The organism is Fibrisoma montanum, from assembly GCF_003583365.1.
Taxonomy (GTDB): domain Bacteria; phylum Bacteroidota; class Bacteroidia; order Cytophagales; family Spirosomataceae; genus Fibrisoma; species Fibrisoma montanum.
Map to the genome: position 1 here is coordinate 57,672 of NZ_QXED01000002.1, position 57,671 is coordinate 115,342.

Sequence of the window (57,671 nt, forward strand, 5' to 3'; positions counted from 1 at the left end):
TGGCCAGGCATGGTCGTGTCGAACTGAGTCTGGTCAACGTGGATGAGAACGGCCACATTGACCTGGCGCATCTGGAAGAGTTGCTGCGGAGCCACCCGCGTTCGCTGGTGTCGTTGATGCACGGCAATAATGAGATTGGCAACCTGCTGGATCTGAATCGGGTAGGTGAGCTGTGCCGGCAGTACGAGGCTATTTTTCATTCAGATACGGTGCAGACGATGGGGCACTTCCGCCATAACCTGCAGGAGCTGCCGGTTGATTTCATCGTGGGGGCGGCTCATAAGTTTCACGGACCGAAAGGGGTTGGCTTCCTGTATGTCAACGCCGGCCGGACGAAGATTATGCCGTTCATCCACGGGGGGGCGCAGGAGCGTAACATGCGGGGCGGTACCGAAAATATTTACGGTATAGTTGGCCTGGCCAAAGCCCTTGAAATCGCTTACCGCGACATGGAGCAGCACCGCCGGCACATTACCGGGCTCAAACGCCGGATGATTGAGCAGTTGCGGGAGAAATTACCGGAAGTGCAGTTTAACGGGGATTCAGCTAACATTGACGGTAGCCTGTATACGGTTCTGAACGTGAGCCTGCCCCCGTCCGACATCAGCGATATGCTGTTGTTCAACCTTGATATTGCGAAAATTTCGGCGTCGGGTGGGTCGGCCTGCTCAAGCGGCTCCAACGTTGGCTCACACGTGCTGGCGGCCCTGCCCGGAATCGACCCGGATCGGGGTTACGTCCGGTTCTCGTTCGGTAAATACAACACCACCGAGGAAATTGACTACGCCGTCGATACGCTCGTGGGCCTGTACCAGAAAGAATTAATGAATTAAGGGAAAAGGAGGAGGGAGGAAAGGAAGAAAGGAGAAAAGGGCAGTCGACAACGTATTTCCCCTTCCTCCTTTCTTCCCTTTCTCCATTCCTCCTCTCTAAACTTTTTCCACCAGCGATGGCTGCAACCAGCGGTGGGCTACATTCAGGGTGTACTCCAGAAAAGCCTTCGACGTACGACCGTACACCTCGTGGCCATTGAAGTGGCCGTTTTCATCCAGATTCTTGTCGGTTTCGTGCGATTCGTACAGTTTGGGCGATACGATCGAGTAGCTGTTCGTGAAGCTGATCACCTTGTTGACTACCGTTGTCATGTCGAGTGCCGGCTGGCGGCCACCCCGGCCGTTGGAAATGCCGACCATCGCAAACACTTTGCCTTCGAACAGGTGCTTAAAATGCGGTCCTCCCAACTGATGAATCGCGTTGGTGGCCTGTGGCGGAGCGGTCCAGTTATATTCGGGCATGGCAAAGATGACAATGTCAGCGTTTTGCCAGGCCGTGATCAGCTTCTGCTGAAACGGGGTCAGTGTATCGGGTTTTACCGAACCCTGCCCAACGTACGGAATATCATAGTCTACAAAGTCAACGACACTTACTTCATGCTGGCCCGACTCCGTCAGTACGTGCTTGACGTAGTTGCTGAAGCGGAGGGAGTTGCTGTTTTTGCGTGATGACGTAGCGATTACGGCGATGTTCATACCTTCAGGTCCATTCAATATGGTTTAGTAACTACGAGGTTAAGCGTTTAGTTTCAGACCAAAACAGACGTATCGTAGCCATGCAACAGCCCCGTATCTGTGCCATCACCGGCTCTAATTCCGGTTTGGGAAAAGTAACCGCTCTGGAACTGGCCAAACAGGGATTTGACATCATCATGATCTGTCGCGATGCCGACCGCAGCCGCCGGCAGCAGGCCGAAATCCGAGACGCCAGCCTGACGGGCCGGGTTGATCTGATTGAGTGCGACCTGGGGAACATGGACGACATCCACCGCGCATCGGAGGAGATGCACAGCCGTTACGACCGGCTCGATATCCTGATCAATAACGCCGGTCGGGTGGTCGATACGCTGCAATACTCGCCGGAAGGCATCGAACTGACGTTTCAGACCAATTACCTGAGCCATTTTCTGCTGACGCACCTGGTGCTGGACCTGCTGCGGAAAAGCGACGAGGCCCGTATCATCAACGTAGCGTCGGAACTCCACCGGCTGGCCCAGTTCGATATGAGCCATATCGTTCGGCGCGACAAAGCACCGTACCGGGCCATACCGGCCTACGATGACTCCAAGCTGGCCAAACTGCTCTGGACATTCGAACTGGCCGATCAGCTCATGGACGATGGCATTACGGTCAACGCGCTGCATCCGTGGCTGGTCGATACGGCGTTTGGAAACAGCGAAGACGCCAGCGGGCTGCTCAACTTCGCGTTCTGGTTTTTCAAGCTTTTCGCGCCCAAACCCGAAACGGCCGCCAGGACACACATCTATCTGGCTTCGTCGCCGGAGGTCAGGCACGTAACGGGTCTTTACTTTGCCAACTGCAAACCGTATCCACCCAGCGACAAAGCGCTGGACCGCTCCCTGGGGAAGCAGGTGTGGGCCCTCAGTGAGCGACTTACCGGCATCTACGATTACCTGCGTCGGCCCTTGCTGAGGGAGTCAGGATTGCCTTTGGTTAGTGGCGGATAACAGGAAGAGCTGTTATATCAGAATAGCTTTTGCGTTTCTGTAACCTCACCGGATCATCAGCTGGTGGTGGCCAGGGTAGTTATCCGGTAGGGCAGGGAAACGATACGAAGGGTGATTCGCTACTCTGTTTAGCTTGTTGAATGGCGAGGTTTTCTTATCCGATAACTCACGATCCCGAGCGTGATGATCAACACCAAACCCGTCAGAACCGCAAGAATCAACCTTGTCATTTCGTGGAGCGGCAAAGACACGCCCTGTGATTCGAACACCCGGTACTTGAGCAGGTCTTTTTGCAGGTCGTTCATATACGCTACGTCAAATGTCTGGTTGTACTGGATTTTCCGACCGTCTACGTTACCATTTATCCGGATGGAAAGCGTCTGGCTGTTGTCAATTAGTTGCGTTTGCAGGACCGACCGTTGACTCAGGGCGGTTAAGCTAACGCTCATAAGCAGGGTAATGAGTATGAGTCTCATAAATGTGTTTGGTTTTGGGCTAAGGGCGTGGGGCATGGGGTACAGCTGCCGGCAACCCCACGCCCCATGCCCCATGCTCTCTACTCTGACCGTAAGGACTTAACCGGGTTCATCAGGGCGGCTTTAATGCTGTGGAAGCTGACCGTGGCCAGCGCTGCCAGCAGGGAAGCCAGGCCGACACCGGCAAAAATCCAGATGCTGATGGTAATGCGCTCGGCGTAATTGTCGAGCCATTTCTGCATGCCAAACCAGGCCAGGGGAATGGCAATCGCCAGGGCGATGGCTACCAGCTTCACGAAGTCACGGGACAGCACAACGATGATGTTAACGACACTGGCCCCCATCACCTTCCGGATGCCAATCTCTTTGGTTCGCTGTTCGATGACCAGCAGCGCTATGGCAAACAGGCCCAGGCACGATAGCAGCATGGCGATACTGGCGGCCAGGCTGAATATCTGCGACATAGCTTGTTCATTCTGATACCAGCCATCGACGTTTTCGTCCAGAAACGAGCCTAGAAATTCAGATTGGGGGGCTACTTCCTGCCAGATCTTTTTTATCTTATCCATCGACTGCGCGAGGCTCTGCGGAGCGACCCGAACGAATACGTAATGGATATCCTCCCGGTTTGAAATGTGCATCGCAATGGGCCGGGCTTCGTCGGCTACGGAGTACAACTGAAAATCGGGTACGACACCGATAATCTCTGACTTTGCGCCCGTCGTGTCCGAATCATCCCGGATAAACGCGCCAACCGGCTGTTTCGCGTCGATCAGTTTAGCCATGCTCTCCGTCACGACTACGCGGTTTACGGAATCGGCCGCATACGCCGGGTCAAAATCACGGCCGGCCAGCAGCTTCATGTCGAGCGTTTTCAGGTAATCGTAATCTACCAGCAGCCAGTCCGTCGTGATCTGTTTTCCCTTGTATGTAAAACCGAACGTACTGCGCGACGTAACGCGGTCTTTGCCCTTGCCCAGGTTGGTACTCGTACCCGTCACGGCCAGCACCGTGGGGTCGTTGGTTAGCCGGTTCCGCAAACGACCGAGTACCTGTCGGCCATTCACCTGGTTGCCGACCGGGATGCTGATTACCTGTTCCTTGTCAAAGCCGACCGGTTGCTGGCGCAGGTGGTCTACTTGCTGAATGGCGATAAGGGTGCAGCAGGCCAGCAGACTCGACATGGTAAATTGCGTAACGATCAGCGAGTTGCGCAGGAGTCCCGGCCGTTTCAACGATACTTTCCCTTTCAGCACCTCCACCGCGTTGAACCGGGCCATTTGCCAGGCCGGGTAGCCGCCCGCTATGAACGTAACGACAACGAATACGCCCACCATCCAGGCAATGAACCCCGGCTGAAACGCGTAGGTTAACGTAAATTTGGTCTGGAACGTACTATTGAATGTTCCGAGCAGCAGGCACGTGAGGGTGATTCCGGTAACGAAACCAATGAAACAGATGAAAGTTGATTCGCTCCAGATCTGGCCGAAAAGCTGATGTTTCTGCGCACCCAGCGATTTACGGACGCCAACTTCCTTGGCCCGCGTGAATGACCGGGCAATGCTCATGTTGATGAAGTTGATGCAGGCAATGGACAGGATGAAAACGCCGATTCCGATCAGTACGTAGATCAGCGCAATGGGCGCTCCTTTGCCGTTCGATATGTCGCGGTCGAAGTGAACATCGGCCAGTTTCTGTAAGCGTATCGCAAACACATCGCTACGTTCATCGGGCTTTGCGCCTTTTTTGCGGAGGTCTTGTATCGTGTTGGCAAAATACTTCTGCGCAAACGGTTTCAGCCGGGCTTCAAAAGCCGTTTGGTCAACATCCGGCGCTACCCTGATGAACACCCGGTGCGAGTTGGCATACCAGTTATCCTTGTCCGTTTGGTAGTTCGGGGCTGTTTCGATCCGGACCAGCGCATCGTAGTGGACGGATGAGTTATCCGGTGAATCGGCAATGATGCCGGTGACGATGTATTGCTTTTTGTTGCCCTCACTGCCGATCAGCAGGTGCTTTCCGATCGGGTCCTCGTTGCCAAATACGGCCTTCGCCATCGCTTCGCTGACGACAATGCTGCTCAGGTCACGCAGCGCCACATCTGAACTACCCTTGATGAGTGGGAACGAAAACAGCGTCAAAAAATCCGGATCAGTCTGGATAACCATCTTGTCGACATACTTACCCCGGTACTCGACCAGGCTCGTTCGTCCGGACATGATCCGGGCCGCAGCCTCCACTTCCGGAAAGTCAGCTTTCAGGGCCGGCATCAGCGGTAAGGGCATGCCACCCGTTCGGCTGACGCGCTCTGGGTCATTGGCGAAAAGATAGGTCTGGAAAATCCGGTCGCCGTCTTTATGGAACGAGTCGAACGTAAACTGGCGGTACGCCGTGAGGAACAGAAACAGGCAGATGCAGAAAGCGACGGAGAGGCCAACTACGTTGACGGCCGTATAGCCTTTGCTACGCCAGAGGTTGCGCAGGGCGATTTTGATGTAGGAACGGATCATGTCAGGATGAAACAAAGAAGGTTGAGGATACGAATGAGGCTGTTGTCGTCGACGCACAAAGGGCGGCAGCACCGACAGCACGTTGAGCAGGTAGCGCAGCGTAGCCTGGGTTTTACCCGCCCGCTGGTGCCAGTAGGCGTAGAGTTCGTCGAGGTCGCCTTCGACTTCCTCCAGTGTGTTGGCCGGATGCAGCCAGGCCAGGAGACGCTGCGCCCAGCGGGGCGGGGTTGATTTCATGGGATTAAGGGTTAAGGTGTGGGGTCGGGGCTTTGGGTTACAGTCACCCTACGCCCTGGACCCCCAGCCCCATACTATTCGGCACGTAACGACTTAACCGGGTTTGTCAGCGCAGCCTTTATGCTTTGAAAGCTGACCGTTAGCAACGCAATTCCTATGGCTAACAGACCCGCCAAGGCAAATACCCACCACTCTATGTCAATCTTGTAGGCAAAGTCTTGGAGCCATTGATTCATGAGATACCAGGCAATGGGTGTGGCTAGGACAATAGCGATGATTACTAACCGTAGGAAGTCTTTCGAGAGTAGTGAAACAATACTAGTAACCGATGCTCCTAAGACTTTGCGTACACCGATTTCTTTGGTCCTGCGTTCGGCAGAGAAGGTCGCTAAACCAAACAGCCCTAAGCAGGAAAGTAGAATGGTAATACTGGCGAAAACGTTGAATAGCTGTCCAGCTTTTTGTTCGGCCTGATAGAGCCTGTTAAAGCTCTCGTCTAGGAAGGTGTATTTAAAAGGCTTGCCAGGAAATTGTGTTTGCCAAATACGTTCTGCTTTGGCCAGAACTTTAGGAGTGGTTCCCGGAGCCGTTTTGGCGAAAATGTGTGATTGCCAACTAGGAGCGTAGAAAAGCACCATCGGTTCAATTTTCTGATGGAAGCTTTGGAAGTTAAAATCTTTGGTAATACCAATGATGCGCCCGCGTCGGCTTTGAAACTCGAACCATTGCCCCACTACAGGCGCTTTGAGCCCCAGTGATTTCACCGCCGTTTCGTTTAAAATTACGTTGGCTGTGTCGAGTTTCATATCACGGCTAAACCAGCGCCCCTGCGTTAGTTTCAGATTGAACACCGAACGTGTTTCTGGCTCGACGGAAAACTGAGAGACTGTTGGCTTGAAATCGTCGCGTTTGCCCGCCCATTTCAAGCTACCACTGTGCATGCTCTTCATGTCAACAATGGGCTGATTGGCTGAGGTAACACCGGCCACTCCGCTCAGGTCTCGTAGTTGTTGCTTTATCAGACTACGAATGCTAACGGTGTTTCGACCGTCCTCAAAGGGTACCTGAAACATGAAGATGTGTTCGCGCTGATAGCCAGGGTCCTGCGTTTGGACATAGTGAAGCTGCCGAGAAATAATTAGTGTTGTAACGATGAGGGCAATAGAAATGGTGAACTGTACCACAACCAATCCCTGGCGAAACCCGGTATTGCGAGAATTAAGGACGTTGCTACCCTTCAAGACCTTTACAGGTTCGAGCGAAGAAAGCAGTAGCGACGGATATACGCCTGACAATAAAACCGTCAACCCAACGCTGCCTAGAAGGAATAACCAAAGCATGGTGTTGCCTAGGTCAAGCCTAAACTGGTTGTCGGTGAAATGATTAAATAGCCGTAAGCTTAAACCAATCAAGCCAAGAGCTAGGCCTAAGGCGAGTAAGGTTAGCAGCACCGATTCACTCAGAAACTGTGCAAACAAGCGTCCTCGGCCCGCGCCAATAATCTTCTTAACGCCTACCTCCTTTGCCCGCTGACTAGTCAATGCGGTAGCCAGGTTTACGTAGTTAATGCTAGCGATAATAAGAATTAGCAAACCAACGAGGCCAAGTGTCATCACTGTTTTACGCTGACCTTTAGGCAATACATCATTTTGGAAGGATGTATTGAAGTGAATGTCTCTAAGCGGAATCAGGCTGGCTGTTATGCTTGAATCTAGCTTATGAACACGATAGAGTTGAGTCAATTGCTGGCTAATTTTCTCGGGCTTGGCACCAGCGTTGAGCTGCAGGAACAACTGGTAATTGAAATTGTTCCAATCTTGCTCATTTGCCCGGGCATTCGCATTTTGTAATGAGACGCCGATCGGCATTAGCACGTCATAGCGAAAACTGGAATTTGGGCGATTATCACGCACGACGGCTCGGACAACTAAATTCGTTGAATCCATTCTGACAATTTTACCAACGGCCGCTTCGGGATTACCAAACCAGGTACGGGCTTTCGTTTCGGTGAGAACAACGCTGTTTGGATCGTCAAGCGCCTTTTCCTGATTACCTACTAAGAAATTATAGTCGAAGACTTTAAACCAGGTAGAATCAATAAAGACAGCTTTATCTTCACTATACAGGTCGTTACCCACCTGAAAGTTTGGAGCTTGCCACGGCGTTTTGAAACGAGTGATGCGCTCAATGCCGGGCACTTCGCGCTGGGCTGTTTCTCCTAATTTCAGGGGAGAGTTTGACCAAACCCAGGGATCGCCTGAAATTTTTAGTGTGTTTGTTACTCGGTACGTTCGGTCGGCTGCCGGGTGATAGCTATCAAAGCTCAATTCATTTTGCACCCAGAGCAGAATGAGCGCCGAAGCCGCCAGACCTACTGCTAATCCAGTTAAGTTCAACGAGCTGTACAACTTGTTTCGCCATAAATTGCGCAGAGCGATTGTGAAGTAGTTGCGTAACATATCAGGATGAAACAAAGAAGGTTGAGGATATTGATTAATTTGTTGGCGTCGGCGCACGAAGGGCGGCAACACCGACAGTACGTTGAGCAGGTAGCGCAGCGTAGCATGTGGCTCACCCGCCCGCTGGTGCCAGTAGGCGTAGAGTTCGTCGAGGTCGCCTTCGACTTCCTCCAGTGTGTTGGACGGATGCAGCCACCGCAGCAGGCGCTGCGCCCAGCGGGGCGGATGGTCCGGTCCGCCGGTGCGGTTGCGGGGAGGTTGGTTCACCGGCTTCATAGGCCACTTAGCTTCAATGATTGCGGTGGCATAAGCTGCCAGAGTTCGTTACGTAGCTGCTGAATGTCCTGCAACGCGCGGCTGCCCAGGGCCGTCACTCGGAACAGGCGTTTGCGCCGACCACCTCGTTCGGCGGTGGCTCCACCCAGTTCCGATTTCACAAAGCCTTTTTCTTCCAGCCTGATGAGCGTATTGTGTACGGTGCCGAACGTAACGATCCGGCCCGTGTGCTGTTCGATTTCCTGCGACACCGTTACGCCGTAAGCCTGCCCATCCAGGATGGCGACCATCAGCAGAACGATCTCTTCAAACTCGCCTAAATACGTGCGACGCATGAGCTGAACTATTAGTTTACATTTTATCGTACAAATCTGCGGCCAACCCAGCGAAAACGCCGAAAACAGCCTGAAATGGCAAATTCACCGTAGGTAAAGATCATTACAATGTCCATTTACGGACAGAGCCTGTTCGCTTGTGGACAGCCCGGTAAGATAGTTGGGCGGTCTTTTGACAGCCTGTGGCGCATCAGATCGACGGAGTGAAGAGCAACTCAGCCAGGGCTGCGATGCGGCCGTGGTGACTGGGCTGTTGGCCGTTGCCTCGAATTCTGGAACTATAGCAAGACTTGTATATTATTAGCTAATGCCTGACTATCAGTAGTGCCAGCTTTTCTGAAAGTTAGTATATGGGTCTTTAATTTTAAGCGGCTTATCGTTATTCTAACCCCCAATTTATTAGTTGATTGATGTTGAATTAGTGGTCAGGCTATCCATTAGAAAAGGCTGCAGGGCCACCAACCACCTATTGGATCGATTAGTCATTGACTGAATGCGTTGTCCAAATTGCTACATCGCTTTATGAAACAGGATGAACCGTTAGTTGCCAGGAACTCGTATGCCATAAACCATTACCCAACAAACAAATCACTACGTACTCGCTCAATTCAGTTGTCGCAACGGTTGCGTCGGCGCTGGTTAGTATTGCCTATTGCACTGGTAATACCCTTTGTTGGGGCTGCTCAGACCGAACCGCCGACGTCGCCCAGCCAGTTGAAAAAATTGAGTATCGAGCAACTGATGGACCTGGAGGTAACGCTCGTGTCGAGAACACCCCAAAAGCTGTCGGAGGTTGCTTCGGCCATTCAGGTCATTACCGGGGCCGACATCCGGCGGTCGGGGGCAACCAATATCCCCGAAGCGTTACAACTCCTGCCGAATCTCCAGGTTGCGCAGTTGAACGCCAGTACGTGGATCATCAGCGCCCGCGGCTTCAACACGATCTTTGCCAACAAGCTCCTCGTGATGATCAACGGCCGGACGGTTTACACGCCCTTCTTTGGCGGGGTGCTCTGGGAGTTGCAGAACCTGCTGCTGGAAGATGTAGAACGGATTGAGGTGGTGAGCGGACCAGGCGGTACGTTGTGGGGGGCTAACGCCGTCAACGGTGTCATCAACATCATCACAAAAAGCTCGGCTGAGACCCAGGGCACCTACGTAGCGGCCACGGCGGGGACCTTCCTGAGAGATCGGGTGGCGTTGCGTTACGGTGGCCGGTTTACCGACAAGCTAACGTACCGGATCTATGGCCAGCACTTCAACCGAAACTCGACCATATTGCCGTCCGGCGAAAACAACCAGGACGCCTGGAATCTGACCCAGGGTGGTTTTCGGATGGATTGGGCAGCTTCGGATACCGACCAGTTTTCGCTGGAAGGTGAAGCCTACGGTGGTACCCGCAAAACGGCCGGCGGCAACTCGGGGCTTGACGGGCAACATCTGCTGGCTCGCTGGTCCCGCGCCATCTCCGACCGGTCGGGGCTGATGCTGCAACTATACTACGATCGCTATTACCGGGACGACGTACCGTCAAACCTGTTTGATCAGCTTGAAACGTACGATGTTGACTTTCAGCACCACTTTCCCGTCCGAACGCGGCACAATGTTCTTTGGGGACTTGGCTACCGGCTGGCCCGCGATCTGACCGAATCCGGAAGTGCAGCGGCTATTCTGCCACCCCGGAAAAACCTCCCGCTGTACACCGGGTTCATCCAGGACGAAATTACGCTCAGCGACCGGCTCAAGCTGACGGTCGGGACCAAACTGCTGCACAACGTCTACTCCGGCTTTGAGGTCCAGCCAAGTGCCCGTATGGCCTGGTCCGTCAGACCCAACAACCTGCTGTGGGGGGCCATCTCCCGGGCCGTTCGGACCCCTAGCCGGCTCGACGTCGATTATTTTCTGCCCGCTACTCCGCTGCCGCCTACTCAGCCGAGCGTGGCCGGCGGGCCAAACTTCACGTCCGAAAAGGTTGTGGCCTATGAGCTGGGTTACCGATGGCAGCCTTCTACAAACGTTAGTCTCTCACTCGCCAGCTTTTATAATGTCTACCGCGATGTGTACAGCGTAGAAGCCCTGCCCAATACGTTGACGTACCAGATTCAGAACGGGTCGGAGGGCGAGTCGTGGGGAGTTGAGGTATCGGGGCAGTACCAGATTGCACCAACGTGGCGGCTGCGGGGCGGCTACACGTATTTTGATAAAAACCTCCGCAGCAAACCCGGCCGAAATTTTAATCCTGATTACCTGGGAAACGACGTTAAAAATCGGGTATTGTTGCAGTCAATTCTCGATTTACCCGGTAATTTTCAGCTTGATCTGGCCGGGCGCTATCTCGATTATTTACCCAAAACCCTGGCTACGGCTCAGGTACCGGCCTACGTAACGTTCGATGTTCGGCTGGCCTGGCTTTACAAATGGCTGGAGGTGTCGGTTATCGGGCAGAACCTGGGCCAGCGCCAGCATGTCGAGTTCCAGACCTTGGCTATACCCAGGAGTGTGTACGGAAAGGTGTCCATTCGCTTCTAACCCACTTCATTCACCGGTAATCGGCCAGCGCACGATGAGAGTACTGATAGCATGGTTATTGATTGGATCACTCGGCGGGGTGTCGGCGCAGCCGGCTCCTGAATGGAGTGTCAAAGCCGTGTTTATATACAATTTTACCCGCTTCGTCGAATGGCCGGAAATGGCGTTTGCGGGACCAGATTCTCCGTTTATCATCGGGATCGTTGGGGCTGACCCGTTTGGCCCAGTGCTGCCCGAAGCGGTTGCCGGTGAAAAAGTTGGTACGCATCCGATCCGGGTGCAGCGTTTCCAGCAAATAGCCGACGTAAAGGATTGTCATCTGTTATATATTAGTGCTAAAGAGCCCGAAAAAGCCCGGGAGATGCTGGCGGCCATACCCCGCCGGCCGATGCTTACGGTGGGCGAATCACCTACATTTGCCCGGCAGGGCGGTATGATTCGGTTCCTGACGATGAATAACAAAATCCGGCTTGAAGTCAACCCAACCACCGTTCGGGCGGCTCAACTGGACATCAGCTCGAAGCTGTTGCAGGTAGCTCAAATTGTCGATTGACATGGAAACGAAAAGGCCGAAAGCAACTCCGATTCAGCGTCAGCTCATGCGCGCCATGTTGCTGACCAGCGGGTTGGCATTACTGCTGACCTGCGCGGCTTTTTTCATCTACGAATACGTAACGTTCCGGCAGACGCTGAAGAGCCAGCTTACGGCTTTGGGGGAGATTATTGCCGCCAACAGTACGGCAGCGCTGGCGTTTGACAGCGTTGAGGATGCGGAGGAAACCCTGCGGGCGTTGCAGGCGAACCGCCACATCGTAGCTGCCGGGCTGTATGATAAGCAAGGTCAGCTGTTTGCAACATTTCCGGCTGAAGTTCCTGAAAAACAGTTTCCGCCTTCACCACTGGCGCCGGGGTATCGATTTACAGGAGGCTACCTGGAAGGCTTTCAGCCGGTGGTACAAGGCTCGACCCGGCTGGGAAGCTTGTACCTCAAATCCGATATGCAGGCTATGTACGAGCGCTTCAGGCGCTACGGCCTGATTGTGGCCATGGTGCTGGGGGTGTCGCTGGGGTTAACGTACCTGCTTTCACGTCGGTTGCAGGTGGCAATTTCCCGGCCTATTCTGAACCTGGCGCATGTGGCGACGCAGGTCTCGCGCGATCATAACTACACGGTGCGGGCCACCAAAAGCCAGGAAGACGAAGTAGGTCTGCTGACCGATGCCTTTAATCACATGCTCACGGAGATTGACCGGCAAAATACCGAAATCCTGGTCTGGAACCAGCAGCTCGAAGAGAAGATCAGGGAACGCACGCGGGAACTCGAACAGGCTAATGCTGAACTTACCGTGGTGAACGGCAAGCTGATAAAGTCGAACCGGGATCTGGAGCAGTTTGCCTATGTTGCTTCGCACGATCTGCAGGAACCCCTTCGCAAGATTCAGACCTTTGCGCAACTGGCCGAAACCAATTCCGGCGACCCTTCCCTGACCCGGCAATACCTCAGTAAAATCTACGCGTCGGCCGAACGGATGGGAGCACTCATCAAGTCGGTACTCCACTACAGCCGCTTGTCTAACGTATCTGAACCGTTTGCTCAGGTGGATCTGAATCAGGTGATCGAGCACATTCAGGCCGACTTTGAACTGCTGATGCTGGAAAAGAAAGCGACGCTGATTACGGAGGGGCTGCCGGTTATTCAGGGAATTCCGTTGCAGATTAATCAGTTGTTTGCTAACCTGATTCACAACGCACTCAAGTTCTGCGACAAACCTCCGTGCATTATCATCAGGGCTACCACCCGGGCGGGTAATCAGCTCAGTCTGCCCGAAGGATTACCGGCCAGCATGGATTACGTTGAGCTGATGGTCGCCGACAACGGCATCGGTTTCAATGCCGATTATTCCCGCAAAATATTTACCATCTTCCAGCGCCTGCATACGCAGAAAGAATACCCCGGAACGGGCATCGGCCTGGCTCTCTGCAAAAAAATTGTGGATAATCACTCCGGTACGATCACCGTCCAGAGCGAAGTGGGCAAGGGGACAACCTTCTTTGTGTATCTACCGGCCAGCCCGCAGCCGGTTGTTCATGTCCAGGTCTGACGACCTATACTCGAATACTAACAGGTTCAGGCTGATACATCGTCTTACCCGGCACCTTACGGGGGCTTGGCGTTGCCATGTCAAGATTTGTCCATCAGCAATGCCAAGCCCCTTCACGCGGTTAGGTTTTGGAGGTATACGTTCTTTAAGGAGAACGATAGGTCAGGCTGAGGTCAGCGCCCGCGCCAGATCCATGATCAGATCATCGGGGTGTTCAAGGCCAATCGAGAGTCGCAGCAGGTTGGCGGGCGTCGTAGTTGTAGGACCTTCAACGGACGCCCGGTGCTCAATCAGGCTTTCGACTCCCCCCAGGCTCGTGGCCCGCCGGAACAACCGCAGCCGGCTGAGCACCCGGAGGGCTTCCTCAGCCCCACCGGTTATGTGCACGGACAGCATCGCACCGGGGCCGTTCATCTGCTGTTTGATCAGCTGCCGATCCGGATGATTTGCTAGGCCGGGGTAATTAACCTGCTCTACCATCGGGTGGCCATCCAGAAACTCGGCTATGGCCTGGGCCGTAGCGGTCTGCGCCCGAACCCGTACCCCCAGGGTTTTAAGTCCCCGCATCACCAGCCAGCAATCGAACGGCGACGGTACGGCTCCGGAAATGGACTGAAGCTGCCGGACCCGCTGCGTAAACGCATCGTTGCGCCGGAAGATCAGCGCCCCACCGATAACGTCGCTGTGGCCGCTCAGATACTTCGTAGTCGAATGCATCACGATGTCGCAGTTCAGGTCGAGGGGCCGTTGCAGAACGGGCGTGGCCCAGGTGTTGTCGCAGACACAGAGCGCCCCGCCGTCGTGGGCAATCCGGGTAATAGTCAGCAGATCAACAATCGTGAGCGTTGGATTGGAGGGCGTTTCAACCCAGACGATGCGCGTGTTTTCGTGAATAGACGCCCGTACGGCCTCGATATCCCTCATGTCGACCCGGGTGTAGGTGAGGCCCCACGGATGAAACACCGTTTCCAGCAGGGACGTTGTGCCGTAGAAACCATCGTGAGCCAGCACGACGTGATCGCCGGGCCGCAGCGCCTGAAACAGGGTCATGGTGGCGGCCTGGCCCGAACTGAACGCTATGCCCGTCGTGCCCCCTTCCAGCGTTGCCAGCGATCGTTCGAGGGCTTCGCGCGTGGGGTTGTTCGGCCGGGCGTAGAGGTAATTGCCCGGTAGTTCATGAGCCTCATTCCGTTCAAACGTTGTGGAGAGGTGGATGGGAGGAACAACGGCCCCGGTGGCGGGGTCCTGCTGATGGGTGGCCTGAAGGGCAAGCGTATCAAAGTGCATACGGGTTCGAGTGTTGAAGGATTATCTTGCTTGTCGGAATAGCCTATCAACGATTGATCACGTATTGCAGTTCACCGGATGCGTCGGGTTCGAGTTTCCAGAGGACGTGGCCGCTGCCTTTTTTCTCTTTTTTCTGGGCTATTACTACCCGTATGCCGTCGGTTCGAACGCTGATGGTGCCATACACGGCTACGTTCCGTTCCAGCGTCTCGCGGATGGCCACGATGCGGGCCTGAAGGGCTTTTTTGCGAACAGGGTCGGTTGTCGAGTCCAGTTCGGCAAATAAAGCCCCGACCTCCCGCAGCAGTTCGTCCTTAATTACTTTTTTGTCTTCCGACGACCGGGCCAGCTCGGTGCTGAAAATAAGCGGCCGGCGGCCCCGGCTCGATTTACCGATGGCTCCCAGCGTATCGGGGCGGGGGTGCGTATACGTTTCGTTATCGCCACTCGAAATCACGGTTGCCAGCGGGTGCAAAAACGCCATGAAATCGTCCAGAAAGCGGTCCGATCCGTGGTGGCACGATTTGGCCAGATCGCTCTGAAACACGGCCCGCCCCCGCTGGATCATCTCTGTCCGCTCGGCATCGGTCAGGTCCGACAAAGGGTCTTTTCCGGTGTATTGAACCGTCAGATAGCGCTGGGCTTTATCGTTCAGGTCGCCCCCGAGCAGCATCGAAACGGTACCATAGCGCAACCGAATGACTACCGAGTGCCCGTTCTTGGTTTCGTCCCAGCCCGGATGCGTGCTGAAAGGCGTCGGCTCGTCCAGGTACGGCAAATATTTCTGGCCATCGGTCGCTTCGTCCTGCCGGGGTATCGGGGCCAGAACTTCCATGTGAATCGGCGATTGTTCGTCGTACCCGTCGATAACCGACCCTTTTTCCAGCATCCGGATGTCGGCCAGCCCCAGCGTAGCCGATTGATACGCGTCGTGAAGCAGATTAGGGTAAAGCTTATTGCCGCGGTTGGTGGCTACGTCGAGCAGTTGTTTGACCTTGTCGAACGTATCGCAGAGGTCGGTGATGTATTCTTCCGTTCCGACCGTACGTACCGGCCCGATCAGGTTAAAGCCCGTTCGCTCGACCAGCCCGTTGTGGTAAATATGCCGGATCGTGAAGCGCCCCGAATCAACGATCGGCCGGAAACCGCCGTAATGATCCAGGTCGGAGTGGGTCATAACCACGTAATCGAGCGGAATCACGTAGTTGTTGTGCGAGAGGTTGAAGCGCCACTTCAGGAATCGGTACATGCTGTCGTCCCGGCCCGCGTCGATCAGAATGAACTTGTCGTCGGGAGTTACCAGAAAACAGCCGTCGCCCTGGCCGACATCGATAAAGTTGACCTCAAGCAGCCGTTCTGCCTGTAGCAGTTCGCTGGCCACCCAGCCTTCGGCGTTGCGGCATCGGACTTTGGTGTGGGTGGCTGACGTGGTGGTATCGATGATGTCGGCGTAATCGCCCCACAGCACACGTTTGATAATGTCCTGCGGTTTAACCAGTTCGTCGCTGAGGGGTTGTTTCAGCAATTTTGCGTCGGGATAGCCAATGAAAGCCATAGGATGGTCGGGAAGGTGAACAATAACGTATCGGTAAAAATACGGTTTCGCGGCCACCCATAGTTTACCGATACGTTATGCTTCGCGCACCGCTTCCCAGGCGGTCTGCATACTGGCCATCGCCAGGTTCAGGTCGTCGGGGGTGGTGCGCCAGTTGACAAAGGCCGCCCGCAGGCAGCAGACACCGTTGTAGACGGTTGGTGTCATGAACACCTGCCCCAGCGCTTCGAGCTTTTTCTGGAATTGAGTCAGTTTTTCTTTATCTGTTCGGTACGGTTTCAGCGAAAAACAAACCACATTCAGCCGTACCGGCGCTTCGAGTTGCAGAAAATCAGACTGGTCGATCAGGGTTCCAAACGCCCGGGCCTGCGCTACATTCTGTTCCACAAGCTGGCGGTACCCTTCCCGACCGTACGCCAGCAACGTAAGCCAGACCGGGAGCGCCCGGAGTCGCCGGCTGTTTTCGGGACCGTAGTTCAGGTAGCTGAAGTCGGCCAGCGGATCGCCCAGATACGGGGCACTGGCGTTCTGAAACGTCTGCACCTGCAGAGCCGCGTGGTGGGTTTTGATGAGATACACGGCGCTGTCGTATGGTACGTTCAGCCATTTATGGTTGTCGATGGTAAGGCTATCCGCTTGGTCCCAGCCGGCCAGCCGGTCCTGAAAAGAGGGCGACAAAGCTGCAAGTCCCCCGAAGGCTGCGTCGACGTGCCACCAGAAGGCATACCGGCCCCGGAGTTCGGCAATGGCCTGCATGTCGTCGTAATCGACCGTATTGACCGTGCCTCCGCTCGAAATCAGGATGGTCGGTACGTTGGGCTCCTGAGCCAGTACGTCTTCCAGATGCGCTACGTCCATGGCTTCACGGCCGGTGAGCGTTCGGAGGTACGTGATGTGCCGGCTGCCGAGGCCCAGCATCGCCAGCGACTTAACGGCTGACGAGTGGGGCGTAGCTGCCAGAATCCGAATTCCGGACGTAACGCCGTCGCGGGCAATGTCGTGGCCCTGTTGCCGACCGGCCCACTGCCGCGCTACAGCCAGCGCGGTGAAGTTGGAGAGCGTTGCGCCCGTCACAAAACCACCCATAAAATTGTCGGGCAGGCTGAACAACTGCCGGTAGAGCTGCAAAGTATGCAGTTCGATACTGGCCGATACGTCGCCCGGTCCGGTGATGCTCTGCGGATTCTGGTCGTAAACGGCCGTGAGCCAGTCCCCGGCGATGGCTGCGGGTGTAGTGCCGCCCGTCACGAATCCCCAGTAGCGCGGGCCGGATGAGGCCACAAGCGCCTGCGAAAAATGGGTCTGGAATTGCGACAAAGCCGCTGGCGTACCGATCCCGTGTTCGGGTAGCTCAACCGCGGGTTGAACGGGGGTAGGGCGGCTGATCGGCATGTCGGGTAAGCCTTGCAGATACGACAGAGCCTGCGATTGAGCCAGCGCCAGCAGTTCGTTAAGTTGCCGGCCTTCCTGCTGCATGAGGGTCATACGGGTAGTGGTTTGTTCATTGGTTGTTTGTTGGGCAAAGTTCTGCGAGGTTTGCAAAACGAAACAGATGCACTTTTTACAAAACAAACCATATCAGTTAACAGCATGGCAGACGACTTTCGGTATCGCCAACTTGCCGACCAGCTTCGGCAACAGATTGAGCAGGGTGTGCTGCGGGTAGGCGAGCGGCTGCCTTCGGTGCGGCAACTGAGTCGTGAGCGGGGCATTAGCGTTACAACCGCCTTCCGGGCCTACTACGATCTGGAAGCCCGCGGATTGATCGTTGCCCGGCCACAGTCGGGCTACTACGTCCAGTCGGCAGGGAGTCGGCCCGGGCCAGTACCGCGTACCAGTCAGCCGCGGCCGATGGCAACGCCCATCACGATCAGCGAAGCCATGCGTAGCCTGGCCAGGGGATGGTCACAACCAGACCTGGTTGATCTGGCCGTGGCGGTGCCGAGCCTTGACTTGCTCCCGCAGGCAAAACTCAATAAATCGCTGCTAACGGCAGTACGTCAATTGCCGGACAGCGGTCTGGGCTACGAGGCTACGGCCGGGTCGCCCGAACTACGTCGGCAAATTGCCCGGCTGTCGTTCAACGGCGGAAGTCGCGTATCGGCCGACGAGGTGGTGGTCACGAACGGCTGTCTGGAAGCCATCACGCTGGCATTGCGGGCAACCACCCGGCCCGGCGACGTAGTGGCGGTCGAATCACCAACGTACTACGGTATTCTCCAGGCCATGGAAGGCATGGGCGTTCGGGCGTATGAACTGCCGACCGACCCCCAAACGGGTCCTGAGCTGGCAGCGCTCGAACAGGCCATTCGTAAAGAGGCCATTCGCGCCGTGGTGCTGACTCCTACGTTCAGCAACCCCAGCGGGTACTGTATGTCCGACGACCGGAAAGCCGCGCTGGTGAACTTACTCGCCCGCTACGATCTGCCCCTGATCGAAGACGATATCTACGGCGAAACATATTTTGGCAGTGTCCGGCCGCGTACCTGCCACAGTTTCGATACGGCCGGGCGGGTGCTACTCTGTTCGTCGGTATCAAAAACGCTGGCTCCCGGCTATCGGGTTGGGTGGGTGCTGGCGGGCCGCTACCAGGAAGCCGTAATCCGGGCGCAACTCATGCAGACCATCAGCCCGGCGACGATTACGCAGGCCGCCATCGCCGATTTCCTACGCATTGGCCGGTTCGATCTGCACCTGCGCAAACTGCGGGCTGCGCTGCAAAAGCACATGCTGACGTACCTGGACGCGATCCTGACCAGCTTTCCTGACGGCACAACGGTCAGTCGGCCCAACGGTGGATTTGTGCTGTGGGTTGAACTCCCCGAGGGGTATTCAGCCGCGGCCATGCTGGCCCGGGCCGTCGACGCCGGGATTACATTTTACCCGGGGCACCTGTTCACGACGCAGCCGCAGTACGCAGCCTGTTTACGTATTGCGTATGGTCATCCGCCAACAGTTGCCTACCTGGATGGGTTAAAGCAGTTAGGCCGGTTGTGGCAGCAGACCTGATAAGTTAATAAAGCCTGCGGCCAACAGTATATCAGAATAATACTACCTTTACGCTAACCGTATGCAAGCATACTAGTATGAACCAGACGTATCAATCACTCGCTTTCGACCAGGCAGATGGTGTTCTGACCGTTTCGCTGCTGGGGCCGGGCAAAGGCAATGCCATGGGGCCTGAATTTTGGGAGGAGCTTCCCCGCGCAATGGATGAAATCAACGGTATGCACGACGTACGGTGCGTCGTTTTCCGGGGCAGTGGCGATCATTTCAGCTATGGGCTGGATCTGCAACGGATGATGCCCCGGCTGGGCACGATGACGACCGGTACGATGGTGGCCGATCAGCGCATTGAACTCATGGCCGAGATTCGGTTTATGCAGTCGGGTTTTCAGAAGATGCATGAGTCGCCGAAACCCATCATTGCAGCCATCCACGGCTGGTGCATCGGTGGGGGCGTCAACATGATCTCGGCAGCCGATATCCGCCTGTGTTCTCAGGATGCCAAGTTCAGTCTGCGCGAGGCTAAGCTGGCCATTACCCCCGACATTGGCGGTCTACAGTTTCTGCCGCATATTATCGGTCAGGGCTACACCCGCGAAATGGCCTTCACCGGCGATGACTACGATGCTGCCTTTGCCGAAAAGATTGGCCTGATCAATCACGTATACCCGACGCCCGACGAGCTGTTTGCCGAAGCCGAGACCCTCGCCCGGAAGATTGCCGACAATCCGGCCGGGGCGGTGCAGGGGGCCAAGCAGGTACTCAACTACAGCCTTGATAAATCCATTGAAGACGGCCTGCAGTATGTCGCCCTCTGGAATTCGTCGCAATTGCAATCCGACGATTTCAGCGAAGCCATGCAGGCCACCCTGGACAAGCGAAAAGCCGAATTCAACAAAAAGATCGAGCGGGGGTATTGATTTACAAAGAGCGAATCGGCCCGCCGAAGCGGAGTGAATGAGCAACTCACTCTCACTCTTTCGCTCCGCTTCGGCGGGCCGATTCGCTCATTCACTCTTTCGCTCATTCACTCATTATTACATGACGACAGGTATGCTGCGCGATGACGCGCTCAAGGGAAAAACCATCATCGTAACCGGCGGAGGAACCGGCCTGGGTAAATCCATGACCCGCTATTTTCTGCAGTTGGGTGCCAACGTCACGATTTGTAGCCGCCGACAGACGGTGCTGGATCAGACGGCCGGGGAGTTGACGCAGGAGGTGAGCGAAACTGCCGGAGCGGGGCAGATTCTGGCCGTAGCCTGCGACGTGCGTAAACCCGAAGAAATAGAACATGTAATTGCTCAGACTATTGAGCGGTTTGGACGGATCGACGGCTTGCTGAACAACTCGGCTGGGAATTTCATCAGCCCAACCGAACGGCTGTCGTACAAAGCGTTCGATACCATTGTGGACATCGTTCTGCGTGGCACGTACTACTTCACCCTGGCCGTGGGCAAATACTGGATCGAGAACCAGATTCGCGGTACGGTGCTCAATATCTCGACAACCTACGCTACTACGGGCTCGGGTTACGTAGTACCCTCGGCGGTGGCCAAAGGGGGGGCATTGATCATGACTAAATCGCTGGCCGCTGAGTGGGGGAAATACGGCATCCGGCTCAACGCCATCGCGCCGGGGCCGTTTCCGACCAAGGGGGCCTGGGAGCGGTTGTTTCCGGAGCCACTGATCAAGATGATGGACCCGGTCAGCCGCATTCCGCTTAAGCGGGTAGGGGAGCATCAGGAACTGGCGAATCTGGCGGCCTTTCTGCTGTCCGACTTCTCGGGCTTTATCACCGGCGAGTGCATTACAATCGACGGGGGCGAGGTACTGATGGCCGGGGAGTTCAATCACCTGGAACAGGTCTCCAATGAGCAGTGGGATACGATTGAGCAAGTGATCAAGCAAGCCAACCGCGCCAGTAAGAAAGAATAACTGGCTCCGGACAGGCGACAATCAACACAGGTGGGGGAACGCCAGGAGTCTGCTTCACCGGTTGTAAAAAGAAAGGAACGGTATACCGTCAGTCACCCGGCGGATGCGGGTGTGGCGACCAGCGGCAGTATCACCACGAACTCCCCGCTGCCATCATGTACCGTTGGCAGGCCCTGTCCCAGCATCCGGTATTGAGTCAGGATGTTGCTTAAGCCGATGCCATTGCTGAGAACACGCGAGGCTTTGCGCTGAAGATTATTTTGAACCACCAACTGCCCGTCCGGATTAGTCGCAATGGCAATTGTCAGGGGTTGATCAGGCAGCACGACGTTGTGCTTAACGGCATTTTCGACCAGCAACTGCAGGGTTAGCGGAGGTAACTGCGTGTCGAGGAACCGGTCGTCTACGGCGATGCGCAGGTCGATGCCCTTACCGTGGCGTGTCTGAAGCAGGTGGTAATACGAGCGGATAAAATCCAGTTCATCGCGCAGCGTAATCAGCGGGTTATCATTGGCCCGCAGCAGATAGCGGTATACACTGCTGAGTTCGTCTACAAATTCGCCCGCCTGCCGGGGACTGTCATCAATCAGGGAAGAGAGGGTGTTGAGCGAGTTGAACAGAAAATGCGGATTCACTTGCCCCTGCAGGGCCCGGAGCTGCACGGCCATTTTTTCCTGTTCCAGTCGCCGTACCGCCAGTTCTGCTTCGAGACTTTCCCGCTGGCGCTGCTCGCGTTCGCTCACCAGTTCCTGTTCGGTTATCGCCTGCTGACGGGCCTGCGCCACTTCCTGACTTCGCCGTAGGAAGGTCAGGCAGAGCGAAAAGCAAAGCAGCTCGGCCATCAGCATGCCCTGAATGACGAGATTCACGGATGCCACTACGGGCTGGGTAGCCCAACCCCATGGTATGCCCGAAAACAGTGCCACCGACAACAACCCCCGAAGCGTCATGAAGGTGCTTCCGGCCAGAAAAAGCCGGCCTACGGAGTCCCGGCGACGGGCGGCCAGCCAAATAGCTCCGAGGTTGATCAGCACCGCCAGTATACGGAACATATGCGTCAGGACCTCATAAGCAACGTTGTTGGACGTACCGGCGGGTTGCCACACGATCCATCCCCCGAGTACATAGGCCACCACCAGTGCCTGCGCCACCCGAATCCACCGCCGGGCGGCACTGCCCCGCTGGGTGAACATCACAAGCACCAGTTCAAGAAAATTGAGCTTGAAAAAGCCCATGCTCAGATTCATCAGCAAGGTGCTCGTTGCTGCCGATAACGCTACGGTGTTGTCAAACAGGAAGAGGTTGGTCAGCCAACTGAAAGTGTGCAGGGTGAACAGGCCATAAATCCGCTGGCGATACAGCCCCCATTGCACCGCATTGAGCAGAAACAAGGCCCAAACAGAACCCGTGAACAAAAGGCGTAGGTTTTCGTGTGTCATGCACAGGGTCAGGTCAAGGATTCGGGAAAGACGACAAACCGTCTTTTGTCGTTCACGGTGGGGTAGCCGGGTATCTGGTTTTACAATGGGGTAATGGTCAGGTAATCAAAAATAACGCTGTTTTTCAGGAACTGAAAATGACCTTGCTCCAAAAAACAGTCGGGCCCAGCAGTCACTTACCGTTGGAGTAGCGTAGCCAACCCTCAGCCGGCTGTTACCGACGTAGTAGCCGGCTCCAGTATCGATCGAATGGCCTGCGCTTTCAGCAGGCACTCGTCCCATTCCTGCGCTGGGTCGGCGTCGTAGGTGATGGCGCTGCCCACCGAAAAGGAAGCGTAGTGGCTGTCAGCTGTATATTGCAGGCTCCGGATCACGACGTTGAAGTCGAAATCGCCGTCGGGGGTAATAAAGCCGATGGCTCCCGAAAACAGTCCCCGGCGGCTGGCTTCCAGCTCGTCGATCAGTTCCATAGCCCGAATTTTGGGCGCGCCGGTCATGCTGCCCATCGGAAAAGCGTATTTGATGGCATCTGACCATGCTACGCCCTCGCGCAACGTAGCCGACACCGTCGAAATCATCTGGTGTACCTGCCGGAACGTATAAATCCCGAACAGCTCCTCCACCCGAACGGAGCCGGTCTGCGCGGATCGAGCCAGGTCATTACGTACCAAATCAACAATCATCAGGTTTTCGGCCCGTTCCTTTTCGCTGTTGAGCAGTTGGGTACGTAGCCGCTCATCCTCCTCCAGGGATTGCCCCCGCCGAATCGTTCCTTTGATGGGCTGCGAAACGAGACGGTTGCCCGATTTCTTCAGAAACCGCTCCGGCGAGGCACCCATCAGGTAGCGGTTGTCCAGCTTCAGGAACGTGGAAAACGGCATCGGCGACCGTCTGGTGAGGGCCTCGTACGTAGCGACCGGGTCGAGGATAACGTTTTCGGCAAAAAACTCGACGCAGTAATTCAATTCATAGACTTCGCCCTCTTTAATATATTGTCGGATGCGCTCCACGTTGGCAAGGTAATTGGCCCGCGAAACCCGGCACTGCACCGCCGACAACGTTTGCTGAAGGGGCTGGAACGAATGCTGGTCGATGGCCGTACGCAGTGACTGTACATCACCATCGCCCCAGACCGTTACGATCCCCGCCGGATCGACATCAATCACCCACTCGGGTTCGGCAAAGTAAATCTCCGGAAACCCAAGCCGGTCCGGGTGGCGGCTGTGCAGCGCTTCAAGCTGATTCTTGAGGTCGTACCCAAAGTAACCGACCAGAAAAGCCGGATCTGCCCGATGAGCGCGAAACAGGGCTGAAAACGCGTCGCCGTCTGCAAATGAAACAACCCGTTTCGCGCCGATGCAGAGTCGGTCGGGAAACGGGTTGTTGGGGTATTCAATGCCGTTGCTGGCAAACCACATCACGAACGCGTGCTGTGTGGTAGCCCAGCGAAGGGCGTTCCAGCGCCACGATTCGGCATTGTCGACCGCAAAACGGACTGAATTCATTTATTGCTGGAGCAACCTTACTTCAACGGCAATGTCTTTTCCTTCGGCGTTTTTGCCAAGGGTAAATTCCACCTCGTCGTCGATCTGCAGTTCGTTGAAGTCTACATCAAGCAGGCTCGTGTAGTGGAAAAACAGGTTATTCGGCGGGTAGTTAATGAATCCATAACCGGTTTTGAGGCTGCGGATTGTGCTCACTTTCCGGCCTTCCGGGTCGGTGTCTATATCGGCTACGTTGTAGTTGGGCTCGTCGTCGAGCTGGTAATTTCCGAACGAAGTACCGCTACCGAAGCTGTTGCCGTTTGAATAGCTGCCGTTGCCGTTCACGGCCGTGAACGTTGGGCGGGGCTGTTGCTTAACGAACAGGTTCTGAATGACCGGGTCGTTTTTCCGCAGCCGGGTGTCGATCAGCTCATGCATCCCAACCGGATACGATACGTCTTCGAGCAAATCCTGCGAGGTGCGCGTTACCTGCTTTTCGCCTTCATCGTTCAGGAATTCAAAATCCCAGCTCAGAACCATCACGCGTGAACCCAGCGTGTTGAGCTTACGAATGAGTGGTACGTAGTCGCCGTCGGAGGTGATCAGCACCACTACGTCAAACTTTTTGTGCAGGGCCAGCTCAAACGCTTCGAGGGCGAGCCATACGTCAATGCCTTTTTCCTGGCGGTATCCCTGGTAGGTTTTTACGGGCAGGTAATGCGTCACGACGCCTTCGGACATCAGAATATCGTCGAACAGCCGGTCGTAGAACAACTGATTACCGCGCTGATTGGCCTCGTGCGCGTTCAGACGGCCCCGAAAGTAGTGGGCATCGACAATCTGACACAGCCGAACGTCTACGTTTTCTTCTTCGGCTACCTGGCGACGAATAAATTCGTGCAGACCGGAAATGCTGATCCGGCTGCGACGCTCATGTGAATAATTGTAATAGTTACTTACGTGTAGGAAATAATTACCATCATAGAAAACCCCAATACGGGTTAATCTGGAAGGAGTTCCGGGCATGTGTTACTATGGTTTATGTATGCTAATTTGTTTACTTGTACTCCAACGGAGGTGTTATTGATTGTCGGTTTCTCACTAGGTACGATGAATCTATCAGATTGCGTAAAATCAGGTTTATTTAACGAAGCTAATTACAAAGAGATATTAAATAGGTATGGTATGGAGACTACGTAACTGACGATAGAACTAAGAAACTGGTATGATCAAATAACGCCGTAAAATTAATACAAATCTCTTACGTAACAGGGCCGTGTGGTATCTTTGCCGGTTGAATAACAAGCCCGACATGCGAAAAGTTTTGTTTATTGACCGCGATGGAACCCTGATCGTGGAACCCCAGCCTGATCAGCAGGTCGATTCGCTGGCCAAACTCGAATTTATTCCCCGCGCCATTTCAGCTCTGCGAAAAATCGCGCAGGAAACTGAGTATGAACTGGTCATGGTGACAAACCAGGACGGTCTCGGTACGGCCTCCTTTCCGGAAGATACCTTCTGGCCCGCTCACAACAAGATGATGACGACCTTCGCGGGCGAATCCATTCACTTCGCAGCCGTCCACATCGACCGGCATTTCCCGCGCGACAATGCCCCAACCCGCAAACCGGGTATCGGTATGCTGACCCGCTATTTTTCGGATGAATACGACCTGGCCAACAGCTACGTTATCGGCGACCGGATGACCGACGTGCAACTGGCCGTTAACCTGAGCGCTAAAGCGATTCTGTTCGTGCCGCCCAACGCCGTACCAGCCGTGCAGATTGCGGACATTGGCGGTCCGACCGACGTAATGCAGCAGACGATTGCGCTGACTACCGAGAACTGGGATCAGATTTATGAATTTCTGCGCCTGCCCGCCCGCACGGCTACGGTAGAGCGAAACACGAAGGAAACCCAGATCCACATCGAGCTGAATCTGGACGGTACCGGCCGGGCGGATATTCATACGGGCCTTGGTTTCTTCGACCACATGCTCGATCAGGTGGCCAAACATTCCGGCTCCGACCTGACCATCCGCGTCAACGGCGACCTGCACATCGACGAGCACCACACCATCGAAGACACCGCCCTCGCGCTGGGCGAAGCGTATCGCCGGGCATTGGGCGATAAGCGCGGAATCAGCCGGTACGGGTTTCTGCTGCCCATGGATGAAGCCCTGGCGCAGGTAGCCATCGATTTTTCGGGGCGGCCGTGGCTGGTCTGGCAGGCCGAATTCCACCGGGAGAAAGTGGGCGATATGCCGACCGAAATGTTTTTTCATTTCTTTAAGTCCTTCTCCGATACGGCGCTCTGTAACCTGAATATCAAGGTAGAGGGCGACAATGAACACCACAAGATTGAGTCGATCTTCAAGGCGTTTGCCAAGTCGATCAAGATGGCTGTTCGGCGGGATATTAAGGAACTCGATAACCTGCCCAGCACAAAAGGGGTTCTATAAGACAAACCGTCGGCTGCTGTTGGTCGCAGACGTTTTACGTCGTACTTTTGCAGACGATTTAATTTACTACGATCATGGATTTATCAACTCCTCTGACCCTATTGTTCTACGTTGTTCTGCTGGCGGCATCGTTTATGACCGGTCGCTGGCTGGAGCGCAAGGAGCGTAAGTATTAAGAAGGCTGCCGTCCGACGTTCGCGCTGGTTTGTTCGTAAGCGTCGGACGGCAACTTCTACAACGTTTATTTGAGTTCAGCGTATGTTGAGCCCCCTGGCCCGATGGCTGTTTTCAATCGCCGGCTGGCGACTGGCCGGTCCGGTGCCAACCGTGCCTAAAAGTATCTGGGTAGTAGCCCCCCACACAACCAACTGGGATTTCCTGGTCGGTGTGGGCGCCCGGGCCGCTACCCGGGTCTGGATTCAATACCTGGCCAAAAGTTCGCTCTTCACCTGGTATGCCGGCTGGCTTTTCCGGGCGCTGGGCGGAAAACCCGTTTACCGCGACAAATCGAATAATCTGGTCGATGCCATCGTAAACGTACTTAACGAGAACGAACGGCTTCATGTCTGCATCGCGCCCGAAGGCACCCGCTCGGATGTCGGTAAGCTGAAAACGGGATTTTATTACATCGCCCTCAAAGCCAGCGTACCGCTCGTGCTGACCGGCTTCGACTGGCCCCGCAAACTGGTGATTCTGAGTGAACCTATCTACATGACCGGGAATTACGAGCAGGACATGCTGCCGGTTTACCAGTTTTTCTCGCAGGTTCATGGCAAGAAAAAACAGTGGCTGACGGATTGGGAAAAGACAGGGATCATACCTATTCCAACCACCAGCCGCTCACAATCCGTCTGACTGCGTTAAAGCCACCATCCGCTGACCAGCCCGCTCAGACGCGCCCGGTCCGCCCATTTTCTCCCTAATCTCCGCATAATCGGCCAGTACGTCCGCCCGTCGGGAACCGCCGGGCAGTATGGCCTGAAGTTCAGCGGCCGTACGGTCGGTGGTCAGGTCATGCTGAATCAGTTCCGTCACTACGGTGCGGTCGGCAATAAGATTCACCAGCGAGATATACGGGACGGCAATCAGTCGCCGGGCAATTTCGTACGACACAAACCCGGTTTTATAGCAAACCACCTGGGGTATGTTCAGGAGGGCCGTTTCGAGTGTTGCCGTACCGGACGTTACCAGCGCGGCTGTTGACACATGAAGCAGATCATAAGCCGCATCCGCTACGCGCTTCACCGCTGGGTAGTTTGCCAGTAGCTGATCGTAAACCGCATTCGGAAGATTGCTGACCGTACCGACAACAAACTGATAGGCCGGAAACCGCTCGACTACCGTCAGCATAACCGGCAGGATGGACGTAATTTCCTGCAACCGACTGCCAGGAAGCAGCGCGACGACCGGTTTATCCGTCAGGCCGGCGCGGTCACGAAACGACGGATCGGGCTGAAAATCGGCCAGGGCATCGAGCAGGGGGTTGCCAACGTAATCGACGTCGTAGCCAAACTGGGCGAAAAAGGTGGTTTCGAAGGGCAGGATCGTGAACAGCCGGTCGACACTCGCTTTAATTTTGAGCGCCCGGCGCTGATTCCAGGCCCAGACCTTGGGCGAGATGTAGTAAAACACGCGGATGCCGTGCTGTTTGGCAAAGCGGGCCATCCGCAGGTTAAACCCGGCGTAGTCGATCAGGATGAGCGCGTCGGGGCGATTAGCCAGCAGATCGGCCTGGCATTCGCGCAGGATACGCCGGATAGTCCCCAGGTTTTTAGCCACCTCCCAGAAGCCCATGAAAGCCATCTCGCGGTAATGCCGGACGAGTGTAGCCCCGGCCGTCTGCATCTGTTCTCCGCCGTATGCCCGAAAGCTGGCTTGCGGATCGTGGTGCTGAATGGCCCGAATCAGGTTGGCACCGTGCAGATCCCCCGAACGTTCGCCGGCAATCAGGTAGTAGGTCATAAGCAGAAGTAAGGGGTCAAACGAGTAGAGGGGATACGGGTTTTCATGCCTGCTTATCCCCTCTATGCGCTCAATTTATTCCCCGAAGTAATCAACGAAGTTCTTGGGCGTTTCGTAAAGCCGGAGCTGATGAAGGTGAGCCTCTGTGACGGGAGCGAGGGCCCGTTCCAGAATCTTCCAGATTTCCATGATGAAAATCTCGCAGCTAGCCATCTTACCCTGCATAAAGTCGACGTCCAGGTTCAGGTTTTTATGATCAACTTTCTCGATAACCTCGCGCCGGATGATGTCGCCCAGCAGTTTCAGATCGATCACGAATCCCGTATCGGGATCCGGCTCGCCCTTAACAGTAACGATCAGTTCAAAGTTGTGGCCGTGCCAGTTGTGATTGGCGCAGGGGCCAAACACTTCCTTATTTTTTTCGTCAGACCACGCCGGATTGTAAAGCCGGTGGGCCGCGTTGAAATGTTCAATTCGATTGATATAGACCATAATCTGGTTTATTTAAGGCGGTTGCCAGAAACGCCGGTGAACAAAGACTGCAAAAATACGGACCTTTTTACTGGAACAGAAATGCCGGCCGGAAGTCTGGGGATTTAATCAGTTCAACTACTACGTAATGGCGAAAAAGTACAATTTATTCATTAAATACGCTATTCATTTTCTTAGGTCAAAAGAACTAACTTTACGCTCAATTTCACTTTCGAAACCGGAGCTAAACCTCTTTTTTATACTGAACACGTTTACGACTACCAATTTATGATTATCGTCACGGGAGCCGCTGGTTTTATAGGGAGCTGTTTGATAAGTAAGCTTAATCAGGAAAATTTCAATTTTATCATTGCTGTTGATGATTTTACAACTCCCGAAAAAGAACCTAATCTCGTCGGTAAACGCATTCAGGAACGGGTTCATCGGGAGCAGTTCTTCCAGTGGCTCGATCAGAATTATCAGGAGGTTGAATTTATCTTTCACATTGGTGCCCGAACCGATACGACCGAGCAGGACTACACCATTTTCGATCATCTGAACGTCGAGTACTCCAAGCAGATCTGGTACAAGTGCATCGATTATCAGATTCCGCTGGTCTATGCCTCATCCGCAGCTACGTATGGGCTCGGCGAACTTGGCTACGATGATAACGAATCCCAGATTCCGCACCTGAAGCCGTTGAATCCCTATGGCGAGTCGAAAAACGAATTCGACATCTGGGCGCTGGAACAGGATCGGAAGCCGTTTTTCTGGGCCGGACTTAAATTCTTCAATGTATACGGCCCGAACGAATACCATAAAGGCCGCATGGCATCCGTGGTTTTCCACGCCTACAACCAGATTTGTCAGTCGGGGGAGGTAAAACTGTTCCGGTCGCACAACCCGAACTTCAACGACGGCGAGCAGATGCGGGATTTTGTGTACGTCAAAGATGTGGTCGAAGTCTGCACGTTTCTGATGCATCACCGGCGCAATTCGGGCATCTATAACCTCGGCAGCGGCAAGGCCCGCACCTTCTTCGATCTGGCCAGCAGTACGTTCCGGGCGCTGGGTCAGGACCCCCGCATCACCTTTGTAGATACGCCGGCCGATATCCGCGATAAGTACCAGTACTTCACGCAGGCCAATATGGCCAAGCTTCGGTCCATCGGCTACGACCGGCCGTTCCAGTCGCTCGAAGAAGGCATTACCGATTACGTGCAGAATTACCTCGTTGGAAAGCGGTACTATTAGGGCCGCTTATTCCCAGATCACTTCAATCACTTCTTTCTTCAGGTCGACCGTCGTCTGCTTTTCGCCATTGGCCCGACGCAGCACCAGTTTGCCGTCTGTGACGTGCAGGGCGTCCTGACTTAATACGTGCATGGCGTTCTTTTTCCGGAACACCGACACGACGGACTCGGAAGCCGGAACGGGCAGCGTGATCGATTTGCCCGTGGCTTTTACTGATCGGGCCGTTTCGGGCAGCGGCTGGTTCTTGAGCAGGGCCAGCGCACGCGATGCCAGCGGGACGCCGTAGCCGACGTAGTTGTTGCCGTAGGGGTACAGGTGCGATGATTTTTCGATGATGTCCATTACCTGCTTATTGGTCAGTTTGGGGTTTGCCTGCATGATACAGGCGGCAAAACCCGTAATGACCGGGGCCGACAGCGACGTGCCGTACAGGGAGAAGCACGATACGTTCGGCTTCAGGTACGGCAACTCTTCGGGGCCAATGCTGCTGTAGCCGATCCGGTTCCACAGCTTGGCATTTGTTGCGCCGATGGCCAGTACGCCCTTTGCATCGGCCGGGGTGCTGATGATACGCCAGCTCCGGTCGTCGCCTTCGTTACCGGCCGATACGATGATCAGAATGCCTTTTTTGTCGGCGGCAATCTGCGCGGCCCGGCTGATGAGGCTGGTATGGCCGTCCATCTGCTTCGGCTCATAATTTTCTTTTGGATTGCTCATGCCTTTGGCGTAGCCGAGCGAGGTGTTGATGAGCCGCACCCCCAAACTGTCCATCCATTCCATGGCCGCCACCCAGTTGTCTTCTTCACCACGAAACTCGCGGTTTCCCTGATCCGTGCGGGCTAGGTAAAACGTAGCGTCGGTAGCCAGACCGTACTGAACGTTTTCGGCCGGATCGTTGCCGGCAATGGCGGCCAGTACCTCCGTGCCGTGGAAGTCGGACATGGTTTCGAGCGTCCGGAACAGGTTATTCTGCGTTTTTTTGGCGTTGACGTAATCCCGTACCTGTTTGACGCCCTCGCGCTTGAAGATATGCCGGAGCGCGCCAACCGAATCGGCGCCGAAGAAGCCCGCGTCGATAACCCCGATGTTTACGAATCGGCCCGTCAGGCCGGCCTGCGCAAACTCCGGGGCCTGAATCTGAGTCATCACGGGCGCCATCTGCGGATTGATCTGATCCCCCGATTTCAGGGCCGATGCGGTGCTGGTAATGATAATGTTCGGGTCAATGGGCTGGATGGTCCGCACAAACGGCAGGGCTGTTACCTGGGCGTACTGCTGGGATGTCAGGCGGGCCGAAACGCCGTTGAGCCAGCGGGAACGGCACTCGGGCCGGATGCCTGACCGTTGCAGTTGATTGATATATTGACCCGCGACCGGCTGATCGGTGTCATCGATGGGCAGGTTTTGAAGCCGCCGACGTTCGAGGGTTGCCGGCGAAAGGGCAGGAACTGAGGATTGATCCTTGTCGGTAAAAAGAATCCAGTATTTGGAAGAGCCGGCACCCGATGAGACCGAATTTACCTGCGCCTGCACAAACGTAGTGAACAGGCAACACGTGAGGATCAGAAAATTTTTCATTCTGGAATTTACGAAGAATCTATAATTGCCAAACTAAAAGTAAAGACAATGTTTCAAAAATCACATTGTATGGTTATCGGAAAATGCTCCGCCCGGTACCGTGGCCTGCGTGCACCGTAGCCAAGAGAAATTGACCAAAACGTTGCGTAGGGCTAAGCTGATCCGCAAAAATGCCTTTCTTTGCGACTTTATCAACAATCCGGTATGCGCTACGAATCCATAGATGCTCAGCTCTTCGTTCAGAACCGGCAACGGCTGAATGCGCTGCTGAAACCCAAATCGCTGGTGGTGTTGAACGCCAACGACATTATGCCTACCAATGCCGACGGCACCATGAGCTTTCGGCAGAACAATGACCTGTTTTACCTGACGGGCGTTGATCAGGAAGAAACCCGCCTGGTGCTTTTTCCTGATCACCCGGACGAGAAATTCCGGGCAGCTTTGTTTCTGCGCGAGACCAGCGAACTGATCGAGATATGGGAAGGCCATAAGTTAACCAAGGAAGAAGCCAGTCAGGTGTCGGGCCTGCCTGAGAAGCAGATCTTCTGGACCCACGAATTCGATTTTGTGTTTCAGCAGATGGTTTTTGAAGCCGAGCAGGTGTACCTGAACACAAACGAACACACCCGGGCCGAGGTGCAGGTGCAAACCCGCGATGCCCGCTTTATCGAAGAATTCAAACAAAAATACCCCTTGCACCGGCTGGAGCGGCTCGCGCCCCTGATGCAGCACCTGCGGGCCACGAAACTGCCGCAGGAAATACAGTTGATCCAGACGGCCATCAATATCACCGAGCGGATGTTCCGGCGGTTGCTTACGTTCATCAAACCGGGCGTCTGGGAATACGAAATTGAAGCTGAGGTATACCATGAGTTCCTGCGGAACCGGTCGCGGGGTCCGGCCTATTCGTCAATCATCGCGTCGGGGCCAAGTGCCTGCGTGCTGCACTACGTTGACAACAACAAGCAGTGCAAAGACGGCGACGTAATCCTGCTCGATATTGGTGCGGAATACGCGAACTATAATGCCGATATGACCCGATCGGTGCCGGTCAGCGGTCGTTTTACGGAACGGCAGCGGGCCGTGTATGACGCCGTGCTGCGCGTAATGAACGAGGCTAAGCAAATGCTGCGGCCCGGTAATCTCTGGGACGAATACCACCGCGAAGTAGGTAAGGTGATGGAATCCGAGTTGATTGGGCTGGGGTTGCTGGACCGGGATGCCGTGCTGCAACAGAACCCGGATGCGCCCTTGTATAAGAAATACTTCATGCACGGTACGTCGCACTTTCTGGGACTCGACGTCCATGACGTTGGCAACAAGTACCGGCGGTTTGAACCGGGGATGGTGTTCACCGTTGAGCCGGGCATCTACATCCGAGAGGAGGGGCTGGGTATCCGGTTGGAAAACAACGTACTGATCACCGAAGATGGTAACCTGGATCTGATGGCCAGCATACCGCTCGATGCTGATGAGATCGAGGAGTTGATGAATCGGTAGGGCATGGTTTACTGTTTACGGCTTCCCGAGTGGAAAATCGTAAACAGTAAATCATCACTTATTTCACTTCTGCTTTCTTGGAGTCTTCTCGTTCGAGGGCAAGGTTAAGGCCGGCGTAGATTCGGCGAACGGCCTTTTCAATACGTTCCCAGCCTTCATCGGAGCGCAGGTCGATGCCTACGATCTGCTCCCGTTGGCTGCTCATAAGCACCATGTACGTAACGGCGGATACCATCAGGCTGGTGATGGCCAGCGGATCAAAATCGTGGTGAGGAGCGAGTTTCTCAACCAGTTTTTTGTACGAGTCGTCGCGGAAAGCGGCCAGCCGGCGGGCCAGTTCCGTTTCGCCATGCGACATTTCCCAGCGTACCAGTTCCTGAGATGATTTGCGGGCCCGGAATTCGCGCATGAACTGGATCGTGTACTCCGACCAGACTTTACTCCGGTTCTCCGATGCGAGGTGCTCCGGAACGGCTTCCAGGAACTTCTCGTTGAACATCGATAGGAAAAAGCCGCGCTGAACATACGCTTCGAGCAATCCGTTCCAGCCGCCAAAATAGCGGTAGATAAGCACCTTGTTAACGCCGGCCCGTTCGGCCACGGCGTTGATGCCTGCTTTTTCGGTGCCGCGTTCAGCCATGACATCGCCCATTGCCCGCAGGATTCGCTCCATGGTCATTTGACGATTTCTACGCTTGATAACCTTCATGATACTAACTTTTGTGTTTGAGAATTAGGCGTGCAGTGCATTAACTAACAATACGTTAGCATTCCCACTAATTCAGTAGAGAATTATAAGGAATGCACAAATATGGTTACTTTTCAAATTGTTACCAAGTGGTAACGTCAGCTGCGAACTGGAAAACTTGAAAATTGCTGTTCGAGTTGATGAATCGCTTCCGACAGCTTGTGTTTGTTGATGACGACGGGAAGCCAGAAAGGGGTAAACGGATCGTAGTGCCAGTCGGGGGCGACCTCGAAGGCTAATTTAATCTGCAGCAGAAACTCGTCAGTATCAGCCGATATACATTCAAAACTCAGACAGGGCTCCGCAAACAGCAAACGGGGTAAAGGTCTCCCGGTGGTGCAGAGGTGCCGAAGCCAGTTGATTAATCGTTCAATCTCGTAGGTATGCAGAATGGCGGCCGTTGCCGTCGACTGATGATGCTGCCAGCCGGTCCGAACAGCAACCCACAACAGATTCCGATCCGCCGACGAAGGAGCCGTGTGCGGGTGTTCATAATCAAGGAGGTTAAGCTCAAAATAGCTGCGCTGGCCGTTCAGTAGCATCGGGTAGATCGATAACGGATTAAGTAGTCAGATAGGTGCTGACGATACGCTATCTATATACGTTGGTAAGATAGCGACAATATTACGAAATGCAAAACCCAGTATGGTAAGCTATACCATACCGGGTTATAACGATACCCTGCCTGATCAACGTTCGGGGTAGCTGGCCAACTCGCCGGACAGGTCGCTGATCGCTTCCTGTAACTGGCTGGGAGTAAGGAGTAAATCCATTTCAACCGGAAAATCCGGATAGGTATGCCACGATGGAGTCAGCGTATGATCCAGCTGAATCTGAAGCCGGTACAGATCGTTGGGTAAAGCGGTCGCTTCTACGCTCAGACCGGGTTCCGAGAACGTAAGGGCCAGATGGTTGACCACTTTATTGCGTAACGAACGCAGGCCATCCAGCAGCCGACCGATTTCCCAGGTCTGCAACGGCGTCGACTGCGTGTCTTTCTGGTGCCGCCAGATGGTCGAAATCCGGCAGCGCAGGTTGTTGCGGTCGCGCCAGTTAGCGCTGGTGTTGCCGTAGCCGAGAATGGACAGTTCGAATGAGCCCGTAGGAGATATAAACTTCATAACGTAAGAGAGACGGATGCCTTTGGTCTATAAAACAAATATACTATTTGTTTGTTTATCACGACATTAAAGTTTTCGCCGGGTCGTTCGTACCGCCGGCAGACCGCTGCCTATGATATTACTGTGAAGTTGGTGTATATCCCGAACAGGCGGTTTCAGGCTGTCGGGGTTTCCGTATCTTTGCGGCCAAATCATATCACGACAAATAAGCAAGTAAATGGCAAAAGTGCTCATTATCGGAGCTGGGGGCGTCGGCAGCGTTGTGGCGCACAAATGCGCGCTGAACCGTGAGGTCTTTACGGAAATTATGCTGGCCAGCCGAACCAAATCGAAATGCGACCGGATTGCGGCCGAGGTTCAGGCGATGCACGGCGTAACGATCCAGACCGCGCAGGTCGACGCCGACGTAGTTCCGGAACTCGTCGCGCTGATCCGGCAGTTCAACCCGGTGATGGTCATCAACGTGGCCCTGCCTTATCAGGACCTCCCCATCATGGATGCCTGCCTTGAAGCCGGCGTTCATTACCTCGATACGGCCAACTACGAACCCAAAGACGTAGCCAAGTTTGAATACAGCTGGCAATGGGCCTACAGGGAGCGTTTCGAGCAGGCCGGATTGATGGCTCTGCTGGGCTGTGGCTTTGATCCCGGCGCTACCCAGGTATTCACGGCCTATGCCGCTAAGCATCACTTCGACCGGATGGATTACCTAGATATCGTCGACTGCAACGCAGGTAACCACGGCAAGGCGTTCGCGACCAACTTCAACCCGGAGATCAACATCCGCGAAATTACCCAGCCGGGCCGCTACTGGGAAAACGGCGAATGGATCGAGATTCCGGCCATGAGCATCCATAAGCCCATTGAATACCCAGAGATCGGGCCCCGTGAGTCGTATGTGCTGTACCACGAAGAACTCGAATCGCTGGTGAAAAACTTCCCAACCCTGAAGCGGGCGCGGTTCTGGATGACTTTCGGTCAGGCGTATCTAACGCACCTGGACGTATTACAGAACGTTGGGATGACACGTATTGATCCGGTTAAATTCCAGGGTATGGACATTATACCCCTGGAGTTCCTGAAGGCTGTATTACCCTCACCTGATACGCTGGGCGAAAACTATACAGGGCAGACGTCCATCGGCTGCCAGATCAAAGGCGTGAAAGACGGGGCCGAACGGACGTACTTCATCTGGAATAACTGCGACCACGCCGAAACGTACAAGGAAGTGCGCGGGCAGGCCGTGAGCTACACCACGGGCGTACCGGCCATGATCGGCGCGATGCTGATGCTGACCGGCGTCTGGATGAAGCCCGGTGTCTGGAACTGCGAGGAACTCGATCCCGATCCGTTCATCGAGCAGATGAACAAACAGGGGCTGCCGGTGCAGGAGCGGGTGGATATTCCGCTGCCGCACGAGTACCCGGCGTAAGTTTGTGGAAGTTAAGGCAATTGTGCATCCATTGGCTGTAACCAAACCAGCCCGATGTTATGTCTACTGCTTCTACTCTCGACGAACTGGTATTTGAAAATCGCCTGAAAGCTTATGGCGCGTTTGATCTGCGCCGACAGTATCGACCGACGCTCGCCCGTGCACTGGGATTGGGCGTCGGTTTGTTTTTATTGGGACTGGGCCTGCCCACGGTGTATGGCTACCTGTGGCCCGACGGAATCATGAGCGATCAGCCCACAATGATTGAGGCCGAACTGACCAGACTGCCCGACGTACCGGCTGAGAAACCCATTTCATTACCGCCCGTCGAAGCACCCCCAACGGTCAATACGGTCCGTGACTTACCCCCGGTGGTTATGCCCGATGCTGAGGTTTTGGAAGACGTATTGCCACCAACTACTGACGAGCTGGCCGACGCAACGCCCGGCGATCAGACGGCCGAAGGTACCGGCGATGTGGAGGTAATTCAGGCACCGGAAGGTAACGTACTAACCGTAGTAGAAAAGGCCGTTGAAGCGGAGGTGAAATCCGAAGAACCGTTTATCTCCGTTGAGCAGCAACCGCAGTTTCCCGGCGGCCTGGAATCGCTCCGCAGTTTTCTGGAGAAGAATCTTCGGTACCCGGCCCCAGCCAGTCGGTCGGGGATATCTGGGCGGGTAGTTGTGAGTTTTGTGGTCAACACCGACGGCCGCCTGACGGATGTACAGGTACTGAAAGGCATTGGCTTCGGCTGCGACGAAGAAGCATTACGGGTGGTGAAGCAGATGCCGCCCTGGAAGCCGGGCAGGCAATCGGGCCGGATGGTTCCGGTTAAGTTCAATCTGCCGATTGCCTTCGCGCTGGAATGAAACAGATAAGCACGCGAAAGACTAACGGGTGGAACGGTACGCCGTCGCGGTCAGGACCCGCTCTGCTCCTTACTTGCCAAGGTTCGTATAGAAATGAGGGCATCAAGACCGCAGAGATTATTTGTAGCGCATCTAGTGAAGTACGACAAACATTGTCAATTAGTTAACCTTTTCAAATAGAGACACTACTAAGAAAATACTACTTCGGATCAGCGAAGGGCTTGTAATCTTCAAATTCCCAACGAGCAATTCTGTTAATTTTTAGTGCTACCTCCTCCCAAGTTTGTCCTTCCACCGATAAAATATAATTGGTAATAGTAGAGAGTATGCGTTCAAAATTGTAATGATTCGCAAAAATCAAGTGCTTACCAAATATGACATCTGAAGGAGGATAAATTTTTTTCATTAACTCAGGCAAATAAGAGGGACTACAAATAAAAACGTTGAACATATCTTCACTATTCTGAAGGGGGCCTTCATCAGGCGCTAAAATCAGCTCCAAGTTGAATCCAAAGTGAGTAGGATCGTCAGGTTGAAAACCAAAAAGATCATGAATATCTATGCTATAGTATTCTTTTATTATTGCTTTCATAAAGCACTTTTTGCAGAGAAGGTAAAGGTTCAAAATCTTTTTACTATCACCAAATAGTAACACTGATCTACCAAAATGTACGCCAATCCGGGTAAATACTTGCCTATTCTAGTTGTGAAACACCCTCTGTATTCATTCGGGCACAATACCATATTGCCCGACGTACCGGTTGAGAAACCCATTCCATTACCGCCCGTCGAAGCACCCCCAACGGTCAATACGGTCCGTGACTTACCCCCGGTGGTTATGCCTGACGCTGAGGTTGTGGAGGACGTACTGCCACCAACCACCGACGAGCTGGCCGACGCAACGCCTGGCGATCAGACGGCCGAAGGCACCGGCGACGTCGAAGTGATTCAGGCACCGGAAGGTAACGTACTAACCGTAGTAGAAAAGACCGCTAAAGCAGTAGGGGGCATTAGCCAAAAGCTTATGATCAGCATTCTGCTCTGGATTCTGACGCAACCCAGTCATGGCCAAACGTTTATTAACACGGTAAAGGAACCTGCATTTCCGGGCGGACAAAAAGCATTGACCAATTATATGCGTCAACAGGTACGGTATCCAAAAGCTGCCGAACAAGCTGGCGTTAGGGGCCGAGTTTTTGCGTCATTTGTTATTGATACGCTCGGCTTTGTGGATATATCCACCATAAAAATTTTAAAAGGATTAGGGTATGGATGCGATGAAGAGGCCGTTCGGGTAATTCGCCACATGCCGCGTTGGACACCAGGAACAAATTCTGGAAAAGTTTGGGCGGTACTTTATAATTTACCCATTTACTTTCCTGTCCGCCAGGAGTAAGTAGTTTGGCGATCTGCAAGGTCAATGCAGTTGGGGGAGGAAGCGAAAGGCCGTACCTTTGCAGCATGAATACGACCTTACGCGAAAACGTCCATACATTTCCATCCCCCTGTTTTGTTCTCGACGAAGCGAAACTGCGCCAGAATCTTGAATTAATAAACGGCGTGCAGCAGGCGGCCGGGGTGCAGATCATTCTGGCTCTCAAGGCTTTCTCCATGTTCAGCGCCTTTCCGATTGTGCACGAATACCTGAGCGGGGCAACGGCCAGTTCGCTGAATGAGATCAAGCTCGTCAACGACTACATGGGTGTGAAAGCGCACACGTACATCCCGGCTTACCGCGACGATGAATTTGACGACGTACTGGAACGTAGCAGTCACCTTACGTTCAACTCGTGGAGCCAGTGGGAGCGGTTTGGGGCGCGGGCCGTGGCAGCCGGGATTTCGTGCGGTATCCGCGTCAATCCGCAGTACTCGGAGGTGGCCACGGATATGTACAATCCCTGCGTGCCCGGTTCGCGGCTGGGCGTCACGCGCGACCACCTGCCCGATCAGTTGCCGGGAGGTCTCGAAGGAATTCACTTTCACACCCTCTGCGAAAACGATTCGTTCACCCTCGAACGTACGCTCGAAGCCCTCGAAAGTCGTTTCGGCGATCTGCTGCATCAGGCCAGCTGGGTAAATCTGGGCGGTGGCCACCTGATGACCCGCGAAGGCTACGACATCAATCACCTGATTGGCTTACTGACGGCCTTTCGTGAAAAATACAACGTTCACGTCATTATGGAACCCGGCTCGGCCATTGCCTGGCAAACGGGCGTACTGGTTTCGACGGTGCTGGACGTATTTAACAGCCAGGGGATCGACGTCGCGGTGCTTGATACGTCGTTTGCGGCCCATATGCCCGATACGCTCGAAATGCCCTACAAACCCCGGATTGTTGGGGCCTACCACGAACCGGTTGCCGACAAACCGACATACCGGCTGGGGGGCATGACCTGTCTGGCTGGCGACTTCATGGGAGACTACTCGTTTGACGAACCGCTGGCCGTAGGCGACAGGCTGATTTTCGACGACATGATTCACTATACGATGGTGAAAACCACTACGTTCAACGGGGTAGGGCTGCCGGCCATCGGCATCTGGAAACCGGAGAATTCATTTCAACTGATACGGTCGTACGGCTACGAAAGCTTTAAAGATCGGCTCAGCTGATAGTTGGTGGTTGCTAATATTCCGCTATCACCGGCAACATTTCACCTATACAGGAGCGTTTGAGAGTAAATACCCAATCGTAAATTTTTATTTATGCTGTCGACCGTATTGCTTGGCCTTGCCTTGGTGTTCGCTCGTGAACCACAGGCTGACCAGACTGCTCAACTCCAGAATCAGCTAAACAAAGGTGCGGGTAAAACCGTAACCTTCCCGGTCGGTACGTTCACAGTCCGGACGCTGAAAGTACCCAAGAATACCCGCCTGACCATTGGCCCAAAAACTATAATCAAAGGCGCGCCTATGAGTACGCCGGTGCCGGTACTTGAATTACAATCGGGCGTTAAACTGGCCGGAGGGGGACTGATTCACGGTAACCGCACGAAACGGACGCGGGGCACGGGAATTCTCGTTCACGCCTGCAATGGGGTAAGCATCAACGGCATACGCATTCAGGAAGTAGCCGAACAGGGCTTACAGGTATCGGGCTCTAAAAATATCACACTCACTAACGTGCAGGTCAATGGCTGCGGGCTGAAGGGGATTGATCAGTATCAGGGTATCAACATCGTGATTACCCAGAACGTGAAAATAACGGGCTGCCGGGTCGAAAATGCCCAGCACGGTATCCAGTGGTGGGGCGACGATACGAACGGCTGGTGCGAAAACATTCAGATCAGCGGTAACCGCGTCCGGCGCGTAGGCGGGGGAGGCATCTGGGGTAACCGGGGCCGAAACGTCACGGTCTCTACCAATACGGTTGAGATCTGCGGGGACGTAGGCGTTGATTTTGAACACAGTCAGAACTGCAAAGCAATCAATAATACCGTTCGGGACGTGAAAAACTACGGGTTGGCCGTCTTCTTCGCCAGTGAGGGCATTACGTTCACGAATAACCGGGTGACACAGGGATTGACTTCCGGCCACGGCATTGGGTTGCTGGGCGATGGGCTCAGTAAGAAAATTTCGTTCATCGGCGGCAGCATCAACACGAAAGGTGCCGCTGCATGTGGCCTGACGACGATCGGTACGAACGTAGCGCAGGACGTACTGGTTCAGGGTGTCCGGATCGTTACAGAGGGTTCGGGCGGCATACCCATCCGAATAATCGACAACAACGAGTTCCGCATTATTAACAACCCGTTGATTTCCGGGGCAAATCCGGCCGGCGTCAGCCTCGAAGGCTCAAGCCGCAGCGTGGTCGAAGGCAACGTTATTGTTCATCGGGGCGTTGACAAATCACAGCTGGGCGAACGGGGTGGCATCTTCGTATTCTGGCGCTCGCCTGAATTTCCGTCGCAGAACAACCGCATTGCCGACAACACCATCCGTGGGTACCGGACAGGCATCAACGACGAATGCTGGGGGAACAACAACTCGAACAACGTATTTGAAAATAATACGACCCCAAATCTGGTACACCGGGGGGCCGGAGGAGCCTGGGGTGGGAAGGCCGTTCAGAATCGTACGGCTGCCCGGGTAGCCGCGCCGGTTGAAATCAAGCAATAAAAAAAACCTGCGCACAACATGGCCCGCAGGTTTTCATCAGACAGCTAAAGGTGTACTGCACAAGGCAGTTACTGCCGTAAAAGTACAAATTTTTTTTACAAGAACGTCACGTATTGGGTTATTTCTTCACAAACTCGCGGTGATACGCAGCGCGGTATAACTCCTCTTCCGGCAGGCTTTTGAAGTAGTCGTATGTGATACGTAATCCTTCCGCCCGTGCCACCTGCGGCTCCCAGCCAAGAATAGCTTTAGCCTTGGTAATGTCCGGCTGTCGCTGTTTGGGATCGTCCTGCGGCAGTGGTTTAAACACCAGCTTCTGCGACGTACCGGTCAGTTTGATAATTTCTTCGCCAAACTCTTTGATCGTGATCTCCGACGGGTTGCCGATGTTGACCGGGTAGGGGTGGTCGCTCAGCAGCAGCCGGTAAATGCCTTCAACCAGGTCGTCGACGTAGCAGAATGAACGCGTCTGGCTGCCATCGCCGAATACGGTCAGGTCTTCGCCCCGCAACGCCTGACCAATGAAAGCCGGCAGCACACGGCCGTCGTTCAGCCGCATCCGCGGGCCATAGGTATTGAAGATCCGGACAATCCGGGTTTCCAGTCCGTGGTACGTATGGTAGGCCATAGTCATGGCTTCCTGGAACCGCTTGGCTTCGTCGTATACCCCACGCGGACCAACCGGGTTTACATTGCCCCAATAATCTTCATTCTGGGGGTGAACGGTCGGATCGCCGTACACTTCGGAGGTGGATGCAATCAGCACGCGGGCGCCTTTTACCCGCGCCAGACCAAGGCAGTTGTGAATACCCAGCGAACCGACTTTGAGGGTCTGAATCGGAATTTTCAGGTAGTCGATCGGGCTGGCCGGGGAAGCAAAGTGCAGGATATAATCCAGTTCGCCCGGTACGTGAATGAACTTGGAAACGTCGTGGTGGTAGAATTCGAAGTTCGGCAGGTGAAACAGGTGCTCGATGTTGCGGATGTCGCCCGTAATGAGGTTGTCCATCGCAATGACGTGGTATCCTTCCCTGATAAATCGGTCGCACAGGTGCGAGCCCAGAAAACCGGCCCCGCCGGTAATTAAAACGCGCTTCATTGATAAGGTTTATGGTTCATACATACAGTTTACGGCACACAGCGTACGAACAGCGCTGGAGGCTGCCAACCGTACACTATGTACCGTATCCGTAATAGCTTATACTTTCTGTTCGACCGATACGTTGACGGCTTCGCGACCGATGCTGTAATACGTATAGCCCAGTTCGCGCATCTGGTCAACTTCATACACGTTCCGGCCGTCGAAAATCACTTTATTCTTCAGCAGCAGGTTCATCTTGTCGAAGTCCGGCGTACGGAACAGCGGCCACTCAGTCATGATCACCAGCGCGTCGGCATCGTCGAGGGCTGCGTAAGACGTGTGGGCGTAGGTAATCTGGTTGCCCAGGATATTCCGTACGTTTTCCATCGCTTCGGGGTCGTAGGCAGTCACCTTCGCCCCCGCTTCGAGCAGGGCCTTGATGTTGTCCAGGGCCGGAGCTTCGCGGATGTCGTCGGTGTATGGCTTGAACGCCAGGCCCCATACGGCGATGGTCTTGCCGCGCAGGTTGCCGTCGAAATGCTCAACGATCTGCGGAATCAGTTTCGTTTTCTGTGAATAGTTAACCTGCATCACCGACTTCAGCACTTTGAAATCGTACTGGTAGTCCTGGGCCGTTTTGGCCAGCGCCTGAACGTCTTTCGGGAAGCAGCTACCGCCGTAGCCAATGCCCGCAAACAGGAACCGCTTGCCGATCCGGCTGTCGGTACCGATACCCCGACGGATGTCGTCGACGTTGGCACCTACCCGCTCGCACAGGTTGGCGATTTCGTTCATGAACGTAATTTTGGTGGCCAGGAACGCATTGGCAGCATACTTGGTCATTTCGGCCGAACGCTCGTCCATAAAAATGACCGGGTTGCCTTGCCGAACCAGCGGAGCGTAAAGGCGGTTCATTACCCCTTTGGCGCGTTCGGAGCGAGTACCGATCACAACGCGGTCGGGTTTCATGAAGTCTTCAACCGCTACGCCTTCGCGCAGGAATTCCGGGTTCGATACGACATCAAACTCAACCTTGGCGTTGTCGGCAATGTGAGCGTGTACTTTTTCGGCCGTTCCGACGGGTACGGTACTTTTGTCTACTACCACCACGTACTGGTTGAGGATCGGGCCGAGGTCGCTGGCCACTTTCAGGATGTACTTCAGATCGGCTGAGCCGTCTTCGCCTGGAGGGGTGGGCAGCGCCAGAAAGATCACTTCGGCCCCTTTGATTCCCTCGACCAGATCGGTCGTAAATTTCAGGCGGCCTTCTTCCACGTTACGATGGAACAGCACGTCCAGACCCGGTTCGTAAATGGGGATGATCCCGTTGTTAAGTTTTTCGACTTTACGCTCGTCAATGTCAACACACGTAACCTGGTTGCCAGTCTCCGCGAAACAAGTCCCAGTGACAAGCCCCACGTATCCGGTTCCTACGACTGCTAATTTCATATAGAGTTATTTGATAAAGCTTTCTATCGTTGGTAAAAGCGCTCAGGTTTCTTGAGCAGATGCTACAAAAATAGGAGTTTTTTAATAATCGCCTACGGATAGAGCTGAATAGTGACTCACCGGTAGCTTGTTCAGCACTATCTAAACCAGTACGATGTATAGTGTCTTTCAGGACAACTGATACGGTTTGTCAAAGTTACCGTTTTTTTAGAAATGTTAATAGATGATCAAGTGAAAAATTTTCTGGACGGTTAGCACCTGAATTTTAAAACTTTGCCATCCGTTTTGTCGTATTAGAAGTTAGGTAAGAAGCGGTTGGATTTTACCGACAAAAAGACGAACTTACAGATAATTCACTTCATCAGATTTTCAGATTTATGGTTAGCGAAATTGTAGAAAACCAAGTAGACACTACACAATTAATTGCTCAGTCGGTACGGGAGTTGAGTGAACGGTTAATTCGTCCGAATGTACGGCAGTGGGACGAAGAGCAGCATTTCCCGGCCGATCTGTTCCGGCACCTGGGCGAACAGGGTCTCCTGGGGATGCTGGTACCGACCGAATATGGGGGTACCGGCCTGGGCTACCGCGAATACGTTACGGCCATTGCCGAACTGGCCCGGGTCGATGGGTCGGTGGGGCTGTCGATGGCGGCTCATAATTCACTTTGCACCAACCATATTTTATTATTCGGTAACGAAACCCAGAAGCAAACGTACCTGCCCCGCCTGGCTACGGGCGAATGGATTGGGGCCTGGGGCCTGACCGAACCCAATACCGGCTCCGACGCGGGCAATATGCGGACTACGGCCGTGCGGGTGGGAGATGAATGGGTGCTGAATGGGGCAAAAAACTTCATTACCCACGGCAAAACCGGCCATGTAGCGGTGGTAATCGCCCGGACGGGTGAACCCAATACGTCGCGCAACGCCACTGCCTTCATCGTCGAGCGGGGAACGCCCGGCTTTCAGGGGGGGCGTAAGGAAGACAAGCTTGGGATGCGGGCATCCGAAACGGCCGAAATGCTGTTTGAGGATTGCCGGATTCCGGATAGTCAGCGCCTGGGCGAGGTTGGGGATGGCTTTGTGCAGTCGCTGAAAGTACTGGACGGGGGGCGGATTTCTATTGCAGCCCTGAGTCTGGGTATTGCCCAGGGGGCCTACGAGGCTGCGCTTCAGTATGCGCAGGAGCGCCGGCAGTTTGGCCAGCCGATTGCCAGCTTTCAGGCGATCGCGTTTAAGCTGGCCGATCTGGCAACGGACATTGAAGCCTCCCGGCTGCTGACGTTCCAGGCCGCCGATCTGAAAGACCAGGGAAAAACCACTACGAAAGAATCGGCTATGGCCAAGCTGTTTGCGTCTGAAACAGCCGTAAAGGTAGCCAACGAAGCTGTTCAGATTTTCGGTGGCTACGGCTACGTAAAAGACTTCCCGGTGGAAAAGTTTTACCGGGATGCGAAGCTCTGCACGATTGGTGAAGGAACCAGTGAAATCCAGAAACTGGTGATCTCGCGGCAGATTTTGAAATAGAAACGTAACAAAAGAAGGAGGGAGTAAAGGAGAACGGACAACATCCATTCTTCCCTTACTCCCTCCTCCTTTTATGCGTCTTTATCTACACCGTCCGGCGAGAGCCTTTTATCAGCGCGGCAATACCGAGAATAATAACAGCACCAACGAACGACGTCAGAATATTGTCCAGAAGACCAGATGAGCGGCCGAAGATCCAGCCACCTACAAAACCACCGGCGATACCAAGCAGGATTTCAACCAGCAGTGAGAACGAAAAGCGTTTGAAGACGAGGTCAGCCAGCCAGCCGGCAATGGCACCTACCAGGATTGAAACTAAGATACCCATGATTGTATAACGTTGAGTGAAACATGTTTGAAAACACCTATACAACCAGCGTATTTTAAATTTGTTTTAGCTCCGCAGACCAATTACTGCGAGCATTCGGCCAGTCTGTCCTTTTTCAGCGCGGAATGAGTAATAATCGTCATTGTTCAGCACCGTCGAGAACGTAGAAATACTGATCTGCGCCGTAGGTATTCCGAAGTCGACGAGCGGCTTGGTATTGGCCGATTTCAGGTTAATGTAGATCTTCTCCGTATAAGGATCAATCCGCTTGAACTCGGCGGCAAACTGCTCGGCCACCTCGGGGCCAACTTCAAAAGCTGTTTCGTCGATGCAGGTGCCCACGTACGCGTAGCAGGTACTGCCTTTTGTACCGAATGCGGTTTGCATGGCTTCCAGGGTTTTAACAACGATGCCCCCTACGGTCCCCCGCCAGCCGGCGTGAATGGCAGCAACGGCCTGGTTTTCCTGATCATATACCAGAATAGGAACGCAGTCGGCAACGGTTACGCCCAGAAACGTATTCGGCTCATTGGTAATCAAAGCATCGTAGCCTTCATAGCGGCCCGGCCCGGTAACGGTCAGGACCTCTGTGCCGTGGACCTGGTGTGACGAAGCGAACCGGTCCGGGTCGACACCCAGCGCGTCGAAAAAGCGTCGGCGATTTTCGTCGACATGGGCCGGATCGTCGGCCGTGTTGATGCCGAGGTTGAGGGAAGCAAACGGCCACTGGCTAACCCCCCCGTGTCGGGTGCTCTCTGCCGCCACAACCGTATGGATTGAGGCAAAGATGGCAGGAACGCGGAAAAAAGGGCCATTGATGGCGGTTGATGGCAGCATGTATATCTGAGTTTGAGTGCGTCAATGGCCATACAACGCAAGATGACCCGTAGACCGTTCGCTCATGCATACAGACTTTCGTCCGTTTATCAAGTCTGGTAACCGTCCCGGTAGTTTGTAATGCAAGGTACCCGGTTTTGCTTCTACCTTTGATTCATCAATCAGGCAGAAAAAGATTGATCCATTTCAACAACTGATGTTCAACCTTCTTACACAACAAATACGATGAAAACGCTCATTAACACCTTCGCTCTTGCTCTTGCTTTAAGCACAGCCACCTTCGCCAATCCCGTTGAGATCAAAGCGCCGACCCGCCCGACGGCTCCCGCAACCTACCAGGTAGGTATGTTTTCGTCCGTTGACGGCACTCGCTTGAACGTCATCGTCGATAAAGCGTCCGGCGGACACGTCGACATCCGGCTGAAAGAAGCCGACGGTACGGTGCTGTACAGCCAGCACGTCGGCAAAAAAGAAGCAACGCTCCGCGTAAAACTGAATGTGAGCGAACTGCCCGATGGCGACTACCTCGTTGAAGTGACCAACGGCGTTGAAACCATTACGAAGAACATTACCCTGTCCACCAAAACGCCGGTTGAACCCGTGCGTACCGTTTCGATGAATTAATTGAAAGTTGGTCCTAAATCCTTACCCCGTTCGTAGCCGGACGGGGTTTTTTGTTGTTTACATAAAAGCAAAGGCCTGTCCAGATGAGTTGAGGTATGTATACACTCCGATCATGGTTTCGTTCTGAATACGACTGAGTGTTTACTTAGCCCAGTACTAATTGATCCGGAACGAAGAAAAGGCAACATTACCTGTAATCTATCAGACGTTTTGACATGGCTAAACGCACGTATCAGAATTACATTCTATTGCCCAGAACGGGCGTACGCTTTCCGGCTGGGGAACCAACATCGACCACCCTCTCTACGCTGGCCAAACTGACTGTGAATACGCAACTGGACGACGTACTGGACGGCGATCTGACCAACCAGGCCGTGGTTCTGGATACGACCGGCACCACAGGAGCCAAACTGATCCGGCTGGCTGAAAGCGAACTGCCCGAGCTCCGGGCGCAGCTGCCAGGGCTGCGGATTGTGCCGGAGGTGTTTTACTTTCCGCAGCGGTGGCGGTACGAAGTTCGCCGGAAACCTACCCCGCTGGCGAACCAGCCCCAGGTAACCATACGTATCCGGCTGACGGAAGCCAGAACGAACCGGCCGGTAGCGGGCGCTATCGTGGTGGCGTTTACGGATTTTGAGCAGCGCGAAGGCGAGCAGGCTACGTCGGATGCGCAGGGGGTGGTGCGGTTCAGGAGTGTGGGTAATCGGAAACTTGAGCAGTTTTTTGTGTATCCAAAAGCCGGCTTGTGGAGTCTCTGGCGGAAGAACATCACTCTGAAAAACAACGACGTGCTGCAACTCCAGCCGGTTAAGCTCGACGTACCGGATGCCAAAGGCTTTTTTTACCCAATGGTGCCGGAAGGCGAACCCGCCGGACGAGGGGTGAAAGTTGGCGTGATTGATACCGGAACGGGGCCACACCCGGATCTGGTGATTGCCGGGGGCGCCAGCACCGTAACGGGCGATGAACCAACCGATTTTGCCGACGTTGACGAACACGGTACCCACGTAGCGGGCATCATTGCCGCCCGCGGAACACCCCCAACGGGTGTGCGGGGCGTAGCACCGGAGGTTGATCTGTACGTCTACCGGGTCTTCGGACGGGGCAGCGAGGGTGCATCGAACTTTGCGATCATCAAAGCCATTGAGCAGGCCGTAGCGGATGGCTGCGACATCATTAACATGAGTCTCGGCGGTGGTTCGCCCGACGACGCCACCGAAGATGCCATCACGTTTGCGCACGAGAACGGAACCGTTTGTTTTGTGGCTACCGGCAACGATGGCCGCGAGCCGGTGAGTTTTCCGGCTTCGTTTTCCCTGTCGCTGGCCGTGGGCGCAATGGGACGGAAAGGTACGTTTCCGGCCAACACGACGGACGCGCCGAACGTAGCGGCTCCGTACGGTACCGATAAAAAGAATTTCGTAGCAGCATTTTCCAACGTTGGTCCCGAAGTTGACTTTATTGCGCCGGGCGTCGGCATCGTATCGTCGGTGCCGGGCGGGTACGCTCCCTTCAGCGGTACGTCTATGGCCTGCCCCATGGCTGCGGGCATAGCAGCCCGGTTGCTCTCGGCTGAGCCGGCTATTCTGAGCCTGCCCCGGAACGCGGCCCGCGCCGAGGCTATGATCCGGCTGCTGGCCGCGAATGTGCAGTCGCTTGGCTTCGGGCCAACTTTTGAGGGGACCGGGATGTTGTTTGTCTAAAGTTTGTTTGCTACCTATGCAGACGATTCGTAACCAGATAGATATCAGGGATATGGCTCAGGCTCGATACATATTGAACTTCAAGGGAACGCCACCCTTTCCGTTAGACGATCTTCGACTTATTCGGGATGCGTCGCAGGTGCTGGATTCGGGCCGGAAAACGCTGCTGATTGAGGTGGAAGAGGACACGGCGTACGAACTGGCCCGCAAACTACCGGACTGGACGGTCAAAAAGGAAACGCGCTACGCCATTCCATCGACCCGGCCGCAGGTGAAACGACCGCCCCGGTGATTGGCTTATACCGGTTTGTTAAACGCAAAAAACCAGCCTGTTGTCCAACAGGCTGGTTTTTTGTTGGGTAGTGGTCGACATCAACTTTCCTTTGGTCGCCGGATTCCTTAGTATTACGACGCGCTTTTACAATGCCATGGACACTCAGCAGGAGTCTACACAAGGCCTTCAAACCCTGTTGAAAAAAATCTGAAATAGCCGAGGTCGTTTATGCCCCCATTTTTGCAACAAAAGAAGGGCGTTACAGCTTTTACTCTGAACAACTGGTTAGTTAAACAGCAACATGGAATACAGAAATTTGGGAGAGTCTGATCTGCGCGTATCGGCCATTACGTTTGGGGCCTGGGCCGCCGGGGGCTGGATGTGGGGCGGTACCGAGCGCAGCGATGCCGTCAACGCCATCCGGGCCAGCTATGACCTGGGCGTAACCTCCATCGATACGGCCCCTGTTTATGGCCAGGGTGCCAGCGAGGAAATTGTGGGGGAAGCCATCAAAGACATTCCCCGCGACAAGGTACAGATCCTGACCAAGTACGGGATGCGCTGGGATCTGACGCAGGGCGATTTTGCCTTCAAAAGCAAAGACAACGCCGGCAACGATATCGACATTTACCGGTACGCGGGTAAAGAAAGCATTATCAAAGAATGCGAAGACAGTCTGAAGCGGCTGGGAACGGATTACATCGATCTGTACCAGATGCACTGGCCTAATAAAACCACGCCCATTGAAGAAAGTATGGAGGCCGTGCTACGGCTGATCGAGCAGGGCAAAATCCGGCAGGCGGGCGTCAGCAATTATAACGTCGCTCAGATGCAGCAGGCCGAAACCGTGCTGAAACTGGTAGCCAATCAGGTGCCGTTCAGCATGATTAACCGGGGTATCGAAGACGAACTCGTGCCGTATTGTATTGAGCACAAAAAATCAATTCTGGCTTACAGCCCCATGGAACGCGGCTTACTGACGGGAAAGATTAAGCCGGGCCACCAGTTTTCGGAGGGCGATCACCGGGCTAATTACCGATTCTTTAAAGAAGCGAACATTGCGGAAACCAACGACTTCCTGCAACGGATCAAGCCCCTGGCCGACGAAAAAAACGTGTCGCTGAGCCAGCTCGTTATTCGCTGGACCATCGACCGGCCGGGCATCACCGTGGCGTTGGTTGGGGCACGTAATGCGGAGCAGGCCACGCAGAACGCCAAAGCCATCGATCTGAAGCTGTCGGCCGATGAGCTTTCGTTTATCAACCAGCAGCTTGAAGAGCTGGAATTAGTGTAACCGGTGAATTATTCCCCAATCGTCGAACCCGGGGATTGGGGAATGTATTTACTCCAGTGTTTTATCGACTTTTAGTACCGCCGTATGCTCATCCGCCTTGTTCGCATGACCTTTCAGGACGACAAGCTGCCTGACTTTCACCAGATTTTTGATAATTCGAAGGCGCAAATCCGGGCTTTTCCGGGCTGCGAACATCTTGAACTCCTCCGCGACTGGGATCATCCGAACGTACGCATCACCTATAGCCTGTGGGAATCGCCGGATGCGCTGGAAAATTACCGCCAGAGCGAGCTGTTCCGCACCACCTGGGCCGCTACCAAAGCGCTGTTCGCCGAACGCGCCGTTGCCTTTTCCATGGAGCAGCTGGAGGAGGTGTAAGAGCGTTTAAACAGTAAAATGGGGAGCCCGAAGCCTTTGTAAATCAAAGGAATTCTGTGGGTATGCGAGGCTTCGGATTCGTGATAACATTGGTAGTCTGGCTCCTGAGTGGGCTTTACCAGCGCACGTATGCCCAGACTCCTACCGGCACCGCGTCGGGCCGCGTTACCGATGCCGCTACGGGTAAACCTCTGCCATTCGCCAACGTATACCTGAACGCCAGTACACGCGGCACAACAACCGACGAGCAGGGGAGGTACCAACTGTCAAACCTGCCGCTGGGCACCGTCGAACTGGTAGCCTCCTACGTGGGCTACGAAACCATACGACGTACCATCCGGCTCACGAACAATCAGCCCCTGATGGTCGCGTTCGACCTGAAAAGCACCGGTCAGGTGCTGTCGGACGTAACGGTTAAAGCCCGTCGGACCGACAAGGAATGGCAGCGCCAGTTCCGGCGATTTCGGCAGGAACTGCTGGGGCAGCCGTTTGCCAGCCAATGCGTCATCACCAACGAATACGCCGTTCGTTTCACCGAAGAAAATGGCCATCTGAAAGCTACTGCCACTGAGCCGCTGGTTATTGAAAACCAGGCGCTTGGCTACCGACTGCAGTACGATCTTATTCATTTTGATACGCGGCAGCGCCACGTGTACTACGGGGGCTCATCCCGTTTTGAGGAACTGCCCGCCACCGACGAACGACAGGCTACCCGGTACCGGCGTAACCGGATGCGGGCTTACGAAGGATCGCTGCGGCATCTGATGGCCAGTCTGGTGGCCGGAACGTACGAGCAGGAAGGCTTTCTGGTCTACCAGGAGAATCCAAACCTGCCCCTTCTGACAATCAACGGCCCTGCGTCGCTGTATCGGGAAGTTAATCGGCACCTGTTACCGCTTAAACTGAACGAGCTTATCCAACCCGGGCAGCTGCCGTTCGAGCGTCGGCTGGTATCGTCGATGCCGCTGGCTATTTTTTATACCAAAGATACGTCGCCGTACTCGCCTTACCGGGATGCCCGTTACGCCTATTCGCAACTCTGGCTGCCCAACCGGCAGATGGACATTACCGTTGATGGGTGGGTGACGTCGCCACAGGGGATGGAAATTCAGGGTTCGCTGGCCGACGACCGGCTGTCGACGCTGCTGCCCGCCGACTGGCAACCGGAGAAACCGGAGTCGGCAGGAACTGCCCAGCCCACGGAGCTTGCTCAGGGACAACTGCTTCCGCCCGATGCCCGGCTGGGTCGGTTGACCGAGCGGTTTAACGAGCAGTTTCGGACGCTGGCACCGGGCGCATTCCTGCACATCGATAAGCCGTTCTACGCGACCGGCGACCGGATCTGGTTCAGTGCTTATCTGCTCGATGCTGCAACGCAACGCCTGCCCGTCGGCGAAGTGGCTCTCCAGGTCGATCTGCTCATGCCAAACGGTAAAGTCGTTCAGCACCAATGGCTACGTATTGTCGATGGCCGGGCAGTCGGTACGGTTCGCCTGTCGGATTCGCTCGCGACCGGTACGTATCGATTACGGGCGTATACCGACGAAGACGATGTACAGCATCGCCCTGCCTTTGAGCGGTCGGTGGCGGTTTATAACCTGATGATGAACCCGAACGTATCAGGTATCCCTACAAGCCTGGCTACACCACCGGATGTTCAGTTTTTGCCCGAAGGTGGGCGCTGGGCGGCTGGGCTACTAACCCGCGTGGGCATCAAAGTAGTTGGTGCCGATGGGCACGGGCAAGCCGTTACGGGCCGAATTCTGGACACAACCGGGCGTGAAGTGGTCCGGTTTACGACCAACCGGTTAGGCATGGGCAGCGTAGCCATCACGCCCGCACTGGGGCAGACGTACCGGGCGGAGATTCTGTCGGCAACGTCAACCCGACACGTACCCTTGCCGCCGGTTGAGCCGGATGGGTTAGTACTGACGGCTTTTATGGCCAATGACAGTAGTCGGCTCACGGTGCAGATTGCCGGAACCAGCAGCCACGCGGCCGAGCCAGTGTACATCCTGATGCAGAACCGGGGGCAACTGGTGTACAGCCAGAAAGTACAGTTGCAGCAGGGACAGGCCCGACTGGTGGTGCCCGCAGCGACGCTCCCGCCCGGCCTTACCCAGATTACGCTAATCAACGAGCAGGCCAAAGCGCAGGCTGAGCGGCTGGTGTTCGTACCCGAGCGGCTGCCGCCCATTCAGGTGCAGCTAACGACGGACAAAAGTCGCTATCAGCCAAGAGAACGGCTGGTACTCAATCTGAAACTAACCGACGATGCCGATTTGCCGGCCGTTGCGGCTTTGTCAGCCTCCATTACGGACGCTGCCCAGATTCCCGACGACACGGCCGCGGCCGACATCCGGGCGCATCTGTTGCTGACGGGCGATCTGCGCGGCCGGGTGGAACAGCCTGGATTTTATTTTCGGGATTCATCGGCCGATACGCGCCGGGCACTGGATGACCTGTTGCTGACCCAGGGCTGGCGACGGGTCAGTAGCCCTCCGCCGATCGGGCAGGAACCCGGAGGAATTTCGGTCGTAGGTCGGGTTGTTTCGGCCAAAGGGCAGCCGCTGCCGGGTACGCAGGTCGTTATTGCCTCCACCAGGCCGGGGCAGGCCTTTGTGCGCTCGGCCGGAGCCGATGAGCAGGGCCGTTTTCGGGTGGGTGGTCTGGTTTTTTCGGACACGATGAGCGTCGTGGCTCAACTTACCGACCGTCAATTAAAGACATTGCCCGCCAAGGACGCGAGGCTCATTCTGGAGCGGGTTGGTAAGGATTGGCCTGTAGCCGGGGGCGATACTGTAGCCGACTGGTCAACCCTTCGGTCGCAGCTCGAAGCGGCCCGGCTGCGCCAGGGGGCGGACCCCGGTACGTATCGCGACAAAACTGCCAGGCAGTTGAAAGAGGTAGTGGTCCGGGCCCGGAAAATTGAAGACCGTCCCGATGATATTAAACAACGGAGCCTGCACGGGTCCGCCGACGCGACCATTCTGTTCGACGACAATTCGCCACGCTATCCCAACCTGTACGAAATGCTCCGGGGGCAGGTGCCCGGCGTAACGGTTTCGCAAACCCAGTCACTATCGGCGGGAGCCGGCTATTCGGTCATCATTCGGGGCATTGGCAGCTTTACGTTGAGTAATCAGCCGTTGTTCCTGATCGATGGGACGCCGGTTACGGGCGACGGTGGGACCGAATTGCTCAGCTTCAACCCGGGCGATATCGAACGGATCGAAGTTCTGAAAAATGGCGGCTCAACCGCTATTTATGGCGTTCGGGGCGGCAATGGGGTCATTGCGTTCTATACCAAACGTTCGCGGCCGGGGCAAGCCAGCGCGTCGACATTGGCCTCGGCTCAGCCGCTGAGGTTGTTCGGATTTCCCTCCGTACAACGTGAATTCTACGTACCGCGCTACGACCTGCCTGCCGATCCACCTATGGCTACGGATCTGTCGCCCATCGACCGGCGGGATGTCCTTTACTGGAAGCCCATTGTGCAGACGGATCGGCAGGGGCGGGCTATGCTGGCGTTTCCCACATCCGACATCGTACGTACCCTGCGGGTGGTCATCCAGGGCGTAACTACCGATGGCCAGCCGGTGGTCAGCGTTCAACAGATCCGGGTGCAGTAAGGCAACAACTCACTTTGCCCAGGGCGGTGCCGGTGTGCTGGGATCGAACAGTTCATCGATGTAGTACGACCGGCGCGGTCGTTTGTCGCAGTCGTCGTTGCCGATGGCGTATCGGCAGGTTGCATACACGCTGACATCGTTGAGATTCATAAGACTCACGAAGGCACCGTTCGGGAAGCGGTCCGTCTTATGCAGCCGCTTCAACACGCAGTGCCCCAGTTCGTGAAACACCAGGCATTCGCGTTCCTGCGCATTCATCTGCTGCCAGCAGAGCGGGTCGTTGCTGAACGTAATAACAGGCGTTTTACCGGCCTGAAGCCGACATTCTCCGCACACATCCTGCTCTGAAACAGCCCCGAACCGGATGATCAAGTTGTCGATCGCAACGGATTGGCCGCGTTGCCGGGCCTCGTTCCGAAACGCCTGAACAAACGGTTCAAGGTCCGTTGGGACGTTGTACTGCGGTGGCTCGGCCGGTGGCTGATCGGGCTGGCAACTCAACGCAAGCAAAACCAGTATAGTAACGAAACGTGAGGGGCGCATACCGGTCAGGGTTGTTAGGCAGGTTTGTGGTCAGATAGTTTGCAGGTCAATTAGTGTTGATGGGCGTATATACTCGTTCGCTCATCCTGGTATATTTTCTGATACGCGCCAATGCGCTGGGGAGCGTCAGGCGGAATGTAATAGCTATCATTCAAAGGACTATCGCTCACAATATACTCAACTGCGTTTTGCTCCGCATCGGAGAAGAACGTAGACAACGGTATCGCTTGCCGCTTGTTCATGTGATCTACCAGCAGCAGGGAATACAAAACGAGCGGCTGCATGATCTGGAGTTGAAAAAGCGCAACAGGCATTACGGTCTTATAAAGCGTTACAAGACTGGTTAGGCAAGCCTCCGGAGGAACGTAAAAAGGAGTGCTATCAGGTAATTTGTTTAACGAACGTCTTCTGCATCTGCCGGGCGGCCAGCCAGGTCAGCAGCATCAGGCAACCGGTAAACCACGCGAACGGTAACCGCAGGTCGATCAGCGAAATGGCGCCAAAAACAAGCGTCGTAGCGAAACTGCCTAATCCCTGCATCGCCTGATTGATGCCGAAAATTTCGCCCCGGTCTTCGTCGGTGGTGAGTTGCGCCATCAATCCCTCAATCAGGCCCTGAATCAGCGATAGGGTCAGACAGTCAATCGTGAGCACGACGTAGAACATCACCTCCGACGTACCGACCAGTCCGTAAGCCGCCAGGGTTGGTGTACCCAGCAGGGCAAACCAGAAGATAGCCCGGCGCTGGTTGATGCGGTCGGCGATGTAGGTGTAAAAAATGTAGTTGATTACAATGCTCAGCAGGCCAAAATAGATGAAGGTGTAGGAGATGTCCTTAGCGTCCATACGCAACTGACCAACGCTCAGATACGCCACGAAATAGTTGTAATAGCCGGTGCTGAAAGTCAAGGCCAGCTGCATCAGCACCAGTTGTTTGAGCCCGTGGTAGCGTCGGCTTTTTTCGACAAGGCGAGCCCACAGCCGCTGCACATTCAGGGCGTTGATCAACTCCCCTTTAAGCACCTGGCGACTTATCCCGGGCGGATTGGCATGGGTTTCGCGGAAGCCCCAACTCAGCAGCATGTTGATGGCCGACAGCGAAACGGCCATGATCGTTACGTAAGCTGCCTGGTCTTTAGGCACTACGTCGAAGGTGGTCAGCAGCAGCCCCGACGCCATGGGCCCCACCACAAACCCGAGCGATATGATCGCCCCTTCGATACCAAGATTTTTGAACAATTGATCTTTGGGCGAAATGTCGGTGATGGCCGAGCGGACAGCCGCGTACATGCCGTTGGTGGTGCCGTCGCTCAGCCGATTGGCAAAGTAGAAACCAACCCGGACGGGCAGCAGCAGACAATCGGCCACAAACGTACCGATGGCCGAGATGATGACAATGGGCCGTCGACCGTAGCCATCGGCGAGTTTGCCCAGCAGCGGAGCCGAGAACAACTGCATCCCCAGAAACAGGGCGGTACCGGCCGAGAGCCACAACTGCGGGTTGGGCAGGCCCTTGACAAACTCCGGCATGATCGGTCCAATGGCCGAGCCGACAATGACATCAATAAGAACGATGGTGTAAATCAGCAGTAACCGGCGGTCATTGAACATGTTGATGATTGTAAAAAGGCGGTGGTCAGTCCACCAGCCGGTCCGGTCGACGACCTAAAACCGGAGTACGTAATACTGGCACAGAAACGTCTGGCCAAACTCCTGGACCGGTCGCTGGTACGTCGGCTGAAACTCGTTCCGTTCATAGAACTGCATCAGGGCGGGTCGGGTTGCGTCGGTTTCCAGCTGAATCTCCCGAATGCCCCGGTCCCGGCAGAGCCGTTTGCAGAACTCGATGATGGGTGCGAACAGGCCCTGTCCGGCAAACGGCCGCCGAATCGCCAGTTTATGAATGAACCCGGCTGTACCTGCCGGCACGTCGCCGTAGTACAGTGGATCTTCCCACTGAAGAATGAACACCGCAGCCGGCTCGTCGTCTTTGTACATGACGTAAAGATTACCCTCGGTGTAGGTATCGATCAGGTTGTCGGCGGTAAGCGTGTCGATTTCCCACAGGGTTTGCTGACTGTCGATGAGCCATTGTCCAACCTCGCGCAACACGGCAATGGCTACGTCGGGCTGGTCGTTGCGGAACGTGAACGGCATAAGGTGATTGGATTCCGAACAAAATACGTAGTGAGAAACGCGAACGGACCGGTGTTTTGATCCGTTCGCGTGCCAAACTTACTTTTTGGCCAGTCCCGACTGATCGTCCACCACGGTACTGAGGATCGATACGCCGTTTTCGTTGAAGGCTTCGATGGCGAAATAGTACGGCACCC

General features: G+C 54.8%; 51 protein-coding genes (2 of these 51 cut by a window edge). 24 read left to right on the forward strand and 27 right to left on the reverse strand.

All coding sequences use genetic code 11. The features are described 5' to 3' along the window. On the forward strand, window positions 1-833 hold the 3' portion of the coding sequence (locus DYU11_RS06100; protein WP_119667480.1) for a cysteine desulfurase family protein. The gene continues 334 nt to the left of window position 1, outside the view; the window shows 833 of its 1,167 coding nt (coding positions 335-1,167); the start codon falls outside the window, past its left edge; it ends in the stop codon at window positions 831-833. 96 nt (window positions 834-929) lie between these two features. Here the strand turns inward: DYU11_RS06100 and DYU11_RS06105 are convergent, their stop codons facing one another. After that, a complete protein-coding gene (locus tag DYU11_RS06105; protein ID WP_119666776.1) occupies window positions 930-1,529 on the reverse strand; it encodes an NAD(P)H-dependent oxidoreductase in 600 nt (199 codons plus the stop codon). Window positions 1,530-1,609: 80 nt separating this feature from the next. Here DYU11_RS06105 and DYU11_RS06110 point away from each other — a divergent pair, with 80 nt between their 5' ends. Continuing rightward, window positions 1,610-2,521, forward strand: a complete 912-nt coding sequence (locus tag DYU11_RS06110; protein WP_119666777.1) for an SDR family NAD(P)-dependent oxidoreductase — start codon at window positions 1,610-1,612, stop codon at window positions 2,519-2,521. 128 nt (window positions 2,522-2,649) lie between these two features. Here the strand turns inward: DYU11_RS06110 and DYU11_RS06115 are convergent, their stop codons facing one another. The 4 genes from DYU11_RS06115 to DYU11_RS06130 form a co-directional block, all read right to left on the reverse strand. Next, complete coding sequence (locus DYU11_RS06115; RefSeq protein ID WP_119666778.1) at window positions 2,650-2,997, reverse strand: hypothetical protein; 348 nt, start codon at window positions 2,995-2,997, stop codon at window positions 2,650-2,652. Window positions 2,998-3,077: 80 nt separating this feature from the next. Further along, window positions 3,078-5,744, reverse strand: a complete 2,667-nt coding sequence (locus DYU11_RS06120; RefSeq protein ID WP_119666779.1) for an ABC transporter permease — start codon at window positions 5,742-5,744, stop codon at window positions 3,078-3,080. A 74-nt stretch (window positions 5,745-5,818) separates the two neighbouring features. Next, the gene (locus tag DYU11_RS06125; protein WP_119666780.1) at window positions 5,819-8,479 is read right to left on the reverse strand and encodes an ABC transporter permease; all 2,661 of its coding nucleotides are present in this window, start codon (window positions 8,477-8,479) and stop codon (window positions 5,819-5,821) included. Continuing rightward, the gene (locus tag DYU11_RS06130; protein ID WP_119666781.1) at window positions 8,476-8,814 is read right to left on the reverse strand and encodes a PadR family transcriptional regulator; all 339 of its coding nucleotides are present in this window, start codon (window positions 8,812-8,814) and stop codon (window positions 8,476-8,478) included. The genes DYU11_RS06125 and DYU11_RS06130 overlap by 4 nt, the downstream gene beginning before the upstream one ends. Window positions 8,815-9,336: 522 nt before the next feature. Between DYU11_RS06130 and DYU11_RS06135 the strand changes: the two genes are divergently transcribed. From DYU11_RS06135 to DYU11_RS06145, 3 genes are read left to right on the forward strand one after another with little or no spacing between them, the layout of a single operon-like run. Beyond that, the gene (locus tag DYU11_RS06135) at window positions 9,337-11,343 is read left to right on the forward strand and encodes a TOL_0244 family TonB-dependent receptor (protein ID WP_119666782.1); all 2,007 of its coding nucleotides are present in this window, start codon (window positions 9,337-9,339) and stop codon (window positions 11,341-11,343) included. 34 nt (window positions 11,344-11,377) lie between these two features. Continuing rightward, window positions 11,378-11,896 carry a TOL_0243 family YfiR-like periplasmic protein gene (locus DYU11_RS06140; protein ID WP_158600223.1) on the forward strand — a complete coding sequence of 173 codons (519 nt, stop codon included), beginning with the start codon at window positions 11,378-11,380 and terminating at the stop codon, window positions 11,894-11,896. A 1-nt stretch (window position 11,897) separates the two neighbouring features. Next, window positions 11,898-13,445 (forward strand): sensor histidine kinase, YfiR-like protein-associated, encoded by a 1,548-nt coding sequence (locus DYU11_RS06145; protein WP_119666784.1) that lies wholly within the window; start codon window positions 11,898-11,900, stop codon window positions 13,443-13,445. Between the two features lie 162 nt (window positions 13,446-13,607). Here the strand turns inward: DYU11_RS06145 and DYU11_RS06150 are convergent, their stop codons facing one another. From DYU11_RS06150 to DYU11_RS06160, 3 genes are all read right to left on the reverse strand, one after another. Next, on the reverse strand, window positions 13,608-14,732 hold the full coding sequence (locus DYU11_RS06150; protein ID WP_119666785.1) for a trans-sulfuration enzyme family protein: 1,125 nt from the start codon (window positions 14,730-14,732) through the stop codon (window positions 13,608-13,610). A gap of 46 nt (window positions 14,733-14,778) precedes the next feature. Beyond that, entirely contained in the window at window positions 14,779-16,287 is a 1,509-nt protein-coding gene (locus DYU11_RS06155; RefSeq protein ID WP_119666786.1) for a ComEC/Rec2 family competence protein, read from the reverse strand. 75 nt (window positions 16,288-16,362) lie between these two features. Beyond that, window positions 16,363-17,772 (reverse strand): pyridoxal phosphate-dependent decarboxylase family protein, encoded by a 1,410-nt coding sequence (locus DYU11_RS06160; RefSeq protein ID WP_119666787.1) that lies wholly within the window; start codon window positions 17,770-17,772, stop codon window positions 16,363-16,365. A gap of 105 nt (window positions 17,773-17,877) precedes the next feature. Between DYU11_RS06160 and DYU11_RS06165 the strand changes: the two genes are divergently transcribed. The 3 genes from DYU11_RS06165 (at window position 17,878) to DYU11_RS06175 (ending at window position 21,231) form a co-directional block, all read left to right on the forward strand. After that, entirely contained in the window at window positions 17,878-19,296 is a 1,419-nt protein-coding gene (locus DYU11_RS06165) for an aminotransferase-like domain-containing protein (protein WP_119666788.1), read from the forward strand. Between the two features lie 77 nt (window positions 19,297-19,373). Continuing rightward, on the forward strand, window positions 19,374-20,213 hold the full coding sequence (locus tag DYU11_RS06170) for a crotonase/enoyl-CoA hydratase family protein (RefSeq protein ID WP_119666789.1): 840 nt from the start codon (window positions 19,374-19,376) through the stop codon (window positions 20,211-20,213). Between the two features lie 133 nt (window positions 20,214-20,346). Further along, the gene (locus DYU11_RS06175) at window positions 20,347-21,231 is read left to right on the forward strand and encodes an SDR family oxidoreductase (protein WP_199736697.1); all 885 of its coding nucleotides are present in this window, start codon (window positions 20,347-20,349) and stop codon (window positions 21,229-21,231) included. A gap of 92 nt (window positions 21,232-21,323) precedes the next feature. Here the strand turns inward: DYU11_RS06175 and DYU11_RS33595 are convergent, their stop codons facing one another. From DYU11_RS33595 to DYU11_RS06190, 3 genes are all read right to left on the reverse strand, one after another. Next, entirely contained in the window at window positions 21,324-22,670 is a 1,347-nt protein-coding gene (locus DYU11_RS33595) for a sensor histidine kinase (RefSeq protein WP_229365714.1), read from the reverse strand. Window positions 22,671-22,873: 203 nt separating this feature from the next. Further along, complete coding sequence (gene pabB, locus DYU11_RS06185; protein ID WP_119666791.1) at window positions 22,874-24,175, reverse strand: aminodeoxychorismate synthase component I; 1,302 nt, start codon at window positions 24,173-24,175, stop codon at window positions 22,874-22,876. Continuing rightward, window positions 24,176-25,180, reverse strand: a complete 1,005-nt coding sequence (locus tag DYU11_RS06190) for an NYN domain-containing protein (protein ID WP_119666792.1) — start codon at window positions 25,178-25,180, stop codon at window positions 24,176-24,178. A gap of 286 nt (window positions 25,181-25,466) precedes the next feature. On the opposite strand from DYU11_RS06190, the gene hisB reads away from it, so the two are divergent. Next, complete coding sequence (gene hisB, locus DYU11_RS06195; protein ID WP_119666793.1) at window positions 25,467-26,615, forward strand: bifunctional histidinol-phosphatase/imidazoleglycerol-phosphate dehydratase HisB; 1,149 nt, start codon at window positions 25,467-25,469, stop codon at window positions 26,613-26,615. Window positions 26,616-26,873: 258 nt separating this feature from the next. Next, window positions 26,874-27,470: a 1-acyl-sn-glycerol-3-phosphate acyltransferase gene (locus DYU11_RS06200; protein WP_119666794.1), complete on the forward strand. Its 597-nt coding sequence runs from the start codon at window positions 26,874-26,876 to the stop codon at window positions 27,468-27,470. On the opposite strand, the gene lpxB is transcribed toward DYU11_RS06200, so the two are convergent. Continuing rightward, a complete protein-coding gene (lpxB, locus tag DYU11_RS06205) occupies window positions 27,456-28,577 on the reverse strand; it encodes a lipid-A-disaccharide synthase (protein WP_119666795.1) in 1,122 nt (373 codons plus the stop codon). The two genes, DYU11_RS06200 and lpxB, sit on opposite strands and share 15 nt — an antisense overlap. Before the next feature lie 75 nt (window positions 28,578-28,652). Then, a complete protein-coding gene (locus DYU11_RS06210; RefSeq protein ID WP_119666796.1) occupies window positions 28,653-29,069 on the reverse strand; it encodes a 6-pyruvoyl trahydropterin synthase family protein in 417 nt (138 codons plus the stop codon). A 267-nt stretch (window positions 29,070-29,336) separates the two neighbouring features. On the opposite strand from DYU11_RS06210, the gene rfaD reads away from it, so the two are divergent. Next, complete coding sequence (gene rfaD / locus DYU11_RS06215) at window positions 29,337-30,302, forward strand: ADP-glyceromanno-heptose 6-epimerase (protein ID WP_119666797.1); 966 nt, start codon at window positions 29,337-29,339, stop codon at window positions 30,300-30,302. 6 nt (window positions 30,303-30,308) lie between these two features. Here rfaD and DYU11_RS06220 read toward each other — a convergent pair whose 3' ends face one another. After that, a complete protein-coding gene (locus tag DYU11_RS06220; RefSeq protein WP_119666798.1) occupies window positions 30,309-31,880 on the reverse strand; it encodes a S8 family serine peptidase in 1,572 nt (523 codons plus the stop codon). Window positions 31,881-32,084: 204 nt separating this feature from the next. Here DYU11_RS06220 and DYU11_RS06225 point away from each other — a divergent pair, with 204 nt between their 5' ends. Continuing rightward, the gene (locus DYU11_RS06225; RefSeq protein ID WP_119666799.1) at window positions 32,085-33,380 is read left to right on the forward strand and encodes an aminopeptidase P family protein; all 1,296 of its coding nucleotides are present in this window, start codon (window positions 32,085-32,087) and stop codon (window positions 33,378-33,380) included. A 58-nt stretch (window positions 33,381-33,438) separates the two neighbouring features. Here DYU11_RS06225 and DYU11_RS06230 read toward each other — a convergent pair whose 3' ends face one another. From DYU11_RS06230 to DYU11_RS06240, 3 genes are all read right to left on the reverse strand, one after another. Further along, on the reverse strand, window positions 33,439-34,059 hold the full coding sequence (locus DYU11_RS06230; protein ID WP_119667482.1) for a TetR/AcrR family transcriptional regulator: 621 nt from the start codon (window positions 34,057-34,059) through the stop codon (window positions 33,439-33,441). Window positions 34,060-34,226: 167 nt separating this feature from the next. Next, complete coding sequence (locus DYU11_RS06235; RefSeq protein WP_119666800.1) at window positions 34,227-34,670, reverse strand: WapI family immunity protein; 444 nt, start codon at window positions 34,668-34,670, stop codon at window positions 34,227-34,229. A 147-nt stretch (window positions 34,671-34,817) separates the two neighbouring features. Further along, window positions 34,818-35,249: a WapI family immunity protein gene (locus DYU11_RS06240; protein ID WP_119666801.1), complete on the reverse strand. Its 432-nt coding sequence runs from the start codon at window positions 35,247-35,249 to the stop codon at window positions 34,818-34,820. A 217-nt stretch (window positions 35,250-35,466) separates the two neighbouring features. On the opposite strand from DYU11_RS06240, the gene DYU11_RS06245 reads away from it, so the two are divergent. Further along, window positions 35,467-36,681, forward strand: coding sequence for a saccharopine dehydrogenase family protein (locus tag DYU11_RS06245; protein WP_119666802.1), 1,215 nt, complete (start codon window positions 35,467-35,469; stop codon window positions 36,679-36,681). A gap of 59 nt (window positions 36,682-36,740) precedes the next feature. Beyond that, window positions 36,741-37,550, forward strand: a complete 810-nt coding sequence (locus DYU11_RS06250; protein WP_119666803.1) for an energy transducer TonB — start codon at window positions 36,741-36,743, stop codon at window positions 37,548-37,550. Between the two features lie 199 nt (window positions 37,551-37,749). Here DYU11_RS06250 and DYU11_RS06255 read toward each other — a convergent pair whose 3' ends face one another. Beyond that, complete coding sequence (locus DYU11_RS06255; protein ID WP_119666804.1) at window positions 37,750-38,142, reverse strand: Imm8 family immunity protein; 393 nt, start codon at window positions 38,140-38,142, stop codon at window positions 37,750-37,752. 114 nt (window positions 38,143-38,256) lie between these two features. Between DYU11_RS06255 and DYU11_RS06260 the strand changes: the two genes are divergently transcribed. The 3 genes from DYU11_RS06260 to DYU11_RS06270 all read left to right on the forward strand — a co-directional run bounded on the left by DYU11_RS06260 (window position 38,257) and on the right by DYU11_RS06270 (window position 41,666). After that, window positions 38,257-38,946 carry an energy transducer TonB gene (locus DYU11_RS06260; RefSeq protein ID WP_229365715.1) on the forward strand — a complete coding sequence of 230 codons (690 nt, stop codon included), beginning with the start codon at window positions 38,257-38,259 and terminating at the stop codon, window positions 38,944-38,946. A 65-nt stretch (window positions 38,947-39,011) separates the two neighbouring features. Further along, window positions 39,012-40,160, forward strand: a complete 1,149-nt coding sequence (nspC, locus tag DYU11_RS06265) for a carboxynorspermidine decarboxylase (protein WP_119666806.1) — start codon at window positions 39,012-39,014, stop codon at window positions 40,158-40,160. A 93-nt stretch (window positions 40,161-40,253) separates the two neighbouring features. Then, on the forward strand, window positions 40,254-41,666 hold the full coding sequence (locus tag DYU11_RS06270; protein WP_119666807.1) for a right-handed parallel beta-helix repeat-containing protein: 1,413 nt from the start codon (window positions 40,254-40,256) through the stop codon (window positions 41,664-41,666). A 118-nt stretch (window positions 41,667-41,784) separates the two neighbouring features. Here DYU11_RS06270 and DYU11_RS06275 read toward each other — a convergent pair whose 3' ends face one another. Both DYU11_RS06275 and DYU11_RS06280 read right to left on the reverse strand, forming a co-directional pair. Further along, complete coding sequence (locus tag DYU11_RS06275) at window positions 41,785-42,765, reverse strand: UDP-glucuronic acid decarboxylase family protein (protein ID WP_119666808.1); 981 nt, start codon at window positions 42,763-42,765, stop codon at window positions 41,785-41,787. 99 nt (window positions 42,766-42,864) lie between these two features. After that, window positions 42,865-44,196, reverse strand: a complete 1,332-nt coding sequence (locus DYU11_RS06280; protein WP_119666809.1) for a UDP-glucose dehydrogenase family protein — start codon at window positions 44,194-44,196, stop codon at window positions 42,865-42,867. Window positions 44,197-44,573: 377 nt separating this feature from the next. Here DYU11_RS06280 and DYU11_RS06285 point away from each other — a divergent pair, with 377 nt between their 5' ends. Further along, entirely contained in the window at window positions 44,574-45,725 is a 1,152-nt protein-coding gene (locus tag DYU11_RS06285; RefSeq protein WP_119666810.1) for an acyl-CoA dehydrogenase family protein, read from the forward strand. Window positions 45,726-45,810: 85 nt separating this feature from the next. Here DYU11_RS06285 and DYU11_RS06290 read toward each other — a convergent pair whose 3' ends face one another. Then, window positions 45,811-46,053 carry a GlsB/YeaQ/YmgE family stress response membrane protein gene (locus tag DYU11_RS06290; protein WP_119666811.1) on the reverse strand — a complete coding sequence of 81 codons (243 nt, stop codon included), beginning with the start codon at window positions 46,051-46,053 and terminating at the stop codon, window positions 45,811-45,813. Between the two features lie 66 nt (window positions 46,054-46,119). Then, on the reverse strand, window positions 46,120-46,890 hold the full coding sequence (gene pgeF, locus DYU11_RS06295; protein ID WP_119666812.1) for a peptidoglycan editing factor PgeF: 771 nt from the start codon (window positions 46,888-46,890) through the stop codon (window positions 46,120-46,122). Between the two features lie 225 nt (window positions 46,891-47,115). Here pgeF and DYU11_RS06300 point away from each other — a divergent pair, with 225 nt between their 5' ends. From DYU11_RS06300 to DYU11_RS06325, 6 genes are all read left to right on the forward strand, one after another. Next, on the forward strand, window positions 47,116-47,514 hold the full coding sequence (locus DYU11_RS06300) for a T9SS type A sorting domain-containing protein (protein WP_119666813.1): 399 nt from the start codon (window positions 47,116-47,118) through the stop codon (window positions 47,512-47,514). Between the two features lie 215 nt (window positions 47,515-47,729). Further along, the gene (locus tag DYU11_RS06305) at window positions 47,730-49,217 is read left to right on the forward strand and encodes a S8 family serine peptidase (RefSeq protein WP_119666814.1); all 1,488 of its coding nucleotides are present in this window, start codon (window positions 47,730-47,732) and stop codon (window positions 49,215-49,217) included. Between the two features lie 16 nt (window positions 49,218-49,233). After that, window positions 49,234-49,509, forward strand: coding sequence for a hypothetical protein (locus DYU11_RS06310; protein WP_147367892.1), 276 nt, complete (start codon window positions 49,234-49,236; stop codon window positions 49,507-49,509). Window positions 49,510-49,792: 283 nt separating this feature from the next. Continuing rightward, on the forward strand, window positions 49,793-50,785 hold the full coding sequence (locus DYU11_RS06315; protein ID WP_119666816.1) for an aldo/keto reductase: 993 nt from the start codon (window positions 49,793-49,795) through the stop codon (window positions 50,783-50,785). 84 nt (window positions 50,786-50,869) lie between these two features. Beyond that, window positions 50,870-51,163: a putative quinol monooxygenase gene (locus tag DYU11_RS06320; protein ID WP_119666817.1), complete on the forward strand. Its 294-nt coding sequence runs from the start codon at window positions 50,870-50,872 to the stop codon at window positions 51,161-51,163. Window positions 51,164-51,243: 80 nt separating this feature from the next. After that, a complete protein-coding gene (locus DYU11_RS06325) occupies window positions 51,244-54,795 on the forward strand; it encodes a carboxypeptidase-like regulatory domain-containing protein (protein ID WP_229365716.1) in 3,552 nt (1,183 codons plus the stop codon). 9 nt (window positions 54,796-54,804) lie between these two features. On the opposite strand, the gene DYU11_RS06330 is transcribed toward DYU11_RS06325, so the two are convergent. The 5 genes from DYU11_RS06330 to DYU11_RS06350 all read right to left on the reverse strand — a co-directional run. Further along, the gene (locus DYU11_RS06330) at window positions 54,805-55,338 is read right to left on the reverse strand and encodes a putative metallopeptidase (RefSeq protein WP_119666819.1); all 534 of its coding nucleotides are present in this window, start codon (window positions 55,336-55,338) and stop codon (window positions 54,805-54,807) included. 50 nt (window positions 55,339-55,388) lie between these two features. Beyond that, the gene (locus DYU11_RS06335) at window positions 55,389-55,622 is read right to left on the reverse strand and encodes a hypothetical protein (protein ID WP_158600224.1); all 234 of its coding nucleotides are present in this window, start codon (window positions 55,620-55,622) and stop codon (window positions 55,389-55,391) included. A 97-nt stretch (window positions 55,623-55,719) separates the two neighbouring features. After that, the gene (locus tag DYU11_RS06340) at window positions 55,720-56,949 is read right to left on the reverse strand and encodes an MFS transporter (protein ID WP_119666821.1); all 1,230 of its coding nucleotides are present in this window, start codon (window positions 56,947-56,949) and stop codon (window positions 55,720-55,722) included. Window positions 56,950-57,003: 54 nt separating this feature from the next. Beyond that, window positions 57,004-57,495, reverse strand: a complete 492-nt coding sequence (locus DYU11_RS06345; protein ID WP_119666822.1) for a GNAT family N-acetyltransferase — start codon at window positions 57,493-57,495, stop codon at window positions 57,004-57,006. A gap of 78 nt (window positions 57,496-57,573) precedes the next feature. Next, window positions 57,574-57,671: the end of a family 43 glycosylhydrolase gene (locus DYU11_RS06350; protein WP_119666823.1), read on the reverse strand. The gene runs 1,768 nt beyond the window's last position; the window shows 98 of its 1,866 coding nt (coding positions 1,769-1,866); the start codon falls outside the window, past its right edge; its stop codon occupies window positions 57,574-57,576.

Bases quoted from the DNA above. Each gene is read 5' to 3' on its own strand.
- DYU11_RS06105 (WP_119666776.1), bottom strand. From the start codon at position 1,529: ATGAACATCGCCGTAATCGCTACGTCATCACGCAAAAACAGCAACTCC.
- DYU11_RS06110 (WP_119666777.1), top strand. From the start codon at position 1,610: ATGCAACAGCCCCGTATCTGTGCCATCACCGGCTCTAATTCCGGTTTG.
- DYU11_RS06115 (WP_119666778.1), bottom strand. From the start codon at position 2,997: ATGAGACTCATACTCATTACCCTGCTTATGAGCGTTAGCTTAACCGCC.
- DYU11_RS06120 (WP_119666779.1), bottom strand. From the start codon at position 5,744: ATGAAATCAACCCCGCCCCGCTGGGCGCAGCGTCTCCTGGCCTGGCTG.
- DYU11_RS06125 (WP_119666780.1), bottom strand. From the start codon at position 8,479: ATGAAGCCGGTGAACCAACCTCCCCGCAACCGCACCGGCGGACCGGAC.
- DYU11_RS06130 (WP_119666781.1), bottom strand. From the start codon at position 8,814: ATGCGTCGCACGTATTTAGGCGAGTTTGAAGAGATCGTTCTGCTGATG.
- DYU11_RS06135 (WP_119666782.1), top strand. From the start codon at position 9,337: ATGAAACAGGATGAACCGTTAGTTGCCAGGAACTCGTATGCCATAAAC.
- DYU11_RS06140 (WP_158600223.1), top strand. From the start codon at position 11,378: ATGAGAGTACTGATAGCATGGTTATTGATTGGATCACTCGGCGGGGTG.
- DYU11_RS06145 (WP_119666784.1), top strand. From the start codon at position 11,898: ATGGAAACGAAAAGGCCGAAAGCAACTCCGATTCAGCGTCAGCTCATG.
- DYU11_RS06150 (WP_119666785.1), bottom strand. From the start codon at position 14,732: ATGCACTTTGATACGCTTGCCCTTCAGGCCACCCATCAGCAGGACCCC.
- DYU11_RS06155 (WP_119666786.1), bottom strand. From the start codon at position 16,287: ATGGCTTTCATTGGCTATCCCGACGCAAAATTGCTGAAACAACCCCTC.
- DYU11_RS06160 (WP_119666787.1), bottom strand. From the start codon at position 17,772: ATGACCCTCATGCAGCAGGAAGGCCGGCAACTTAACGAACTGCTGGCG.
- DYU11_RS06165 (WP_119666788.1), top strand. From the start codon at position 17,878: ATGGCAGACGACTTTCGGTATCGCCAACTTGCCGACCAGCTTCGGCAA.
- DYU11_RS06170 (WP_119666789.1), top strand. From the start codon at position 19,374: ATGAACCAGACGTATCAATCACTCGCTTTCGACCAGGCAGATGGTGTT.
- DYU11_RS06175 (WP_199736697.1), top strand. From the start codon at position 20,347: ATGCTGCGCGATGACGCGCTCAAGGGAAAAACCATCATCGTAACCGGC.
- DYU11_RS33595 (WP_229365714.1), bottom strand. From the start codon at position 22,670: ATGACACACGAAAACCTACGCCTTTTGTTCACGGGTTCTGTTTGGGCC.
- pabB (WP_119666791.1), bottom strand. From the start codon at position 24,175: ATGAATTCAGTCCGTTTTGCGGTCGACAATGCCGAATCGTGGCGCTGG.
- DYU11_RS06190 (WP_119666792.1), bottom strand. From the start codon at position 25,180: ATGCCCGGAACTCCTTCCAGATTAACCCGTATTGGGGTTTTCTATGAT.
- hisB (WP_119666793.1), top strand. From the start codon at position 25,467: ATGCGAAAAGTTTTGTTTATTGACCGCGATGGAACCCTGATCGTGGAA.
- DYU11_RS06200 (WP_119666794.1), top strand. From the start codon at position 26,874: ATGTTGAGCCCCCTGGCCCGATGGCTGTTTTCAATCGCCGGCTGGCGA.
- lpxB (WP_119666795.1), bottom strand. From the start codon at position 28,577: ATGACCTACTACCTGATTGCCGGCGAACGTTCGGGGGATCTGCACGGT.
- DYU11_RS06210 (WP_119666796.1), bottom strand. From the start codon at position 29,069: ATGGTCTATATCAATCGAATTGAACATTTCAACGCGGCCCACCGGCTT.
- rfaD (WP_119666797.1), top strand. From the start codon at position 29,337: ATGATTATCGTCACGGGAGCCGCTGGTTTTATAGGGAGCTGTTTGATA.
- DYU11_RS06220 (WP_119666798.1), bottom strand. From the start codon at position 31,880: ATGAAAAATTTTCTGATCCTCACGTGTTGCCTGTTCACTACGTTTGTG.
- DYU11_RS06225 (WP_119666799.1), top strand. From the start codon at position 32,085: ATGCGCTACGAATCCATAGATGCTCAGCTCTTCGTTCAGAACCGGCAA.
- DYU11_RS06230 (WP_119667482.1), bottom strand. From the start codon at position 34,059: ATGACCATGGAGCGAATCCTGCGGGCAATGGGCGATGTCATGGCTGAA.
- DYU11_RS06235 (WP_119666800.1), bottom strand. From the start codon at position 34,670: ATGCTACTGAACGGCCAGCGCAGCTATTTTGAGCTTAACCTCCTTGAT.
- DYU11_RS06240 (WP_119666801.1), bottom strand. From the start codon at position 35,249: ATGAAGTTTATATCTCCTACGGGCTCATTCGAACTGTCCATTCTCGGC.
- DYU11_RS06245 (WP_119666802.1), top strand. From the start codon at position 35,467: ATGGCAAAAGTGCTCATTATCGGAGCTGGGGGCGTCGGCAGCGTTGTG.
- DYU11_RS06250 (WP_119666803.1), top strand. From the start codon at position 36,741: ATGTCTACTGCTTCTACTCTCGACGAACTGGTATTTGAAAATCGCCTG.
- DYU11_RS06255 (WP_119666804.1), bottom strand. From the start codon at position 38,142: ATGAAAGCAATAATAAAAGAATACTATAGCATAGATATTCATGATCTT.
- nspC (WP_119666806.1), top strand. From the start codon at position 39,012: ATGAATACGACCTTACGCGAAAACGTCCATACATTTCCATCCCCCTGT.
- DYU11_RS06270 (WP_119666807.1), top strand. From the start codon at position 40,254: ATGCTGTCGACCGTATTGCTTGGCCTTGCCTTGGTGTTCGCTCGTGAA.
- DYU11_RS06275 (WP_119666808.1), bottom strand. From the start codon at position 42,765: ATGAAGCGCGTTTTAATTACCGGCGGGGCCGGTTTTCTGGGCTCGCAC.
- DYU11_RS06280 (WP_119666809.1), bottom strand. From the start codon at position 44,196: ATGAAATTAGCAGTCGTAGGAACCGGATACGTGGGGCTTGTCACTGGG.
- DYU11_RS06285 (WP_119666810.1), top strand. From the start codon at position 44,574: ATGGTTAGCGAAATTGTAGAAAACCAAGTAGACACTACACAATTAATT.
- DYU11_RS06290 (WP_119666811.1), bottom strand. From the start codon at position 46,053: ATGGGTATCTTAGTTTCAATCCTGGTAGGTGCCATTGCCGGCTGGCTG.
- pgeF (WP_119666812.1), bottom strand. From the start codon at position 46,890: ATGCTGCCATCAACCGCCATCAATGGCCCTTTTTTCCGCGTTCCTGCC.
- DYU11_RS06300 (WP_119666813.1), top strand. From the start codon at position 47,116: ATGAAAACGCTCATTAACACCTTCGCTCTTGCTCTTGCTTTAAGCACA.
- DYU11_RS06305 (WP_119666814.1), top strand. From the start codon at position 47,730: ATGGCTAAACGCACGTATCAGAATTACATTCTATTGCCCAGAACGGGC.
- DYU11_RS06310 (WP_147367892.1), top strand. From the start codon at position 49,234: ATGCAGACGATTCGTAACCAGATAGATATCAGGGATATGGCTCAGGCT.
- DYU11_RS06315 (WP_119666816.1), top strand. From the start codon at position 49,793: ATGGAATACAGAAATTTGGGAGAGTCTGATCTGCGCGTATCGGCCATT.
- DYU11_RS06320 (WP_119666817.1), top strand. From the start codon at position 50,870: ATGCTCATCCGCCTTGTTCGCATGACCTTTCAGGACGACAAGCTGCCT.
- DYU11_RS06330 (WP_119666819.1), bottom strand. From the start codon at position 55,338: ATGCGCCCCTCACGTTTCGTTACTATACTGGTTTTGCTTGCGTTGAGT.
- DYU11_RS06335 (WP_158600224.1), bottom strand. From the start codon at position 55,622: ATGCAGCCGCTCGTTTTGTATTCCCTGCTGCTGGTAGATCACATGAAC.
- DYU11_RS06340 (WP_119666821.1), bottom strand. From the start codon at position 56,949: ATGTTCAATGACCGCCGGTTACTGCTGATTTACACCATCGTTCTTATT.
- DYU11_RS06345 (WP_119666822.1), bottom strand. From the start codon at position 57,495: ATGCCGTTCACGTTCCGCAACGACCAGCCCGACGTAGCCATTGCCGTG.